The following is a 57671-nucleotide window of genomic DNA, read 5'->3' as shown; positions in this document are numbered from 1 at the left end:
TTGCATTTGCAATGGCTGCAAATCAAGTTAACCCTATCTTTTCCACCTATGTAACCAATCAAAGTGGAACATTGACAGACGGTTTTAATCGCGTGAGTAAATATTTATTAAATAGATATAAAAGTAATAATGATATTCGTTATCAGTATTTTTTCTTGCCGGCGCGAAATCCTGTAGATCCTAAAGATCCATGGGTTGGTAAAGATCTTGGTGCTACCAACGTGAAAGGAGCATCGTCCTCGCAAGAATCTATTGTAATAGGTACAGGAGTTTTGAAGGACGGAACACAACCATTATGGTTGATGACATCTGTTGAGAGTTTATTTTTACAGGCAGAAGCTATTCAACGGGGATGGATCTCTGGTGATGCAAAATCCGCGTATGAAAACGCCGTAAAAGAATCTTTCAATTGGTTGGATGTTACGGATGCCAATACAGTAGCTACCGCATTTTTACTTTCACCATCTGCAAATTGGGCAACAGCTACAAATAAATTAGAGCTGATTGTTAATCAGAAATATTTATCTCTTCCGGGTATTAATAATTTTGAAGCTTACGTGGATTACAGAAGGTTAGGCTTTCCTAAGGATGTACCTCTTTCCAAAAATTCAAGTGTAGGCTCAAGAAAGGTGCCTTTGCGTTTGATGTATCCACAGAATGAATATAGTTTTAACAACGCGAATGTAAAAGCACAAGGAGACATTGATCCACAGAAAAGCAGAATATTTTGGGATGTAAATTAAATTGATCATATTGGATTGAAAAAGCAGCATGTATATGCTGCTTTTTTTTTGAATTGTTTTAGGAAAATGTTGTCTACACATAATTTGTTGCAGAATGTTATAATTTTTGTTACAAAAGTTTGTTTTATTAATATATTGTTATTCAGTGTTTTGTGTTTTGTTGTTGATTAAATGTGAGTGTAATATTATGCTTTAATTGCAAAATTTAAAAAAAAATATAATTTTGTGTTCAATATTCCCTTCAGCTATTGATATGCCGAAGAGCGGTGTTACTAACTATTACTAACTTATTAAGAGCATATATTAATTGATGAAAAGTATAAGCTAACCAAGATTTTTTGCAAGAAAAAATACTCATTTTTTAATTAACATAAATATATGAAACACAAACTACTCAGTTTTTTATTGGGTGGAGCTATCCTTACGTCGGTAGCGTTCGCTCAAGAAAAGAAAATTAACGGACGGGTAACAGGGGACAATGGCAAAGGTTTGCCAGGGGTAACAGTACTTGTTCAGGGCACTAACCAAGCTACACAAACTGATTCAAACGGTAATTACTCGATTAGTGTTCCTGCCGGTAAAACCTTGGTTTTCCGTTCTGTGGGATTTTCAGACAAAACAATTATAGTCAATCAGAACTCTAGCTTGTACAATGTTTCTTTGGAAGGATCCTCATCGGAACTGGATGAAGTGATCGTAACGGGGTATGGTACGCAACGTAAGCGTGAAATTACTGGTTCTATCACTTCTATAAAAGGAGAAACCATTAAGGATGTCCCAGTTCCATCCTTAGATAAAGCTTTGCAAGGCCAGGCTGCTGGTGTGCAGGTCTCAACGACTTCGGGCTTATTAGGGCAAGCAGCGAAAATACGTATCCGTGGTACCAATTCCATTTCAAGTTCCAGTACACCATTATATGTGATTGACGGTGTCCCTTACCTTTCTGGAGATAATGGGGCAATTATGGCAAATAATCCACTTGCAGATATCAATCCGAATGATATTGCTAGTTTGGAGGTGTTGAAAGATGGAGCGGCTACAGCGATTTATGGGTCACGCGCTGCAAATGGTGTGATATTGATCACCACAAAGAAAGGAAAAACAGGTTCACCGGTTATGACATATGACGGCTGGGTGGCAGCAGCCTCTCCTTCCAAATATTTTGACCTTTTAAATGCGAAAGAATTCATTGAAATTACCAATGAAAAATTAAAAAACTCAAACAATCCTGAGGCCGCATTTGAAACAAAAGATCCTGTGAGTGGCGAGGTGTATGATACAGATTGGCAAAAAGAAATCTTTAGAACTGGACTTCAACATAATCATGCACTTTCTTTTAGTGGGGCTACAGAAAGAACAAATTATTACTTCTCGGGAGGTTTTACGGATATGCAAGGAATCTCTGATGCGAATAGTTTGCGTAAATTTTCCTTAAGAGCTAAGGCTGAACAAAAAGTTTTCAATGATAAAGTGACTATTGGTTTTAACTCTGCGGTAAGTAATCAGACTAACTATGGTTTCAATACGTCTGAGGCCGGTCTTTCCTCCAATGTGGCTGCCGCAATTCTTGCATTTCCGAACGTTCCGGCCAAATGGGCTGACGGTAGTTATAACTTATCCTCTGATTTGAAGAGCCTTGGACAAGGAAGTAATACATTGCCAATCTATGGGAACTATACCAACCAACGCTATGTTTTGGATAAAAATATTTATAAATCCAACATGCTGTCCTTCAACGGAAACGGCTTTATTAATATTGAAATCCTAAAAGGACTTAGCTTTAGATCTCAGATCGGCGTGACGGCCCAAAATGGTGAGGATTTCTTGTACTGGGATCCGGGACATGGAGATGGTCAAAGTGTTAATGGACGGATTTATCAATATTCTTTACCAAGAAATCTATATAACTGGCAAAATTTATTGAACTACACCACAGAATGGACTGATCATTCATTGTCAGTATTGGTAGGATCAGAATATCAAAAATCCAAGACACGCTACTTCTATGCACATGGTTTTGGCCTTTCTTCCACTTATTTTGCAGAAAACGAAAATATCATCTCAGGTTCTTTGACCAATCAATTGTTGGGTGGAGCAGCTTCTGAAAGATCCTTCAGCTCAATTTTCGGAAAGGTGAATTATGCATTTAAAGAGAGATATTTATTATCAGCCTCATTGCGTCATGATAAGCTTTCAGATTTACCTTTTGGTGAGCAGGGCGCAATTCTTCCAGGTGTTTCACTAGGATGGGATGTAGCGAAAGAAAGTTTTTTTAATAGTAATCTTATTTCGCAGTTTAAAATTCGCGGAGGTTATGCGAAAGTAGGTAATACAGAAATTGGTCTTTACCCGTATGCTGGATTATTTTCTGCAACACAATATGGCGCTGAAAATGGAATCTATTTTTCGCAGGCAGGTAATAATAAGTTGAAATTTGAGACCAGCTATAAATGGAATTTTGGTGTCGATTTAGCCTTCCTTCAAGATAGATTCTTCTTTACAGCTGATTATTTTGCGAATGATATCAATAATATGATATTGGCGGTACCAACAGCGCCATCCTTAGGAATCCCAGATAATGTTATCTCTCAGAATGTTGGGACGATGTCCAATAAAGGAGTGGAGGCAAGTTTGTCAGGAACAATCATAAAAAAAGAAAACTTTTCTTGGAATACGAACTTAAATGCGACCTATGTCACCAATACCGTGAAGACTTTAGCTGGAAGACCAATCCCTTATAATTATCATCGTGTGGAAGTTGGACATGCACTTGGTTCATTTTATGGCTATGAATATGTTGGTGTAAATGCGGCAAATGGAAATGCTTTATATACTAAGGCCGATGGAAGTATTGTTCAGAATCTTGGTGGAAGTACTAGTTATGCCTTTTATAATGAGGCTGACCCGACTGACGTATCCAATACAAAAGACGCTGCTTTAGGCGAATCAGATAAAAAATGGATGGGTCAAGGAAATCCAAAATGGTTTGGCGGATTTAATAATACATTTACGTATAAAGGCTTTGATTTATCCTTAAATTTTAGCTTTGCTGCTGGGTATAAAATTTATAACAAAACAAGACAAGAGTTATTGAGTAATACCAATTTTGCAAATGCTGGCAAGGAGCTACTGGATAGATGGACTGCGCCTGGACAGCAAACGGATGTACCCAAATTGTATTATGGTGTTGACAATGCATTGAACCTAAACTCAAGCTTAAACAGTCGGTTTTTAGAAAATGGAGCCTACCTCAGAGCGCAACGAATTGGTTTGGGATATAATTTTTCCAATGCACCGTTCTTGAAAAGTATTTACCTAAGTAAATTACGTGTATTTGCCACGGTTGACAATGCATTTGTACTGACCGGATATAAGGGTTTGGATCCTGATTTAGCAAATAGTTCAACATCAAATGCGCAACCTGCCATAGATTTTAGATCTAACCCAATTCCTAGAACATTTACCTTTGGTGTAAATGCCTCATTTTAATTGATGACCTTAAATTTGAATACAGAATGAAACTAAAATATAAAAGTAAATTCGCCTTAGCTGGACTGTTATTAGCTCTTTCGATCACTTCTTGTAAAAAATTTACAGAACTTTCGCCATTAGATAAGTTAGCTGATAATACAGCTTTTAGCACGAAACAGAACATTGAATTAGCACTGACTGGTGTATACTGGCAAGCTGCTGTTGGCCGCTACAATCCTGGGACCGGATTGACTACAGGACGTGGTTATCCATTTGGTGGAGCTTCGATTGAACAAGGGGAGATGCGTGGTGAGGATATGATTAATCTTCAGGCATTCTATCAGATTACATATGAAGGAACATATACTTCAACAACAGCTAATAATGTAAATCACTGGGAGCAGCTGTATGCATTGATCAATCAGGCAAATGTATTTATTAAAGGCGTTGAGGATGCTGTTGGATCAGGTGTGCTTACCCAAGAGGAAAGTGATTCTTATAAAGGTGAAGCCTTATTTCTAAGAGCATTGGCACATCATGAATTGGTCTTGCATTTCTGTAAACCTTATGCAGATAATAAAGGAAATAATCCAGGTGTACCTTATAGAACGAAGGCCATGACAGGAGCTCCAGATGTTGAGGAGGGGATTTCTCAAAAACGTGGTACTGTTGCCGAAGACTATGCTAAAATAATTGAAGACCTTAATAATGCAGAGAAATACCTGCCAGTAACTAAATCAGATAAAGCACTGTCAATTTCAAAAGCAACTCAAGGTGCCGCTATAGCCCTGAAAACAAGAGTCTACCTACACATGGCAGATTATGACAATGTCATTGCTGAAGGTAAAAAGATGGGCACAGACGCAGCTTCAGGAGGATTTACTTCTCCAATTGGTGGTTATAAACTGGAAGCAGACGTAGAGACTCCATTTACTTCACAAGCGGCCAATGTTGAATCGATTTTTTCAGTGGCACAGACACAAGCGCAAAATGGTGGTGTAAACGGTGCGATTGCAAGTATGTTTTCTCCAAGTTCCTTTAAAGGTAGAGATTTAATAGCGACGAGCCCTAATCTTTATAATGCCGATTTTTGGGTGCCCGGGGATGCAAGGAAAACAAAATTGCAATATATCCAGACCACAGGAAACTATAAACTTGTATTTAATTATAAATACAGAGCCGTAGCCATTCTGGATTCCTGGAACCCAATTATTCGTTATGCAGAAGTACTGTTAAATGTGGCAGAAGCCTATGCTTATAAGGGCAATAATACCCAAGCTTTCGCTTTATTGAATGCTGTTCGAAATAGAGCCGTTCCAGCTGATAAACAATTTACAAGTGCACCTAGTGATCTTAAATTAGCTATTTATCAGGAACGCAGAATTGAATTCACTGGAGAAGGAAAACGTTGGGGAGATTTACACCGCTTAGCATTGAGTCCTTATGGAAAAGCTGGTGTCCCAGCAAAAGTCTTATCCAATCAAATCACTACAGGTGGCCTAGATAATTATAAGCCAGGGGTGGTTGTTGAACCTAAACGTGCAGCCATTCCCTATTCGGATAAATCATTTTTATGGCCTTTACCACAATCTGAGATGTCTTCAAATCCAAATTTAGAACAGAATCCAGGATATGGTAACTAGTTTTTCATAAAGCATATGTTATCAATCGGGATGATTAATGGACAATCATCCCGATTGATAACAGTAGTTAATTGCGGTCCCGAAGAAAAAAATAAATGGACTGGGACCATACCTCTTCGTGAGAGTGATTATAAAAAAGCATTAGAATCAGCATATGTTACATGTTGATTAACATTTATACGAAAGGCCAGAAGATTTATCTTTTGGCCTTTTGTTTATTTCGTAGTCGTCATTGTTATCAAATCATTAATTTTATGTATATAAATTAATAGACTAACAATTTGTTAATATTAACTTAATATTGAGAATCTATTTTTACGGCATTGAAATTATTGAGTATATTGTATCTTTTATTAAAGCATGATATACTTAAAAAATCATTTTTACTAGTTTGATTATTTAACTTGGTGGAGCCATCATGGCGGCAATACAATATGTATAAGCAGAAAAAAATGAACAGGAATGTGCATGCAGGCTTCATCAGCATTAAAAACAGGTTATATTCTAATGAAAAAAGCACTTTTACTTGTAGGTCTGATCAGTCCAGTTGCACTGCTAGCGCAAAATAACAATGCCCCTTCAAGTTATGATCCTCATGATATCAAGATCACCGGATACCTTCAGACACAGTTTCAAAAGGCGCAATCTCCTGGAATAACATCATTTTCTGGAGGAGATTTTTCAAAGAATTCTGATAATAGATTCATGATCCGAAGGGGGCGCCTCAAAATCGACCGTGTGGATAAGTATTCCAGTATCGTATTTCAACTAGATGCTACACAAGATGGCGTACAGCTGATGGATGCTTTTATCCAGTTGCGGCACCCCGATCAGAAAGGGCTGAGCCTGACGGCGGGTCTCTTCAATAGACCATTTGGTTATTCTATTGTTTATTCTTCAGGCTACCGCGACTTTCCGGAGCGGGCACGTGTATTTCAGACGTTAATGCCCCGGGAAAGGGATCTTGGGGGAATGATAAGTTATCATCCTGGCAATAAACTGAAGTTTTTGAACCTTGACCTGGCTTTGGTGAACGGTAGTGGGCATTCAGCTAGAGACTATGATTCAAAGAAAGACTTCATAGGCAATCTTGCTTTTAAATTTGATAGCCTTGCAGATAAAAAACTCCATCTTGGATTTGGTGGTTCATTTTACAAAGGTTCTGTACGGAATGATACAAAAACGTATTACACCTCGATAAAGAATGGATATACGGTCCACACTGCTGATGAAAATGAAGGAAAAGGCATTGGACGGAACTATTATGGTGCCAACCTCCAGGTGGAGCTGGATAATAGCTTTGGCAAATCCAGTTTTAAAACAGAATATGTTGCTGGAGATCAACCAGGAGTAGCTGGTGGAACTGATATCAAAGGGCCTTATGCGAGCCGTAGTTTTACAGCCCAACCGGCGACAGATCTTTACCAACGCAAATTCAATGGTTATTATCTATGGTTTACCCAGGAAGTTGCACGCACGGGTTTAACAGCGATGGTGGCTTATGATGTGTATGATCCGAATACAAATGCAAGTGGTGCTACCATTGGTATGCCCGGAAATTTTACGGCCGATGGCGATGTTAAATTTAGTACATTGGGGTATGGCCTCTCTTATCAATTCAGCAGCAGACTTAAGCTGACGGTCTATAATGAGCACGTGACCAATGAAGCCACAAGCCTGGAAAATTTCTCTGCTGATATTAAGGATAATGTCTTTACAACACGCATGCAGTACCGCTGGTAGATAAAAGGAGCAGGTTTATACGCAATTTATTTGGCTTTAAAGGAGATGTTTTTCCGGATGCGGCTTAAGGATGAGGCTGTAATCCCTAGGTAGGAAGCCAGCATGGCTAATGGCACCCGATTCGCCAGGCCCGGATACAGTTGCAGAAAGAGTAGGTAACGGGCTTTGGCATCAAGATTCAGCATAGTGTTTGCAGTCTTCAGTTTGCTTTCAATCACAAAGCCATATAACTTTGCGACCAGCAAAGGCCAGATTTTAATTTCCTTTTCCAACAGGAGAAAATTGTCATGGTCAAGACTCCAGACCTCAGCGTCTGTCAGTGCCTCAATATAGTCGTTAGAAGGAGTGCGATCCAGGAAACTCTGAAAATCACCGATAAATCTTCCTTCATAAATAAAATATCGTGTAAAATCGTCCCCTTTATTATTATAATAGAGAGATCTGAATACACCATTCTCAACGAAAGCTATACTATTGTTGATCTTTCCGCAAGTGACAAAATACGTAGCTTTTGGAATACTTCTTTTTTGGAAGGCCTGCATGATGAGGCCTTCCTCCCTTTTATCCAGGGGACCAAATTTTCGGATATATCTAAAAAGCTGTTCCATACTGCTTGCTCTTATACTAAGTTAATCATTTCTTCCCGCTTAGGCCCAGTGGAAAGGTATTTAATTGGTGTATCGAGTTCCTGTTCTATAAACGATAGAAATGCCGTCAGTTCGTTAGGGAGCTGTGTTGCGTCGCTGATCTGGGCAAATGGCACGTCCCATCCAGGCAAATATTTCCATATGGGCTTCATTTCATCAGTGGTCGAGGAGAGGGAAGCCAAACTGGATCGCTGCTTGTTTATTTCATAATGTGTGCAAACGGGAATTTGGGCCATGCCATTCAAAATATCAGCTTTTGTTAGAATCAGGTGAGTGACACCGTTGAGCATGATGGCATATTTTAAGGCCGGGATATCCAGCCAGCCGATCCGTCGGGGCCGTTTGGTATTGGATCCGAATTCAGCGCCCCGCACGCGTAAGTCATCGGCAAGGGAGCCAATGATCTCCGTAGGGAAGATACCATGCCCAACACGTGTACAGTACGCTTTGGTAACACCATAGATTTTATCAACAAGACGAGGCGATACCCCTAAGCTTACACAGGCTGCGGCAGCAATGGTATGGGATGAGGTGACATATGGATAAGTCCCATGATCAATGTCGAGCATGGTTGCCTGTGCTCCTTCGGCCAGCACTTTTTTGTTGTTTTTTAATGCTTCGTTCAGCAGTACTTCTGTGTCGGCAATATGTAATTGCTTCAGCAATTCACAGTCCCTCATAAAATTGCCGTATAATTCATCCAGTGATGGCATTTTTTGACCAAGGTACTGGAGCTCCCTATATTGCCTGCTGATGATCTGGAACACATCTGTATTGAAATCCTTGGAGAACATATCCTCTACCCGTACATTCTGTCTCAGTATTTTGCTGGAATAAGTGTGGGCAATACCATTTTTTGTTGTTCCTATCGTACGATACAGGGCTGATTCCTCCTGATACATGTCCCAATAACCATATGTCGGTAACACAAGATGAGCCTTTTTAGATACAATGATTCTTTTCCTGAGATCGGCATCGGAAATAAGGGATTGAAGCTGATCAATCTCGGCTTTCAAAGCCGATGGTTCAATGACTACCCCGGTGCCGATTATATTTTTGATATGAGGATAAAAAATCCCCGATGGTAATATCTTTAGGGTGACACGTTGATTATTATGGTAAATACTGTGGCCTGCGTTGGCACCACCATTGAACCGCGCGATCATATCATATTCTTGACTGATCAGATCAATAAATTTTCCTTTACCTTCATCACCCCATTGAAGTCCGATTAAAATATCCATGCTTTTGTTCTGTTGATTCATGGTTCAAAGCTAGGATTTGCTCCGGAGTGTCCAATTGCCATTTGGCAAAAACGCAAGGACCATACCCTTTTAAGTATAGTCCTGCAGCAGCTAGATATTCATCCCACCAGAGACTTCTATCCGTTGTCCATTAATCCATCTGGCCTCTTCAGTACAGAGGAAAGCAACCACACCACCGATATCATCGGGCACACCGGCTCGGCCTAAAGCAGTGACACTGGCGATATGGGCGTTGGTTTCCTTGTTGTCACGAACATGCCCACCACCGAAGTCTGTTTCGATTGCACCGGGGGCGACCACATTGGCAGCAATACCACGTGAACCTAACTCTTTAGCGAGATAGCGTGTCAGCACTTCAATAGCACCTTTCATTGATCCATAGGCTGAAGAACCGGGGAAGGCAAAACGGGCAAGTCCTGAGGAAATGTTGATGATGCGGCCTCCGTCGTTTATAAAAGGCAGGACTTTTTGAGTAAGAAAAAAAACGCCTTTATAATGGATATTATAGACTTCATCAAATTGTTCTTCGGTGGTATCCATAAAAGGGGCATATAGCGCTGTACCTGCATTGTTGATAAGGAAATCAATGGTTGACTGGCCCGTCTGAGCATTCAAATGGGCGGTTACTTGATGGATAAAGCCATTGAAAGATTTGGTGTCCGCTGCGTTTAACTGAAAAGCAGCCGCATGTTGCCCCAAAGATTGGATCATGGAGACGACCTGATCAGCTTCTTCTTTATTGTTATGGTAGGTTAAGATGACATCAATTCCTTTTTTTGCAAGACTGAGGGCCATATTTCTTCCCAAACCACGGCTTCCACCGGTTACTAAAGCGATTTTGTTTGTTGCCATTGTATTTTCTGATTAAGTTCAATAGCACAAAGATCGTCCGAAAAAGACCAGGCAAGTTTGCGAAAAGCAAATGAATATTTGCAAAATTCAAACTATGATGACTGTGACCGGAAATTATTTGGCGAAAGAGCAGTCTGTTTTCTGAAAAAGTTGGAGAAATGGGCCACCTCCTCAAAACCGAGCGAATGGGCAATCTCAGAGATGTTCCAATTGGTTTGTTTCAATAAAATTTTTGCCTCCTGTGTGATCCTTGCACTGATCACATGGGTTGTCGTCTTTCCGGTACTTTCTTTCAGAATTTTATTGAGATGGTTGACATGTATGGCCAGACGTTTGGCAAAATCATTGGCCGTACGCAATTGTAGGTGCTGCATGGGCGATTCGATCGGAAACTGTCTTTCTAATAATTCAATAAAAAGTGAACTGATCCTACTGGAGGCATTATGTGCCGGATTTGTGATGCTTTTAGGTTGCAGCTTTTGTCCATAGTGAATGATTTCCAATACGTAATTACGCAGAAGATCATATTTATAAATATAGTCAGAGGATAGCTCTTTATTCATTTTTTTGAAAATTTCCTCTATTTCAAGCTGTTGTTCTGGCGAGATCTGGAATATAGGAAGGCCTCCCGGCTTAAAGATAGGGAGATCGTCCAGCACAACCCCGCTTTTATTTCGGGCCAGGAATTCTGCTGTAAAAACACAAAAGTATCCTTTCTGGTCTTTGTCTTTCGGAATCCAGTGATAAGGAACTTTGGGGGTTGCAAATACCAGTGCGGATTTTTCGATTTCTATCACTTTATCGGCATACTCAGCCGTGTTTTTTCCGGTGATTAAGCTGATCTTATAATAAGTCCGTTTATTGTAGGGCATGACGGGCTTATCTTGCAGCCTTGCTGCCAGCTCTTCAAAGCTAAAAATATTGAAGTGGCCAATTTCACGTGCTATTTCCGGAGGGATGCTCGCTTTTATCTCCTGATAAAATTGTTCGATCGAAGTTGTTTCCATATGCGAACTTTTTTGCAATAATCAAACTTAGCTAAATTGGTCCTTAATTGCAATACAATGTGTGGCTTCTTCAATCAGGATAGTCAGTTTTTAGGGAGAGGTTGATCCAGGTTAGCATATTTCGGATTTTTTAATTTCGGCGTAATACGGAGATTCGTGTTATGGAAAATACTGTTCAAAAAATAAAAACGCTGGAGTGGTTTGGTATTACGGAAGCGATGCATGCCCATGGGTATGCTGTTGTATCCAAACTGTTGACCGATGCACAATGTGAAATGTTAAAAGAAAATTACGATACCGCAGCTCTTTATCGCAAAACGGTTGTCATGGCGAGACACCGTTTTGGGCTTGGAGAATATAAGTATTTCCACTACCCTTTACCGGTTCTGATCCAGACGATACGAACAGCACTTTATCCTTTTTTAGCTTCTATTGCAAATACTTGGTTTAAGGCGCTGAAAATCGATCGTATTTTTCCCCTGGATCACAAAGAGCTATTGACCGAATGTCGTTTGCATGAGCAAGATCAGGCCACAGTGCTGATACTACGCTACGGTAAAGGTGGTTTTAATACCCTGCACCAGGACTTGTATGGAGAAGTTTATTTCCCGATACAAGTGGTCTTGTTGTTAAGTGATCCCGAAACCGACTATTCGGGCGGGGAGTTTGTTCTGACTCAACAAATTCCAAGAGCGCAGTCTAAAGCCGTCGTGCTGAAACCTAAAAAAGGAGATATGGTCATTTTTGCAACCAATTTTAGGCCTGAGCGTGGCAGCAAGGGATATTATCGGGTCAATATGAAGCATGGAGTCAGTACGGTGACTTCGGGCGAACGTCATGCATTGGGGATCATCTTTCATGATGCCATCAAATAGTAGGATAGGTCAAAGCAAGTTTATCAAGTCATGCAATGGCACAGTACTATTTCGGATGCCCTGGTGCGGCAGAAGATCCGGAAACAGGAGATCACTTTGGGCGGGAATGCCAAACTGAAAATCTATGGACTGCTTTCCTGTGGATCTGGAAAGCGGATGAATAGACAAAACAGAGTGTTTTTTTCAACGGAAGAAGAAGCTGTAGCAGCAAATTATAGGCCTTGTGGGCATTGTTTAAAAGAGCAATATAAAGCATGGAAAGCCAACACTAGTTGCTTTAGCCGTATTTACTGACTAAATCTGACAGCAATTGGGGGAGATTTCAAAAAATAATGTATCTTATCGAACATTCAATATCTTCACTGGAAATGCCAAATTGTTTCCAATGGAGATCTTGTTTAGCAAATTTGTAAAAAAGATGCGTATAATTGTAACTGTCGCTTATTTGATGTTGTCGATTTTATGTTTGACAGGCTGTGAGGAGAAAAGACAAGCTGGAGAAATGCAGCATTATGTCGCTTATAACAACCGTGACAGTGCCCGACTGGAACTTACTCTCTTCGAAAGCCGCTTTCATGGAGAGCTAAGGTTTTATAGACCCGGCAATGAAATTGATTCGGGTGAGGTTCAGGGAAATATCCAGAAAGATACATTGATCGGTGACTATTATTATACACCTTTTGGGTGGGGACAAAAAAAGCGGAGACCGGTTGTATTGTTAAAAAAAGGGACACAATATATGCTGGGAACTGGTACAGAGCAGGTATATATGGGGATTCCACATTACATTCCATCAACGATCAGCTTTCAGCAGGTTAAATTTGTCTTTAAAAAAATACATACATCCGAGTGATCGTCAAGAATCACCATCTTATAATAGATGGTGTAACCTGATATACTGGAGGAGCATAATTGTCTTCCCATCTTTGATGTCACCCTTTTCGATCATGTCCAAGGCATCTTGGAACTGGATTTCCATTATTTCAATATGTTCGCCCTCTTCTTCCAGCCCTCCGCCATTCCCCACTTTCATGTTGTCTGTATATTCAGCAATGAAAAAATGTAGTATTTCGGTTACTGACCCCGGAGACATGTAGGCCTCAAATATTTTTTTTACATCTTTAATCTGATAGCCGGTTTCTTCTTCCGTTTTCTCTGCGGATACAATCCTGTGGTGAGTCTTTATCGAGGAGCCCAGTACAGGCCTCGATGAGCATGCCTGACTCATTTCCATTGATGTACGTCGGAATTCTGAACTGTCTGGTTAAGATGACCGTTTTATTTTTAATATTATAAAGTAGAATAACTGCCCCATTTCCCCGATCATAGGCTTCCCGGCTCTGCTCATGTACCGTGCCATCGGGTTTGATATACTGATAAGTGACTTTTTTTAAGGTATACCAATTGTCTGATAAGATTTCTGTTTTTGTGATTTCAATATCCATTGTTGTTGTGTTAAGCTTTATAGAATAATAGCTGGCAATCAATCCGTTTTAAACTAGTGAAAATCTGGTGAAAATTGCCAGTTAATTTTTCCTGAACTCCTGAATAGCTATTGTTGGAAACATTTCCATGGAAATATTTTGAATTTCAATATATGTGTTTAGATTAATTGCTTCCTTGGTACCTTTTATTTATTGTTTCCAGTACCTTTTTATAATATTTTGTTTTGTTTGATTCATCAATAACAATAATCTCGACATCGTTTGCCTGAAGCAATTGCATCTTATCCTTAGAGATATTGTACCACTTTTTCGTAGTATAATACAACAATTTATTGCTGATAAAATTACTTTTTCGATAAAATTTGTTTCGCGCACGATAGGTTAAAAGCCACCAGATATCGATCTCCACAAAGTCCAGTGACAGTCCTAAAATGTGAATATCCGTTGTGAAAAATAGATCAATCCATGATTGTAAGTTTAGTTTTTTTTGCTGGCTCAATCTTTTGATCAGCGGTTCCTTATAAACTGTTTCGGAGGTGTAATTGGTGCCGTTCACCACATAGTCTCTCATTTTTTGAAGCTGCCCACAATAGTGCTCATAGCCTAGATTGATAGAAGTCGGATTGTTGCAGTCCCCATGGATATGCCAATAGGTTTTGTCCGCTGAATCATGTTTCCGGAAAACACTGTAAGTTGTTTCTTTGATCAGGCTTGAATTTACTGTGTCAGGAGATCCCTCCAGGCTAAATTCATAATTTGTCGTAATGATGTTGGCCGTAGGAGTAGCCCTGATCAGCTGGTGTATTTCATTCTGTTTGATTTGTGATACGCTGTCAGCAATATAAATTTTAAGCTCTTTTTCATGCAGATCTTTCTCTTTGATGGCATTTAAAAATATTTCCTCATATAACATGGGGAATGGTTTCTGTCCATTCTCCAATGAAGCGACATTATATTTTGTTTTGATATTGGCCAACAGATCACTCCAACTGATCCCCGGAGAGATGTTGTTGATGTCATTCCCGACAAATAAGCTGAATTTGTTCATGTTTAAATATGATCTACTTTAAAGTGGTCCCAATTTTTTCAGGGATACCGACTTCAGAGATGTTAGTTTTACTTCAAACAAAGATCATACAGCGCAGTATCGCTATTGGCAACGATCAGCATACTGTGAGGTGGTCCGTACTTCAGGAAGCAGGATCACAAAACATGATGCTCACTTCATACTAAGCTTTGTTTGTGGATTCTAAAATACAAATAAAAAGCCAAAGCAGCGTTGCTCGTTTCGTACCATAGCGACCGGATATGGGAGCTTCCTGAATTATTTCTTAAATTTATATGTACATAAAACCGAAGTTATGATGGTCAGATATGGTTTAATGATCTTGGCGCTGATTTTTTCAATGATAACCAAGGCACAGCAGCTCCATCCAGGATTTGATATTTTGGAATATCAGGAAATGTTGCGCATCAATGCGCATATTTATGGTATTGATTCGAATGGACGGTCACCTATTCCGGCACCTGAATCTTCCAGGCTGATATATCAAAGTCCAGAAGTAGGACTCAATAATCAATATGAATTGTGGATAAAGGATACACATACTGCCGTATTTTGTACGCGGGGGTCCATCGATAATAATGTAAGCTGGCTTGCAAATCTCTATGCAGCTATGGTTCCTGCAATTGGACAGCTGGAGATAGATACCAACTTTGTTGTTGATTATAAATTGTCAAATGACTCCAATGCGGCAGTACATGTAGGATATTTGATCAGCACAGCTTTTCTCTCCAGGGACATGCTGCCCAAAATAGATTCACTTTATAGGGCTGGCATAAAAGACATCCTGATCGTAGGGCACAGTCAGGGCGGAGGGATTAGCTACCTGTTGACTGCTTACTTTTATCAGCTGCAAGATGCCGGCAGTCTACCAAAAGACATTCGGTTTAAAACCTATTGTTCGGCAGCCCCAAAACCGGGGAATCTGTATTTTGCGTATGAATATGAACACCGAACTTTTGAATGGGCTTTTCAGGTCGTCAATCCCAGCGATTGGGTGCCCCAAGTGCCTTTTACAGTACAGAAACACCTGGATCTGCCCAGTAGAAATCCTATCATACCCATTGCTGCAACGATAAAAAAACAGGGGCTAAAGAAAAGAATAACCTTTAAAATGCTCAAAAACCCTTCAGAGAAAACCGTGTCAAATTATCAGAAAATACTGGGTAAACAAGTGTCAAAGATGGTCAGAGCCCATCTGCCTAACTTTAAGGAGCCGGAGTATTTTCCAAGCAATGATTATGTACGTACAGGTGCTCATATTATCTTAAAGCCAGATTCAGCCTACTTCAGCAGGTTTAATGAAAAAACAGATGATGGTATGATGCTGCACCATTCATTGCCTTCCTATTATCAGCTGGCACTGAAATTAAAACCGCAGCCTGCCAATTAGGAAAATGTCCTTTTTAACAGTAAGCTGCAGTTGTCAAGGTGACCGCGCTACGTATTGGACAGATCAAGCGATTCACAACAAAGAAAGGCTAGGTGAACCAATTTCCTAGCCTTCGCGGTATAACTCATCCTATGCTATAACGATCATATAACAATGGATCGGAGGAAAAGTTTCAGTTGCCTGGCTGAAACTTTAATATACGGCCGGTTTTGCCTATTTGTCTGTCTGATTTTACCATTTGTCAAGGGTAATCCGTGAGCGTTTTTATTTGATCGCACGGCAGTGAATACCATGAGATTTTCTGCGATAAAGCCATGTTCCACCATATGGTTTTTTTGTGTTTGTGTGATGCACGCAACCCATTAAACCTCTATTTTCGGTAGGCTCTCTATACCGCCGATATACATCTGAAACTTGGTTTTTTTTAGGTTTTATGACGATACATTTGTATTGAAACAAAGGTAGCTACAGCTATTCTATGGACATACCTGGCGTCCATGCCAAAGAATTAGGAGGTACTTTTTTTTAGTATAGAACCTTAGCAAAAAATTAAAACATAAAACAGTCGAACAAAATGGAAATTAGCGCACACAGATTAGTTGGTGTCTCCTATCAGGAGACCCCCAATAAGAAAGGGACGATCAGACCTATTTATATCATTATGCATTACGATGAAGCCTCCAACGCTACGAGTGCAATCAGCTGGATGCTGGATACAAAAAGTAATGTCTCGGCACATATCCATATCAGCAGGGAAGGGACGGTGACACAATTGGCCCCTTTTAACGCAAAATGCTGGCATGCTGGTATTAGCTTCTGGAAAGGATTGCGGGATCTCAATAAGTATAGTATTGGGATTGAACTGCAAAATAAAGGCACCGAATTCTATACTGAAAAACAGATTGAATCAGCTGTTGAAGTCTGTAAGACGATTATTGCACACTATCCAATCAAAGAAATCCTGGGCCATAGTGATATAGCCCCAGGGAGGAAGGAGGATCCAGGAACACGGTTTCCTTGGATGAAATTTAAGCCATTAACCAAAAGAGATGACAATGGAACTACTTGAGATCTTAGAAAAGCTGGTTGTTCCAATCGTTACAGCCATTGTGGGGTACCTGGTTGGGCGTCCCAAGCAGCAGGCCGAAGTGGAAGCAACCAATGTGGAAAATGCGGGAAAGGTAATGGACAAATGGGAAGCTTATGCAAATCGGTTGGAAAAAGATATCGAACAGCTGCGAACGATTATTGAAGATCTAAACGAAGGACTCCGTTTGGCCAACGATGAGCGCATGGCTTGTGCAAGAACACTTGCCGATTTACAAGCTAAATATGATGACCTCATGAAGCTTTACCATGCATTGCAGATTGAATTAAAAAAAGTTAAAAATGAAAAATATATGCCTATTGACCCTAACGCTGCTAATAGTTAGCAGCTGTGGTCTATTCAAAAAGACAGTCCGAACAAAAGAGTCGGCAGCTGTGGATGTACAATCAAGAACTACGCTCCGTTCAAGTTCTGATGTAAAGACGCAGCATCGCCAAACCCTGTCGTCACAGTCTATTTCTTTGATCAAGGGAGCAGATCGTTTACAAATAGAGGGCGACAAGATCCAGATCGCAGAGAACGGGACGATCCAGGTTGAAAAAGGCAAAGTGATCAGAAAATCCATACAGCGGTCCAATGCGATGAGTAACGTTGATCAAACCGTGTCCGATCAACGTCAACAGAAAGTTGAAAAGACAGGGCATGAAGAGCAAAAGCTGAAAGGACGTGAACAGCGCACAATGAAAATTAGCACGCCTACAAGCACTACTATTGTCTGTTTTCTGATTGGTTTAGCGTTATTGGCTTTTCTTTTGAAATGGCGGATAAACAGAAAAAGCTAATCAAATGTTTAGATTGGCCCATCCCCTGACAATTCAGGGGATGGGCCCGTCATTTATTTACTATTGAAACGTATTGTGAGCAGGTAATAATTTGCAGCTTGTTTGATGTCTTTCTTAAAATCACTGTACATATCAAATTGATTGCAGGCACAGATGATGGATTTTTGTAAGGCATCACTGTTTATTTTTAAGTAAGGGGCAAGTTCTTTGTAGATCGTGCTCTTGACCTTTGTCTTGAGATTGTCCAATTTTTCGGGCTGAAATATACGGAGGACGACAGCTATTGCTTTATAACGATGTTGAATATCTTTATAATTGATATATTCTCCCATAATCTGCTGAACAGGAATGCCCACAAATTCGCAATATGAATCGACGACTTTGCCGATCCTCGACAGGTCGGGTTCATATATCATATCAATTGATCTCAGTATTTCAGGGTGGTTTTCTTTTAGAAAACTCATTAGGAAAGAATAATATAATGTGTCCATCCGTTTTATGGTATTAGGCTTCTTCCCTGTGGTCACTGCACTTAAATTTTCAGGTTGTACTGTTAATTTTATCATTTCCTTTTTGCCTAAAATGTTCTCTCTTCTTTCTGTTTGAGCATGAACCATTGAATAGCTCGATGTGCCCATCTTTAGATCGCTTGTTATAAACTGTTCCATGTTGCGTACCGTTTAAATGTTCAAAGTATTTGTCTGTCGTGTCCTGCTTATTATCGCATACGGGATCTGTATTCTATTCTTTTGTTGTTAAACAAAATTAAACAAATTTGTTAATTGTGCAAATGAATTTTGCACTGTTTTCTCTTTTTAAAGTCTTTAATATATTTAATATTAAACTTATTTGTTTAACATTAATATACTTGTAATGAGGTTGTTATGTGTTTGTTTGTTTTATTTATTTGTTTAGGTTTTATAAGTTGTGTAACTTAGCCTCAGGATGTTATGATTTAGTGTAACATTTGTTAAATAATATAGATGAGATGGAGCATTATACAAATAACAATTTTGAACTTTTACGTTTGGAAATGGGCATTACCAACCGAGAATTTGCAAGACTATTGGGGGTTCGCGAGCAGGTTTATTCACGCATTAAAAAAGGAGAATATCCGATCGGCTTGACCATAAAAACCCGTATTCAAAATGCATTCCCAAACCTCCGCTATGATTGGTTGTTATATGGTGAGGGAGAACGGGAACAGCGGCAGACATTTTCCCAATCCGATGCTGTTGCCATGGTGAATGTTGGGAATGGTAAATCGATTGGCTATTTTTCAGATGATGTTAAATTTATCGATGAAAACAAGAACAATATATTTTTTGAAGTATCACCCGGGCGATATTTAATGCAGACCAAATTGGTGACCGAGAAAGCAAAGGCAGGCTATCTGTCGGGTTTTTCTGATGCCGAATACATGGATGATCTACCGGCACATTTTATCACTGTCAATGAATTTCATAAAGGGTCATATCGTTCTTTTGAGGTCAGTGGTGACAGTATGACGGATGGGACAGATGCCAGTATATTGGATGGGGATATCGTGACCGGACGTCTGATCAAACGCGAATTATGGTTATCAAAGTTTCATACCCATAAATATCGCTATTGGGTGGTGGTCCACAAATATGAAGGAGTGATTATTAAAGAGATCGCCCATCATGATGTGGCCAATGGTATACTCACCCTTCACTCACTCAATGCAGATAAAACAAAATACCCTGATTTTGATGTAAGTCTGGATGATGTGGATCAGATTTTCAATGTGGTGGATATTAGCCGCTCTCTTTAAATGATCAAGTTGTTATGCAAACAACTAAAATAAATAGTTTTAATGCTAATATTATTAGTTTTTATTACTATATTTGAGCATCATTTGAACGTCGATGAACATGGCTAATGTATCCGGTTCTCATGCACAGTATATATATAAGCATGAAACCAGCAAGGATACACAAGAATAGTAGTTGCTCATTATTCTTGCATGTTCATTGCGTTCAAGGATATTGGCCTACCTAGCTTTTCGATTTAAAAAATACAAGGTTAATAATGATGCATAACAACGCGATGAAGGAGCATATGGTCCTGATGTTGTTCCAGAATACCCAAGGTTTCTCAAAGCTGGTCCGCATCGTATGTATTGCTGCCTCAGAAGCTGTTGAAAGATCAAATTGGGCAAGTTGATTATTTAAGGGCACATTCTTAGCCCCCGTAATGATAAATACACCGATTGTATAGCTTATACAAGCACATAGGATGAGATAAAATCTAGGCGAGTGAATATCGTAATATAAGATCGATGAAGCGATAAGCAATATTAAGGCTCCCACAAAGCAACTATAGAATGTGGGATTGAGGATTTCCTTATTAATATGCTGCATGGCTAATAAGTATCCTTTATTATCCAGTTTGTGGAGGCCCAGGTTAACTGAAAAAGTATAGGCAAAGAAGAGACCCGATATTAACGCAGATGATATTGCTGCGGCAGCTAAAGTTATTTCCTGTAGTTTCAGCATGACGATAATTTAAAATTGTTTTATGTTGACATTTTGTTTGGATAAAGGTTGGCATAAATGAAAAATGATAATAGAACAAAAACGACAGTCTTTACCTTTTTTTGAATGAATGTGGCGTGAGGCCCGTAAAAGCCTTAAATACACGGATAAAATGTGACTGGTCCGAAAAGCCATTTTCAAAGACAATATCCGCAGTTCTTTCAAAGTCTTTTGTGGTCAATTGATTGAGGGAGGCTTGAAATTGGACTATTTTGGCAAACTGTTTCGCTGAAATGCCTGTTGCTTTAAGGAATCTCCTTTCGAAAGTCCGGATGTTTAATTTCTCTTTTTTCGCAAGTTCATTGATGGAAACAAGACCTTTATGGTCTATTATGCACTGGATTACCTGTCTTACTGAAAAGTCCAAATCATTTCTTTTCTGCTCAAAATAAGCTAAAAGCATATCGGATATCACCTGGACCTTATCTTGGGCCGTTGGTGCCGCCAGAAGTTTGCCCTGCAGATCATAGGCTTTTTTTCCCAGGCTATCCTCCAAATGATGGCAACCGTCGTTTATGCTTTCTGGAGCAATTCCCCAAAAGGCCCTGAGCACAAATGGATACAACTGAAAGATGATGAGCTGAAATGGCCCCCTTGCTTCAAGGGTAATGGGCCTGATCGTCTGACCGTACAAGAAAACCGCAGGCATTTTTTTATCATGTGGTGCAATAATTAAATCACCGTTAGCCTGCTGATACATCAGTCCGGGATATCCATCCGCAAAAAATGGTAACCGGACAGTATGCTCTTCATGGCTTTCGAAGACCAAAATAGCACGCACAAACAGGGCAATGGATTTAGGAGGAACAATATGCTGCGTTTCCATTGCTGTCAAATTAGTTTCCTATGTCTCTGGTTACAAGAGAATTTTTCAGGGAAGAAAAAATATATTGCCGTTCCTTAATTAAGCTTTTTGTCGTCATATATAGTGTTCATATTGAGTATATTATACAATATACTATTTAAATTTGACCTCTGTATATCCTAAAGCATGAAAGTAGCTAAGGCTGCCCCAAAAACAGTATAGTATAGGAGAAGCAGTGGTACGGCTATAATCCAATGGTTTCAACGAGCTCCTTTGCGGCGGCTCTTCCTGCCCGGTTGGCGCCGATTGTAGATGCCGAGGGGCCATAGCCGACCAGATGGATCCGTGGTTCTTTGGCCACCATGGTGGCGAGCCTGCCTGTCATCAGGATGCCGCCTTCCGGTTCTTTGGGAATAACAGCATCCAGATGCTGCAAAGCACTTTTAAATCCTGTATTCCAAAGGATCACATCGGCATTCTCTTCACTTCCGTCTTCCCATCGTACACCTGTACTGGTGATTTCACTGAACATCGGCCGCCGTTGGAGGACACCCCGTTTTTCCATATCCCGAATTTCAGCTGAATAGGGGAGGCCAGTCACAGAAACCACCGATTGTGGTGAAAGGCCTTGCCGTACACGCTCTTCGACCATGGCCACCGCATTATGTCCGGCCATATCGTCAAATGGTCCATCCCGAAAAAGTGGCGGGCGTCTTGTTACCCAGGTGGTGCTGGTTACCTTTGCTATCTGATCTAATAACTGGAGTGCTGAAATCCCACCACCGACGATGATAACATGTTTGTGCCGAAAGTAATCTGCTGTTTTAAAGTCTTTGGTATGGAGCTGCTCGCCGCGGAATGCTGCTGCTCCCGGATATAATGGAATATAGGGATTGCCCCAGGTACCTGTTGCATTGATGATGCCCAGGGCGGAAAATAAAGCGTCTGAGGTATCGATGTGAAAGCCATGTCCCTGCAGGTAGACTTTCTCCACTTTTGTGGGGCGATATACCTGCAGGCCAAATCTCTTCTCATATAGATCAAAATAATGCGGCACCGCAATATTAGCCTGTACTTCTGTTTCATCAGGCAGCAATGTTTCTTCAAATGACATTCCAGGAAGATCATGGATTTTATTGACGGTACTCAAGGTGAGTGAAGACCATCGAAATTGCCAGGCACCCCCGGGAGCGGGAGCCTCGTCAAGAATGATGAAATCCCGGCCAATCTCTAACCCTAACTTTTTGAGGTGATAAGCCGAAGAAAGTCCAGCCTGTCCAGCGCCGATAATAGCGATTTTTGTTTTGTAACGGATGTTTTTTACCATGAAAGTAATCAGTCTAGCGCCATCCCAATGCTGGGGCCACATGTTCTAATATAGCGGAGAGCACATGTATATTGTAATCCACTCCTAAGGTGTTTGGAATTGTCAATAAGAGGGTGTCAGCCTCCTGGATAGCCTCATCTTTGGCCAGCTCCTTAATGAGCTGATCAGGCTCGGCGGCATAACTTCGCCCAAAAATCGTACGTTTATCTGTTTCAATCATGCCGATTTTATCCACTCTGTCAGCCTCCTGCCCGAAATAATAGCGGTCTAAGTCGTCAACCAATGCAAAGATTGACCGGCTTACCGAAACTCTGGCTTCCCCCGGATGTCCCGCCTCTTTCCATGCTTGCCGATATAAACGGATCTGTTCTGCCTGCTGGATATGAAAGGGTTTGCCACTTTCATCATATTTCAGCGTGGAGCTTTGTAGGTGCATTCTATTCTGAGCAGCCCATATGGCCGTCGCATTCGATGCAGCACCCCACCAGATACGATCGCGTAAGCCTTCGGAATGAGGTTCTAATCTTAACAGTCCAGGTGGATTTGGAAACATCGGGTAGGGATTGGGATCTGCAAAGCCTACGCCCTTAAGCTTTTCCAGAAATTCCAGCGCCTTACGACGTCCCATGTCGGCGTCTGTTTCTCCTTCAGCAAGGTCATAACCAAAATAGCGCCAGCCATCTATTACCTGCTCTGGTGAGCCTCTGCTGATTCCAAGCTGTAACCGACCTTCAGAAATCAAGTCGGCGGCCCCAGCATCTTCCACCATATACAACGGGTTTTCATAACGCATGTCAATCACCCCAGTCCCTATCTCAATGGAGTTTGTCTTGGCCCCGATAGCAGCTAACAAAGGGAAAGGAGAGGCTAGCTGGCTGGCAAAATGATGTACCCGAAAATAAGCCCCATCTATACCCAGTTCTTCCGCGGCCACAGCCAGATCTATGGATTGAAGCAAGGTGTCGCGTGCTGTTTGTGTGCTATAAGCAGGATGTTTTGACCAATGTCCAAAAGATAAAAAACCTATTTTTTTCATAATCACAGTGGGATCTGATAACAATCAAATTTAATAAATGTTGCTGTTATTTGATCGATGTGGATTGTCCGTTAGATGTAAATAAAAGGTGTTCTTAATACAAGAATTACTTGTCAAATGGCAATATGAGACTCTTATAAAAAAAATAACTTTGTATATCTTTTTACTTTAAACAGAACAGGTTTATGATGTCAGCAGAAAAATTATGGAGACAGATCGCTTTTATCAAGGAGATTGATAAGGTAAAATATATTCAACGGAAAACGAAGCTTTTTAATAGCGACCGTTGTGAAAATGATGCAGAGCACAGCTGGCACCTGGCACTAATGGCCATGGTTTTGGCCGAACATGCTGACGCAGCAGTCGATATGTTTAAAGTTGTGAAGATGGTCTTGATACATGACATTGTTGAGATTGATGCAGGTGACACCTTTATTTACGATACCCAAAAGAACCACAGCAATACCGAAGAGGAACGGTTGGCTGCCAAGCGTATATTCGGCCTTTTACCAGCCGAGCAGGCGAAGGAATTCATCAGCATATGGGAAGAGTTTGAAGCGGGGGAGACCAATGAAGCAAAATTTGCAAAAGCCATGGACCGCCTGGAGCCCTTGCTGCAGAACAGTTCTAATCAGGGGGGTACCTGGAATGAACCCGGGGTCAATTACGAAAAAGTATATGCCAAAAAGAGCGTTATCGGCGAAGGGTCGACTGCCTTATGGAAATATGCTGAAAATTTGATCGATGAAGGCGTGAAAAAAGGGATACTGAAAAAACATTAACACAACGATGAACATCTTTTTCTCTATCTGTCCTTAACGCGTATACGTGGAGGAGCTCATGTTCTCAGGTAAAGGACAATATTGGGCCGCTTTCCCAAAAGTCTTTTTTAAAGATGAGGGGTTTGCTATATGGCATGAATTACATTGAAAGGAGAAAATAGGTAGTTTACCGATCAAAATTGTTGCTTCACCGAAAAAATATGGGAAGTTAATCGCGTGTTCCTGAAATTTGCTGTACTACATAATTCTAAACTTTCAAATTTATGGTGCACTTCATTAACGCCTTGATCATCGTACTGTTATTGGGGCTTTCAACACTTCTGGGCAAAGCGCAGACCAAAAATGCGAACGCAGACTTTGACCACATTATTTTAAATGCCTATCATCAAGATCAAGCAAACAGGTTGCCTGTTGAGAAGGTTTTCCAATCTTGGGCCAGTACCAAGCCAATCAAATAACATTAAAAGATCCTGGAGTAGTTGAATAAATCATTGAATTCTTTAATAAAGTAATGACGCAAATGCAATGAAAAGAGTTGAAATTTTTAAAACCAATGTGTATAGATCCAAAGATGCGCAACAGATTGTCGCTACTCTTGTTGGTCAATTCTCTTCCTATAAGATAAATTTTGATCTTGATGATGAAGAGCATATCCTCCGGATTGAATCTTCCCAGTTGGATATTGAAACAAGTCGGATTATAAAACAAATGTTTGAGTGGGGTTACCGGTGTGAACGAATAGAGTGATATTGATCAGAAGTGCTGATCTATGGCATTGATCAGGTTTGCCACTGGTGAATCATATGTTTAGTTAGTAACCATGTCGTGAGGCATGGCTTTTTTCGATGTGGTTTTTATATTTTCAACGGCTGAAAGGACCAAAATATGGTTTATTTTTTTTATCTTACTTAGATAGACTGTGCCTGATTAGTTTTGTGATCAAGAAAATAATTCATTGTATGCAAAAATTATTGAAGCTATCCTCTATTTTTTCAATTGTCATATTGTCATTATCCATGCTGACTGTGACTTCATGTGCTAAGTTTGCGCTCGATAATGAAGGCTTGATAGATCCCAGTTTAAAAAACTTAACGCTGCATACAGGTTTTACAGACAACATCATACCCATCCATGCCGATATTTGGACCGTTTCCTATGTTAGGGAAGCAACGACAGGCGAAATATTAAGAGATTCGACCGGTAAAGCCCTAAAGTTGGAGAATATTGGCGCTGTCCAGCTGGATAAAGGCTGGCTAAAGATGGAAAAGACCAACAAGAATGAGCTCAAGTTAACACTATTGGAAAATTTCAATAGTCGCCCCCGGAATTTTGTGATCGGGATACTCTCTGCTGATAAGAAGGAAGAAATAAGTTTCACACAAAACAGGGGAGAGGGGTATGAACTGTTGAAAAAAGAAGTTGAAGAAGTTAAAGGCAGCCGTAAGATAACTGTTAGTGCCGAAGGATGCGGTTCTATGGAACTCCGAAACAATTCCAATCGGGAGAAGAAAGTTGATATTACATCCATTTTTAAAGATGTAAAGTCCAGTTCCTTATTTGCCAGCAGTGATTATGGCGCTTTTGACTGGGTCAATCAGCAAGACAGCCTGGTGTCCATGGACGAACTGCTGGTTGATGGCGTAGTGCACTGGAGGGGTAGGGTACCCTATATCGCCGACCGGACCTTCGAAGAATATATTAAACCGGGAAGTAAGGAAGAGCTGCTGCTAAAGCCTCATACCACTATTCGGGTAAGGGGGCAAGTTAAATACCTGGAACGCACCTGCCGGTATACCTTCACGATTAAAAATAAAACCTCGGGCAATCGATTCGAGGTACAGGGCATATGGAAGCAAAAGATACCATTGAGTACCTGTACGGTTTTAGAATAATGTCGTTCTCTTTCAAAAAAGCGTAATTAATATTCTTGAAAATCAATAGTTTTTAAGAATAAAATCAATATTTTAGTGTAAAAGCCGAAAAGTTCACCCTGTTTTATTCGATGGAGAATCCGACTTTTGTTTTATTTTTTTAGAAAGAATGATGAATGAAACCCAGCACGACATCTTAAAGAGAAGTAAAGAAATTACAGCCAATTATTTTCAATTTTTAGATAAGCATATTGCCGATGTTGTTTCGGGCAAGGTGATTGAGTTTATGGAAATTAATCAGATTGCCAGTGAATTATTTCTCTCGCACACACATCTGACCGACACGATACAGCAAGAAACAGGGCATCACCCCTGTTATTATTACGACCTTAAGATTATTGAGCAGGCCAAACAAATGCTTACGGGCAGCGCGCGTTCCATTGCTGAGATTGCCAGGATCCTGACCTATGACCCCTCCAATTTCTCCAAGTTTTTCAAGAAATTTACCCGGCAGACCCCGGGGCAATTCCGGAAAGAACAGCAAAATAAAAGTTCCGAAAAGTTCACCATAAAATAAAGAAATTATCTGGCCATCTTTGTTGTATCAATTGTAAAACATTAAAATACAGATCAAATGGCAAGAAACGATTTAAAAGGAAAAGTGGTTTTGATTGCTGGAGGAGCAAAAAATTTAGGTGGCTTGCTAAGCCGTGATTTTGCTGCAAAAGGCGCAAAAGTAGTTATTCATTACAATAGCGACAGTACAAAAGCAGATGCCGAAAAAACCTTGGCTGATATTACAGCTGCGGGTGGAGAAGCGTTTTTGTTCCAGGCCGATTTAACAGAAGTAAAGAATATCAGCAGACTTTTTGATACGGCAATCGAAAAGTTTGGCGGCGTCGATATCGCAATCAATACAGTGGGCAAAGTGTTGAAAAAACCTTTTTCTGATACTACAGAAGCAGAGTACGACAGCATGAGCGACATCAACTCCAAAGTAGCGTATTTTTTTATTCAGGAAGCTGGGAAAAAATTGAACGATAATGGTAAGATCAATACGATTGTCACTTCATTATTAGCGGCATTTACAGGGTATTATTCCACTTATGCCGGTGCTAAAGCCCCTGTGGAGCATTTTACCAGGGCTGCTTCCAAAGAATTTGGTGCCCGGGGTATTTCTGTTACCGCGGTGGCTCCAGGGCCAATGGATACACCATTCTTTTATGGTCAGGAAAGTGATGATGCTGTAGCTTATCATAAACAGGCTTCTGACCTTGGTGGACTGACGGATATTAAAGATATTGCCCCGCTTGTCGAATTTTTGGTAACCGATGGTTGGTGGATCACCGGGCAGACCATTTTTGCAAATGGTGGTTATACAACCAGGTAATGAAAGCATTTTCATTGACATAAAAGGCAGATAATGTAATTATCTGCCTTTTATGTCAAAAGGGCCTGATGTTAATCAGACCCTTTATCTTAGCGTTTATGCTGTACAGTAATCTTTATGTTTCCTATTGTTTCCTCTTTTTTGTTTCGTCATCCAATGTTTTTTACGACATTGGATTTTTACTGTACTACGCCATTTTTATGTTGTATCCTTTTCAAGAAAAGGAAGCTTGTAGCGCTTTTATATAATAAGAACAGTTGCTGGTTTAAAATAGTTTTAGAAAAAAACATTTTTTTTAAAACGAGTACCCTTTACTTAAATTTTGCTTTCAAAGTGATAGCTTCCCGAGCCGATTTCCTTTGTGGCATCCGGCAGTACGACTTTGGCTCTTGTATTTGCCGGTATGCTGACATCAAGCTTCAGCCATCCGTCTTCCAGTACCCAGGCCGATTTCACCGTGCCATAGGCCGTTTCCAGTTCAGCCGTAGCGTGTGTTATTTTACCCCCTGGTTTGGGAGCGATGAGGATAGACTTATAGCCCGGCTGGTCTACTGTGGAGTTGATCCCGGCAATTGTTCTGTACATCCAGTCACCTATGGCACCATAAGCATAATGGTTATAAGAGTTCATATCCGGAGTTTGAAAAGAACCATCCGGTTTAATGCCGTCCCATCTTTCCCAAATCGTCGTGGCCCCCATTTTTACAGGATAAAGCCAGGAGGGGTAGCTCTCCTGGAGCAAGAGATCATACGCCACATCATTATGCCCAAATCTGGTCAGTACATGACATAAATAAGGGGTCCCTAAAAAGCCCGTAGTCAGGTGGTTGCCGTAGTCCCGGATATTGGCCACCAGACGGTCGGCACAGGAAGCCCGAAGTTCTTCCGGCAACATATCAAACTGTAGTGCCAGAACGTATGCTGTCTGCGTTCCGGAGACCAGTCGCCCTGTTGCTGTCATATACTCCTTTACAAATGCGGCTTTGATCTCGGCAAGCAGTGCGGTGTACCGGGATACATCCTCTTGTTTGCCCAGTACCTTGGCCGCATTGATCAGCAGCTGTGTCGAGTGGGCATAGAAGGTCTGTGCAATCAGGTATTTATCGGTCACAGCAGCCCGGCCGTCATTGTCATCATTTGGGCGGTAAAAGAGCCAGTCACCAAAATGGAACCCCGTATTCCAAAGATTCTTTGTCGCTACAGCAGAAATATAGTCCACCCATTTCTGCATGCTTTCATACTGTGTTTCCAGGATCCGACGGTCGCCATAAGCAACATACATATCCCAGGGAATAATGGTAGCCACATCTGCCCAGCCCGCAGATGCACCATCATTGGGCCCCAACACATTGGGGATCACATGTGGTATGGCACCATTCGGTTTCTGATCTGCTTTGACATCTTTCAGCCATTTGGTAAAGAACCCTATTACATCCATGTTATAGGCTGCTGTATTGGCAAAAGCCTGTGCGTCCCCAGTCCAGCCGAGGCGCTCATCACGTTGTGGGCAATCGGTCGGCACATCCAGAAAATTTCCTTTCTGGCCCCATTGGATATTATGTTGCAGCTGGTTCAGCAAGGTGTTTGATGTGTTGAATTTACCTGTGGGTTGCATGTCTGAATATATCGCCACGGCGGTAAGATCCTCAGGCTTCAGTTCGCCAGGATACCCTTCCACCTTTACATACCGGAATCCCTGGAATGTAAAATGAGGTTCAAAAATCTGTTCGGTATTGCCCTTTAAGATATAGGTATTCTGTGCTTTTGCCGACCGTAGGTTGACCGTATAAAAGTTACCTTCTTTTGTCAGTACTTCAGCATGGCTCAACCTGATTTTGGTTCCGGCGCTACCCTTGGCTTTGAGCATCACCCAACCGACTAGGTTCTGTCCAAAATCCACCACTGTTTCTCCTGCTGGAGTTTTAAATATCCGGTGTGCCTTAAACTCTTCATGCTTTTTTACTGGTGGACCGCTCATGGCAACGAGCTTCTCCGGGCCTTTCTCCATGGTGTCAACGCTGGTCCATCGGCTGTCCGCCCTGAATCCCGTATTGTCCCAGCCTGCAATTTCCATTCGGGCATCATAAATCTCACCATCGTAAATATCCGAGGCCATGATCGGACCATAAGCATATGTCCAGCTCCTGTCCGTCTGTATAGTTTCCCTGCTGCCATCCGTATATTCTACCTCCAGTTGTAACAGCAGCCCCCGTGTATCACCATAAAAATTATGTTGGTTTCCAAAACCTATTCTACCTTTATACCAACCATTTCCCAGGCTTACGCCAACCACATTTGCGCCCTTTTTGAGCGTAGAGGTAATATCATATACCTGATATTGCAGATGATCCTTGTAGCTGGTCCATCCAGGGGCAAAATATGTGTCGCTGACCCGTTTACCATTGATTCTAGCCTCATATAGACCCTTTGCAGTGATGTAAGCCAGCGCCGATCTAACCTTTTTTTGCAGGGAGAACTCTTTTCTGAACAAGGGGCTTCTGGTCGAGCTGTCTTTTCCGGATACCTTGATCCATTGGGCGGTCCAGTCGGCCGGATGCATTCCCATACGGAAGAAGCCTGGTACTGACCAAGCCGATTTGTTACCGTGATTATCCTTCACCCTGACCTGCCAAAAGTATTTTGTTCTTGCCTGCAGCTCAGGTCCAGCATATTCGATCAACACCGACTGATCTCCATTCATCGCCTCTTTCCAGACAAGGTCTTTGTCTTTAAGCATGGAAGTGCTATCTGTGCCCACCCTGATTTCATAGGAAGACTGTGCCGTATTTTTTACCGCTGAGATTATTTTCCAGCTGAAGCGAGGTTTAGCTGTTTCAAGCGCCAGTGGATTTTTGAGGTGCTCTACTTTGAGATCGTGTACGCTTAGTTTTTGGGCAAAGACCGACAAGTTTGTGGTGGATAGAAGCCCAAATACTGCCAGTCCAGACAGCAACTTCTTAATGTAGGGTTTCATAATTGATTTATAATGAGTTATCTGTGTATGCTAAGCAATATTCTATTATCCACAATTAATTTGACATGAGCATCATGTACTATCCTGCTCTTTGTGCTCCCTTAGCGGTACGTTCTTACTTTTCTTGCCCTAAGAAAAAGAATTCAGGGTAGAAAAGTGCTTAATTTTATTCCATAGAAAATGAAGCGGTGAGGGTGGAGGGCCGGCCTGATGTTATGGAGTGCCCCAAAAAGTTAGACACTTTCTGGGGGCATTTTTATGTTTCCTCTTTTATGCTTCGTCATCCAACGCTTGTGACATTTGGATTTTCACTGCACTACGCCAATTTTTTATGCTATATCCTTTCCGATGAATGGGCTTCACCCTTATGTCGACGGCAGATCAGTTGAATACGATTTGCTCTCCCTGGGTGGTTTCCATGTCCATATACCAGAAACCATCACGCTCATAGCTTTTATGTTTTTTATCGGTTTTCAGCCTTTTTCTGCTTCTGACCGTACAAGGGCCACCAGCAATAGATGTCAGTACAAGCTGCTCAACCGCGTGATTTTTCCAGGTCAGGTTGACCTCAAAATTGCCTCGTGCTTTAATTCCTGTAATGTGGCCATCCTTCCATGCTTTAGGCAGGGCAGGTAGCAGGTCAATGACACCACTATAACTCTGCATCAGTAGTTCGGTCATACCAGCCGTAGCGCCAAAGTTGCCATCAATCTGGAAAGGAGGATGCGCGTCAAACAGATTGGGATATGTGCCACCGCCGCCAGCGCTCTTGATCGACTTGTCGGCCGGATTGATGTAATTGAATGCTTTCTGCAAAATACGGTATGCACGGTCACCGTTCCGGAGTCGGGCCCACCAGTTGATTTTCCAGGCCATGCTCCATCCTGTGCTCACATCACCGCGGTGGTCTAAGGTCACCGCTGAAGCCTTCGCCAACGCTGGTGTCAGCAAGGGATCGATCTGGCTTCCCGGAAACAATCCAAAAAGCTGCGATATATGCCGATGGGTATCTTTGGGGTCATCCACATCTTCCAGCCATTCCTGGATCTGACCATATCGACCGATCTGATAAGGATACATTTTTGTCAGCTTATTCTGAACGATCGAGCGGAAGGCTGCATCTACGTCCAAGACCTCCGATGCTTTGATGACATCCAAAAATAGTTCCCGGGCGATTGCAAGATCCATGGCGGTTCCTTTACCGATAGCATAGCGTCCTCCCTGGTATGAAAAATGATTCTCAGGCGAAGAAGAAGGAGCTGTTACCAAGAAGCCTGTCTCGGGATCTTCAACCAGCCAATGCAGCAAAAACTGTGCAGCGCCCTTCAGTAATGGATAAGCTTTTTGCCGTAAAAAAACCGTATCCTGGCTGTACTGATAATGTTCCCAGAGATGTGTGCTCAGCCAGGCACCCCCCATCTGCCAGCAGAATGCCTGCGGAAAATAAGTTTTATCCTGGTCGAAATGCCCCGCGGGGGAGGTCTTGGCCCATAGGTCTGCGTTATGATGGGCCATCCAACCTTCCTGGATACCATAATTGATCTTAGCGGTCTGGGCACCATTTTCCGCCAGCTCATTGATAAAGGAGAGCAGAGGTTCATGGCATTCGGACAGGTTGGTGTTTTCTGCCAGCCAGTAGTTCATCTCCGTATTGATATTGATGGTATAGTTGCTTCCCCAAGGAGGTTGGATGTGATCATTCCAAATGCCCTGTAGGTTTGCCGGCCGGCTTCCAGGACGTGAACTGGCGATCAATAAATAGCGACCGAACTGATAATACAGTTCCTGCAAACCCAGGTCATCCCCATGCTTCATGGAATATTTTAGACGCTGATCCGTAGGCAGCTGTGCGTAATCAGCTCCAGAGTCAAGTTTAATCTTCACCCTGTCAAACAGATTGCTGTAATCCTTAAGATGTTCATCCTTTAGTTTCTCAAAGCCTTTTCGCATGGCTGCTTTAAGGTGAGCGTTTGCGATCTTCTGAGCATCAATGGCACCGGTTCCCGGCTGCAGGTTGAAGGCCGTGAAATTGGTCGATTCCGCAAGGTAAAGTGTCACTTCATTGGCATTGCGGATTTCAAGGGTACTATCCTGAGTGATTACTTGTCCACCCTTTAAGTCCATGCCCAGCTGAACGTCAAAGCGGATACCTTTATCGTTATAGACGATTTGGTCGGGAAAATAATCCCTGGCGGCAACCTCAAATGGCGCTTGTCCCGTCATGGTTAATCCCTTTGCCGATGCTTTAGTAAGGTGTCGGAGTTTGCTGTCCAATTTAAGACGGACATTCAATTTACCTTTTTTATCAGCTTTAAGCTGGATCACGAGCACCTTGGCCGGATGATTGATAAATGCCGTGCGCTGATACCGGGTTCCGTCGCTTTGAAATTCCACTGTCGAGATAGCCTCTTTCAAGTCCAGTGTCCGTTTATAATCACTGACGGTACTGTCCAGGTCAAATGTTAAGTGCAGATCTCCTAAAGGGAGGTATCGGGCCGAATAAGGACCTTGCATTTTGCGCCAGATATCCTCCGCATTTTTATATTCTTTTTTGAATATGGCCTGTCGCAACAAGGGGAGGAGCTCGGCCGCTTTCGGGTTATTTCCCTGGTCAGGGCCGCCGGACCATAACGTATGATCGTTCAGCTGGAAACGCTCTTGATTGATGCCGCCGAATACCATGGCTCCAGTGCGTCCATTACCCAAGGGAAGTGCTTCCTCCCATATCCGGGCAGGTTGTTTGTACCAGAGCTTTAACGCATGAGTGACCCCCTCTTGTGAAAAAGATAAGGGTATATACCATAAAATGCAGATCAAGTAAACAAAGAAGCCGGCAGTATATTTGTGGAAATTCATCATTTAGTAATCTTGGTCATAAGCCTCAATAATACTTAAAAAAGTCGTTTTTATAAAGCGAAATAGTACAGCATCTTCGAAAACGATTGCGTGAAAGACAATTTTTTATAGCATCAAAAAGTGGGGTAATGTATTGATGTAGACTTGCACTAAGAAAAAGCGATTGGATCAACCATTTACCGTTATCAGGAGCAGTAATCTGCTATTTTGATGAATAATTCGTTGATCTGTTCCCGATGCTTTTGCCTGACCGTTTCAATTTCCAAGGTTCCGCCGAGTATAAGCATTTCCTTTCGTTCAAAGCGTTTCCCTAAGCGGTCATCAAGCATCACCGTTTGCATGCTCTGTGCAATGCCTGTTTCGTTTAAAAAATCATTGGGATGTCCTGCAGTGCAAATAGTGATTCCATATTTTACCATTTTCATTTTAGGTAAGCCTGGCTTTTGTCCATAAGCATACCCTACAGCATAAACCCTGTCAAACCAACCTTTCATTATGGCTGGACAGTCGCTCCACCAGACAGGATATAGAAAAATAATACAATCCGTATTTTCTATCTTTTTATGTTCTTCAGCCACATCCTGTGGAATCGGCAGTGCTGTGTCAGCGAATCCTTCCCTTTCATACTCTTCTGCTGTCATATTACTTTGAAAGTTGTTTGCATATAGATCCGAAACTTCAATATGCCAATTTTTATTTATGGCTATCTCTTCCAGCTGTTTAAGTATCTGGAAAGTATAAGACTTTTTACTGGGGTGACTGTATACAATTAAAATATTCATCCTAAATCATTATTGTTGCTCATTTTCTGCCGTGCCAAAAAGCTCCTGCCCACATTTGGGCTATACCACACTTTTATCCTCATCAAGTCGTCGAATAAATTTATGAAAATTTATGGTCAGGGAACCCCTTATTATTATATTTACCACGGAATTTCTTCTATGATTTGTGCCGAGAGCCAGTGAACGGGATTGTCGGCTATTTTTATCTGCTGCTTCTGGGTATTGGATTCGTGCTTTTAACCATCATTAAATCTATCGATACATTTTTGGTGGTTGAATATTACAAGTTACCAAGCTTATTGAACCACGACGTACTACGGTCCATTAGGATACTCACCAACAACAATAGTTTCTATATGATCCTTCTGGTGGCGTTTGTAGTTCCAATCGTTGAAGAAACAATGTTCAGGCTATGGTTGTCTTTAGAGGCGCGGCATATAGCCATATCCTTTTCTGCTATCTTGACCTATCTTCTTTTTGGTTTTAAGGATTTATTTAAGCTGAATGTCATGAGCTTGGTCATCCTTTTATCTTTTATTGTGATCAACTTGTTGATTTATTGGGTGCTGAAAGGTAGGGACATAGCACAGTATCTGAATCGATTCATTACCATTAAATTGCTGGGATCCATCAGTGCTATTTCATTTGGTCTTGTACATATTGCTAATTTTGCCCCCTTAAATACAAGTATTTGGTTTCTCTATCCCATCTATGTCCTTCCACAGATGCTGCTGGGATACCTGACCGTACAGCTACGGTTAAAGTATGGTTTTATATATGCCGTAGGGCTACATGTATTGACAAATTTAGTATCTGTTCTGATGAAATTATAATAGTAAGCTGCTTGCATCTTCATTGTCTCCAGCATGTTTCAGATGATTTACCGTTATAATTTTATCAAATCACAGATCGACCTGTCCCTTAAAAAATAAGGGCTGAATTTTAATTCACCTATTTATCGCCATAATGTCGCATAAATTAAAATTAATTCATTATATTGTTAAATAATTATAGACCCTGACGGATGGGCCATCCGTTGGATTTGAAAAGTTCTGATATAAAAATAAACTGATTATGATAAAGAATCTGAATAGAGATAAAGCGATAAAGATCTTAGTCGTACTGGCTATGGTTTCGTTGATTGCAATGTTTGCAGGGAATATGCTTGGCAAATTTATCTATTACATATTGCATTAATCGTAAATCCGTTACTTACGATCTGGCCGGTATTGGGCCGCCCGTACTCACTATTTTGAAAAGTAAACCAGGTTTAGATTATGGAAAGAAAAAAACTGTTAAAATTACTGATGATACTTATCGTTGTGATATGCTGTATCAGTATATTATTAAATAGCGCCGATTTTGTTCAAGGAATTAAAGATGGCTTTCATGACGCAGCAAGATAAAACCGTATAACAATAATTAACGTTAATCTATATAAATGAAAAAGCAGCTGATCCTACAATTGTTATTTTTTTTCGTGGTTTCTAGCGGATTTGCCCAGGAAAACTCCATGTTGTGGAAAATTGCCGGGAATGGCCTCAAGCAAGATTCTTACCTGTTCGGTACCGTACATATGCTGTGCCCAGATGATTTTGAGATCAAGCAGAAATGCCTTGATGCCCTGGACAAAAGCCAAAAAGTGGTTTTTGAGGTGGACCTTTCCAATCCGGACAATGCCCAGAAACTACAAGCCTACAGTGCACCGGATACTGCATTTATAAAGACATTCTCAGACCGTGAAGTCCAAAAAATGGATAGTGTATTAACTGCGGAACATCTTTCCATTAAGCTTTTGGATTATGTGTCACCCGTTGCGGTGGTCTCTTTATTTACGATGAAAGGGTTCAACTGTGCTGATCCCACAAAGATGAAGTCCTATGAAATGGAACTGTCGGCCATCGCAACTGCCAGAGGGAAGGCTATCGGGGAGCTCGAAACGATCGATCTGCAATTTGCATTGCTGAAAGACATCATTACCCCCAAGCTGTTCATGGAATCGGTCTATCAGCTGAATAAATATCCAGCGTTGACCGCAAAAATGGTGGCAGCCTATAAAACAGAAAATCTGGGTGAGTTGACCGCCCTGATTCAGGATCCTACCTGGATGACTGACGAACAAAAAGAAAAACTGCTGAATGAGCGGAACGAGAACTGGACGGCTATCATACCCAAGATGATCAAAGATCAATCTTGTTTTATCGCTGTTGGTGCAGGGCACCTCGCCGGGGATAAAGGGCTGATTACCCTGCTTCGTAAAAATGGCTATACCGTTACTGCCGTTCAATGATTATGAACCCACAATATATATACTGGGGAGCCACACCATAAGAGGTGGCTATTTTATGTGACGAGAAACCAGTACTGATCAAGTTTGCTCGGGGAGGTTTGGCCGGAAATAAAATTTGTATTATTTTTAGGAAGCATCATTTTATATGATAAATCATTTATTATAAACACCATATGGATATAGCATCAATTCCTGGTTACCACAAAGAAGAGCGGTTTATTGATCTGTATAAAGCCAATGTCTTTGCACTGTTTCTATTTATTCCGGTTATTCTACTATATACTTTACCGTTTTACCTGATTTGGGGCCGACAGGATGGGCCATTTGTTTTTATGATCGATATGCTAGAAATTACCTCCATCACTTCGGTCCTGATAGGCATACTGGTGGTGATCCTTGGTATCATTGCGCATGAACTGATCCATGGGATCACCTGGGTCTGTTACACCAAGAAGGGGTTTAAATCAATCAAGTTTGGTGTCTTGATGAAAATGCTAACACCCTATTGCCACTGTAAGGAGCCACTTCTTGTCCGTCAATATATTATCGGCGCATTGATGCCTTTCATTATATTAGGGCTTATCCCTGCCATTTATGCCTGGTACAGCGGAAATGTGAATATCCTGTTGTTTGCCATTTTTTTTACCGTTTCCGCAGCCGGAGATTTTATGATCGTTCAACTCATATGGCGTGAAGACATGCGAAATTTGGTTCTCGACCACCCCTCAGAAGCAGGATGTTTTATCTATAAAAAAGATGAATAAGCCTGGTTTCCTGCTGTGTTGGTTCAAAATCCATGACCTGATGGTTTTGGGACCTTCACTATAGAAACCGCACCTATAAACTAAAAAAAGAATTATGTCGAATATATGAAGAATTTTATTTAATTTTATCAATTATATTATAACTTATTAACAATATATTTTAATTGAATGGTGGCTCAGCTCTATTTAAAGTCGGCGGTGTTAGTCTTCTTATATTGGTTTTTAACTCATCCTGTTACAGCACAGGCCAGCTTTCCAGAACACAGTAATTACACGGACCTGCTGGAACGGGCAAAGCAGGAAAATAAACCGTTATTTCTGATCATTCATCAGCAAGATGAACATCAGTTTATACCTTTTAAAGGAAGCGTTTCCAAAAAGGCAAAAGATAAGCTGGATGCACAATTTGTTGCAGGTATCGTGCAGCTGCACCGTGACGATTTTAACCATCCGCTCCATCAAACATTCTACCTGAATAACCCTATTTATCTCTTTACAGACAAAGACGGAATCCCTTTATTGCGCCACAATAAAGCGGTAGATGGGGCAGCCGAGCTGGAAGCACTCATAGATTCGGCAAGCACCCTGGCAAAGGGTGAAACACTGGGCAAACTCAGCGCACAGTATCACAAGGGGATGCGTCAACAATCGCTGCTGAAAAAGATGCTCGATCACTATCAAGCATTCGATCAATATACTGACCAGCAGGTACTGAGTGATTACATGGCACAACTGACTGTACAGGAACTGAATAATTTTGAGACAGTTATATTCCTGCTGAGCTGTGGTCCGGTGTATAATAGCAAGACCTATCTTTTGGCCCGCACGAATGGTAAAATGGTGGATAGTTTGTATGCCACCTTACCGTTGCCGCGGCGTAAGAAAATAAACAATAGAATTATCCAGCAGACATTCCGGGAAGCACTCAACAAGAAGGATTTATCCTTAGCCCACAGCGCGGGCTATTTTGCGTATCAGACCTGGACGCCAAATTATTTGCGGGGTGCAATTTCGCAAGGTTTTTATCCTTTGGAGTACAAGCGGCTCACGCGAGATACGGTAGCTTATGTTGAAATGGCAAGATCTTTTTACAATGATCGTTTTTATCGTATTTCTCCAGACTCCATGTCACGGATAGATTTCGCACAGGATCGTCAGGCCAAATTCTCGCGGCGCGGCCCCGTATTGGACAGTGCTCAACATGCGGCGTTTAAGCAATCCGTTGAAAAGGGACGCCCATACTATCTGGAGGATCAATCCCGTAACCTGAGCTATGGGGCTAAGCAGTTGCTGGTCTTCGCGAAAAATAATCCTGAAGCTTTATTTGATGCTATCCGCTGGCAGAAGAAAGCGATCGACCAGCGACCAGGAGTAGCACAATATCATGCTACGCTGGCACAGCTGCTTTACCAAGTAGGTTTTTATGCCCAAGCCGAAGCAGAACAGCAACAGGCGATCACGCTTTCCCGATCCAACAAACGACGTCATCAAGAAATGCAGACTGTATTGAAACAGATCCGCTCCAGGCTATTGTGATTTTGAACTTGTGGGAGCAGGTAATAGATTTAGGCGGATCGGAATGGAATACTTGACACGTACAGGCAAGCCATATTGATAACCTGGGGTCCATTTCTGTGCTTTTTTGATCACTTCTATACCATTGGCGGCGGTACCGTAGCCGAGGTCGTTTATCACTTCAAAATCATTGGGTATTCCAGTTTTTTCAATCACAAAGCTGATCAGTAGCTGGCCCGATACCCTGGCTTTCAAAGCTTCTTTGGGAAAGTTATAATTTTGGGCCACAAACATCATCAGCTTTTTTATTCCACCGGGGTATTCCGGATGAACTTCCCGTTGTGTATAGGGGAATTTATTACCCGCACTATCAGTGGTAATACCCTTACTTAACAGCCCCTTTTCATACCATTCCTCAAATCGGTTTTTTCCCTTATTGAATGTCCCTTCCCAATGTCCCTCACGAAGCCCATTGGCGTATTGGCCCTGTTCACTGTCTTTCTTATTGCTGACCTCAAATTTGCCGTTCCCATCCTTTATTTGCACCCTGCCCATAGAATCGGCATAATACAATAGCCGGCTATTGCGTTCTGGAAAAAGGAACTCGTTGGGGCTGCGCTCCGACTTGAAGAAAAAGCGGGTTTCTTTTAAGAGGCCATTGTTATGGTATCTTTTGACCGTGTCACTCAATTTATTGTCCGTATATCCGGCAGAGCTTGCCAGGTTGCCGTTTTCATAATATGTCTCTACCGTTCCCTCCAGGTGTAATGTGCGTGAATCGGCTACCTTGGTCCAGCCATGGCGTTTCAAACTGCCGTTGGGATAATAATCGTTTAATTCGTAAAGCCCCGCTGCATTGGGAGTTGACCGGATGATGCTCGTATAAGCGGCGGAATCTTTGAAGGCGGTATGCCCCCCATTTTTTTTAATATAGGTAACAATAGTCTCCTGAGCTTGTAAAGGAAGCACAAAGCAGGTGAATAGGAGGGTAAGCAAGCTTATGGACAGATTGGACAAATGGTGTTTCATATGGTTAAATAATATGCTTTTTTCTCAAATATACATAAGTTTTTATTAAACTTAATAGGATTTCATTTCTCTTCCCTGTGTCTTACACTGAAATGATCAAATTGGCTCAATCCGCTTTGGGCCATCATTGGGAGTCCCCTAATATACGTCAGTATCCAAGCATATAGATCAATCAATATGGTATGACCCGGATTTGAAGGGATTCAAAAAAATAGTCTTTGGATAGGGCATTTGAGATTATCTTGATTAATATTGGGCCATGAGCCGTGCCTTTTACGTCAAAAGGGCCTGATGTAAATCAGACCCTTTCTCTTAGCGCTTTTCTGTACAGTAATTTGTATGTTTCCTATTGTATGTTTCGTCATCCAATGTTTTTTAAGACAATTGGATTTTTACTGCACTACGCCAATTTTTATGTTGTTCCTTTCTATTGAAAGGTAGCTTGTAGCTGCTCTTGTGTAATAAGAACAATACCCGTTTTAAAATTGTTTTACTTTTTTTCTTTTTTATAGAGGCAAGTAGTGGTAAAAGACACGACTTACGATGACACTTTTTGTATTTCTATTGACCGACAGTTATTTTTTCTGATTTTACGACTTGGTCACTCGTGTTTTTGAACTCGAGAACATAGGTGCCAGGCTTTAGATACAGCCATTCTTTTGTTCTTTTGATGAAGAGCTGATCGGCTGGGATCCGGTGCCCCTGTTTTTCATCCGCATAATAAGCCTGTACGAAAAGGCCCTTTTCCTGAGGGGTGGGATGTAATGGAATCGCTTTTCGCAGTTCATCCAGCAATAAATACGGCGGGCGCTGACCAGACTTTAGATAGCGCGGATAAAGCAGGGAGATATCCACAAAGTCATCATGCCAGATCGAATCAGCGGTCAGGGCGACGAGCGGTTCAGTGAACGCAACGAACTGATTGACCGCCCGAAACTCGCCCGTCTCAAATTCAGGATGATACTGTTCGATGTGCCGGGTCTGCGATATGGTCAATGGGTCAATACTGGTCAGGTCTTTAAAGAACTGGGCCATTTTTTTCCAATCGGTCCGGGAGCCTTCATGTATATGGTCATAGCCGGCATAAACGAGTAGTTTGGCTTGAGGATCAGTTTTCAGCAGCTTGGCCAAATTGACGGCCTGCAGTGAATCCCGCATCCGATTACTGCTGGTTCCCCAGGCTTCATATTTTACCAGCGTAAAGTTCTGCCGAAGAGCTTCCCTGATCATTTCCGCAAAAAGAGGTTCCCTGCTATAATAGCCCATCGTGTCCGTCACGCTCCGAGTCGTATTAATATTTTGATCCGATAGATCCTCTATGGCCAGGTATTTAAAACCCATCTGGCGGAAACCATTTAATAACTGAGATACAAATGCACGGTGATACGGAATATTGTGCGCTTCATTGATCATTACCACCTTTTCATTTTTGGCCCGTTTTAGAATAAAGTCCTTTGCATCAACAAAATGATGCCGTTTATAAAAGGCAGTATCACACTCGATCTTCTGTTCCTTGATCCAGGGGACATACTGTTCATCCCAGTAGAATCGTGAGCTATCATAATTTCCGATCAATGAATGATAAGAAGATTGGAGCTGATAAAAAACTGCCTTGCTTCGGTTATCCATGCTGTCCAATGGCAATTTGCTGAATTGCTGTATCGCGATCTGGTAATTTTCATGATGATTTTTGGTAATCTGTTCATTGAGCTCAAACAACTGCTGAGTATTGATCTGACCATTGGCCCAGTGATTGAGCACGGTAAATAAAAGCATCAGATATATTTTCATAACTAAGAGTTTAGTTTTGATAACTAAATTATTAGTTATATCCCGTATTTCAAAATTTATCTCTCAATCAGGTAGTTTTTTCCGGCACTATCAAAGCTTATCTGTATTGCCCGAATCAAAGTTCACTTCGCTTTTTCCAATCATATTTGTCCTTCCCTGCGATGTTTTTCTTGGCTAATTTGGAAAGCATGGCAGCCAGCTGGGATTTATCTACCCATTGGCCATTTATAAAAACTCCCGAGATCTTCTTGGTATTCCTTATATTTTCCAGCGGATTGGCGTCTAATAAAACCATGTCAGCCCATTTTCCCGGTTGGATTGTCCCCACTTTATCCTCCAGCTGCAGCCATTTTGCAGGCAAGCGGGTAGCAGCTGCCAGTGCTTCGGCCGGTGTTAGTCCCGCTTTGACTAAAAGTTCCAGTTCATCGTGTAGCGCGTAGCCCCAGACCACGCCGGACGTTCCGGCGTCTGTACCTGCGACGATTGGAACACCAGCCCGTTTGAATGCCTTTACCAGACGGATATGAAATTCAGCCATTTTTTCAAAATGTGCGATGCGATCTGGAGAACTGCCCCTGTTATATTGATTGGCCGTTAACCATTTGCTTTGCAATAGCGGATGGACATAGGACAGATACTGTAGGTCACGAAGGCTATCCAGTGTACGAGCCTGCTCCGCGATGCGTACCATTGTGATCAGTGTCGCTGTGAGCCAGGTGTTGTTGTCTTTCGCAAGCTTGGCGAAATGAGCTGCATCACGATCGCTGAAATCAGGACTTTGCTTGGCATACTCTTCAGCATGGGCAACCATATCAAAATGGGGTACAAAAGCCTCTGATAGCCTACCTTTGAAGGTATCCGGAATATGTCCCACCACTTTCATCCCCTGTTTGTTGGCTTCATCAACGATAGCGGAGAAAGTCTCCAGATTGATACTCGAGTAGATCTTGATAAATTCATATCCTAGAGCCTTGGCGATGCGGACAGTCTGGCGCCCATCTGAGGGCGTGTTTGCCACCAATCCCGAACCATTTCCACCATCAATTAAAGCCGCCAAGGCAATGCGTGGGGCAATAAGTCCCGTTTTAACTATTTCATTTCTTTGGGCCATATGTTCGGGCCTTCCACTTAATTCAAATGCGGTTGTCACACCGTTTGCTATATATAGTAGCATAAGATCCTGTGTATCCATTAAGAAATTAGGGCTTTTAGTGGGATAGCTAGCACCAAAATTAAGGTCAGTCGGGTTATGGACATGCATATCGATAAGCCCAGGGATAAGCCATTTACCTTTACCGTCTATGATCTGGGCAGCCTCTGGAATCGGTCCATTGATTGCCGTTATCTTATGATCTTGAACCACCACTGTTGCCTGTTCGATGATTTCTGATCCTGTTGTCATTGGGATGATATTTACATCCTTGATGGCATACAGAGCTTGCTGTTGGATCTTCTGTTCCGATACTTTGTTGCTGACCACCTGTGCCATATGGGTACACCCTTGCAGAACGATAAGGAATATACATAAAAACAGGTGAAAGTTTTTAGAATTGTGAGGTACCATAACTAGTTACATAAAGGTTTATAAGTAACGCAAAGATGAACCGGATAAGCGCGTATAGATTTACAGCGTTCAATTTAGCAAAATAATTGTCCTTCAGCAACTCATGCGCAATGCAAATCGATAGCTTCTCTCCAGTATTAAAGGCAAGAGTAGCTATACCTAATGACTTTCAATAGTCTGAAAGTGAGCTAAACTTAATTTTAAATATATTTTTATATTGAATATTGTTAAATGTAGCGTGTTTAACATTTAATATTTGTTTAATGTTGGTTCTTTGTTAATTATTACTATTTTTACGTTAATTAATGTGTTTTGTGTAAATATTTTAATTGTTTTATGAAAATTATATTGATATGAAGAATAGGTATCTACTTTTATTTGCTGTTTTTTTCTTGTTGTTTACAGCCGGTTGTAAAAAATCAGAGGAAAGTGATTCAGGCGCAACGATGAGTATACTTTTTTCAGATAATAATCATGCTGTCAGGGGCAAAGTGAATTATGATTACAATCTGGACAATTGTGGGCAGATCAATCTTATTACGGCCATTAAAGAAGCGGATGGTACTTATGCAGAATTGAAGCTGACCTTACTTCAGAATGGAGCATTGGCCAAGGTGCAGTATCTAAAACAAAACTCGCCGGATGAGGGACAATATTTTGCTCCACACCTTCAAGCTGAGCAATCATTTAAGGTCTCAGATTTTAACTATGACAAAGCTGGAGGCCATTTGTCTTTTTCTTTCTCAGGCAAGGTTTTCAAAAATGATGAACCCGCTAGTGAACGTATGTTGACGGGTAAGGTAGACCTGAATGCTATTCAATATACGCCATGTACAGCATTGATATTTGATGTGATGACGGTTAACCCAGCTTTCAATTTTTTCTCCATCCCATCATCTTCCCAAAAATCAGTGAACACTACTGCGGGGCCTGATCAGTACAGCGATTTTTTCTACAGTGTTTATTCCAATGCTGGTCAGTTCATCAGCCTGAAGCTAGAACATGACATATCCAAACTGATAGGCCAGGAGATAGCATTTGACGAAAGCAATCAATTGACTAATGTATCCTACTGGGAATACACCGGGCCTAATATGCTTGCAGAATCCTATGGACCTATTGATCGCAACTGGAAGAAATTTCAGACGAAAGGCAAGTTGGTCGATATCCAAAAAACAGTTGGCGAACGACATGATAAGCCTTATTACAAAGGTTTGATTCTAATGGATATCCTCGATGAGGGAAAAGTAGTGAAAGCGGGAGTCGAGTTACCTTTTTATGTTTCATCTTGGGATGAGGAGTAGTTATAAAAGATAAATAAATCAGACGACCATATAGGTTACAAAGCCACATCATCAGATGTGGCTTTTTTTGATTTAATGTTCATTTCCTTTATAGATCCACATAGGTTCAGTTTTTCCAGCCCGCTCAAAGCCATTCTTTTTATAAAAATCTACGGCTTTACCGTCTGCTGTCAGCATCTGCATGTGGAAGTGACCATAGATCTGCTGCATTTTTTCTAGAAGGAGCTGACCTATCCCCTGGCCTTGGAAATCAGGATGAACCAGTAGGTGAGGATAGTAGACGACAAGATACCCATCCGAGATGGCATTCCCCAGACCGACCAATGATTCTCCACTCCAGGCAGAAAGCAGTGTATGCGAATTCATCAATGCCTGATACAGATCATCGGGCTTGTCAGCAGCGCTCCATTTGTTTGCCTTGTATAGCTTTAAAATATCATCTCTATTGATATTTCGGGTGTCTGAAATTGTTATGTTCATTATATAGGGGTAGCGTTGATATAATGCTTTATTATCGATCAATATATCAACAATATTTTAACTTGTAAAATTAATTGAAGCATATGTTTGCTAACAAATCCTGATTACTCATCTTCCCATTTCCATCATTCACCGAATTTTCCTCATTGTTGGTCTAAAGCCCATAGGCCAGGAGCCTATTGTGTTATAGTTTTGAGGCAACAAATAACAATAAATACGACTAATAAAATAAAGACATTATGAACCACCATGAGTGCTTTCAAATGGCACTCATGGTAGCTTTATCACCAAATAAAAACAAATGATTTCGATAAAAAACTCTAGTAAAATATTCTTTGCAGCAGCCTTAATCGCAGTATCCACTTTTGCTATGGCTGCTGAAGGACCAGGTCCGAAATCAGAGAAAGTAAGCGTTAACCTTTCCACAGCAGACTTCGCCTTGGATCGCTATGTTGCGGTCACGACGGGGGGTGAATCAGCAGGGGTGGAGCAGCTGTTTGCCCAAGATTTTAGCCAAAAGATTCAAGCGGCCAATGTAATGACCTACGGACGTAACGCAGTGATTAAATCTTTGAAAAAACAAAAGGGAGAAATGCTGAACTGTAAAACAAATATCAAGATCGTCGAAAAATCAGCAGACTATATGATTGCAAAAATTGTACTGAAATTTGACCACTTCAGCCTGACTGACCTGGTGACTTTGGCCTACGAGCATGGCAGTTGGAAGGTGTTCAAGTCAGTTCATTCCTATCAATAGGAAGCCATCTCAATTAAATATATACATGTTGTGGAGCTACATCCGATGATGTGGCTTTTTATGTCACAAGGGCCTAATGTCAGTCAGGCCCTTTCTCTTAGTGTTTGCTTGTATGGTCATGTCCCTCATACAATTGACATCGCATGCCATGTTTCGGGCACCTAGCGTATCGTTTTATGGATATATATTCTAATACACTTTTTATTAAAACTTTTTAAATATTTTAATGTCTTCCGCTATTTCCATTGCTTTCTTCATATCAGGAATGCCATATCCATATGGTATAATAGGATTGTTCATCCTATCTCCTGACTTGCGTATCACGTCCAATAAATCTTTATTACTCAATTGAGGATAGGCCTGCCATAAACAGGCGACTAAACCACAAATTATGGGGCTTGAATAAGAAGTTCCACTTCGGGTTTCACTAGTGCCAGATTCTCCGATTACGTGAGCGCTACTCCCTAGAGCCATTACATCCGGTTTCATTCTGCCATCTACAGTCAGCCCCCAAGAGGTAAAATAAGAAACCAAGCGATTATCATTTACCGACCCTACTGTTAGCACAAGTGGGGAGTCGGCCGGGCTTCCGACCCAGTTTCTATCATTGCCCGCACAATTGACAATCATAATACCTTTATTGGCAGCGATATTAGCTCCTCGTGTAGCAAATGTGGTTTTACCATCCATTTCTTCAAATTGATAAGGAGGATTGTAGAAACTCTCGGGGCCATAGTAAAGCGATGAATTAATGATATCCACACCCACACTGTCAGCAAACTCAGCTGCACTTACCCAGTAGTCTTCTTCAATATGATGCTCGGACGATTGGTCTTCAGAGCGTAATAACCAGTAGTTTGCTTCAGGTGCCGTACCTACATATGTACCCGGTTGATTGGCAGCCATACAAGAGGTTACCCAGATACCGTGCAGATCGACAGCATATGGATCGTCGTTTTCATATACAAAAGATTTGGCACCTTTGATATTCATGTTTTTAAAAGCTGGATTATTTTTAAGATTCAAAAATCCTGCATCGATGACAGCAATATCTATCCCCGCTCCTTTAAAGCCATTTTCATGAAGTATTTGGCCATTATTTACGCTAATATTTGAGATTGCAGCTCCATAGTCTAAATGATTATTTGGAGAGTGGTTGGATGCTTTTTGAGGTATATCTTTATATTTACCTTTTTCGGCCAATGTCATTCTAGGACCTTCCCATACTTTTTCTACAGATCTAACAAAAGGCAGGACATTATATTTGTCTATGAGGAAATAATCTTCGCAATGTACTGTGACAGTATTGAGCCATTTACTCTTAGCTGCAATTTTACATCCTATCTGCTGGATTTGAGTCAAATAATCCTCCGAAATAGGAAGATCGGAGTCGTCAATTGAAATATTTCTTTTTAATCGTCGTTGGATAGCTTTTTGAGATAAAAAAGTTTCGGGCTTATGAATTGAGTGAGAAGATGTCCCTTTATCTTTCAATATCAGTCTAAATTTATAGTCGTTGGCATCAGTGACAACTATCTTTGTTTTTGCCGTTGCCTTACCATTAGCAAGGGTCGCTATGACATATGTTTCACCGGCAGCTTCGGGCCATACTGAAGCTTCTTTGGTTATTGCATTTTGTGTTAAACTTGCTATTCGAGTGTTTTCGATTGTCCAGTTGATTTCATTTGATTCGCCTTCTGGAAGATTTTGGAGCTCAACAGTCAATCTAGCTCCTACAAATTGTACGTCGCGTTGTAAATAAACTATGTCTGGTTTTATGATAATTTTTATAGGCTCTGGCTCAGGAATGATAACATCCTCATTCTTTTTACAGGAGTTAAACAGAAAACAAAGAAATAAGCAGTAAAAGGAGATTTTGAATGAATGAAGCATTAAAATTTTCTAATTTAATTAACAAGTATGAAAAATATATGGTCTTTTTTGATTCGATTAAGTAAGCCTTAATCTGTTTAAATAAAATCTGCAGCAAAGTAAATAAAGTTTTTGTTGAAAAAATATTTTTTTCGATTTTCTGTTGCATCGTGATCTTTTGGAGCAAGGAATATAAAGTTTTTTACTCACCCGCATCTTTCCGCCATTCACCGAGTTTTTCTGTCAGTTGGTCTAAAGTCCATAGGCCTGGGGCCTATTGTGCTGTAGTTTTGAGTCAACAAATAACAACAACCATCATGAGCATAGATAGAAATGCTCATGATAGCTTCATCACTGATAAGGAGCAAATTATTTAGATGAAACTACTAACACAATAAAATAAAGACATTATGAAAACTCTAGTAAAAACATTCACAGCAGCAGCCTTAATCGCAGTATCCACTTTTGCTATGGCTGCAAACAATCCAGTATCCAGACCAGAAAAACCTGAGATTGATCTTTCCAGTGCAGACTATGCTATTGACTATTACGTTGCGGTCACTACCGAAGGTGAGTCGGATGGGGTAGAACAATTGTTTACCAAAGACTTTACACAAAAAGTTCAGTCATCCAACGCGCAGACCTATCGTCGTGACGAGGTCGTCAAATCCTTGAAAAAACAAAAAGGGGAGAAGCTAAATTGTCTGGTCAGCACGCAGGTTATTGAAGAGTCCGCTGATTATATGGTGGCCAAGGTCATATTGAAATTCGAAGGCTTCACCAAGACCGACTTGGTTACTTTGGTACATGAAGGCGACAGCTGGAAAGTATCCGAGTCTATCAATACCTATCAATAGTATCCGATCATCAGTGGTCAGTCGGGTTAGTTTAGGCTGACCACTAGTGAATCATATGTTTATTAAGGCCACGTCGTGAGATGTGGCTTTTCTGGATAATCGGGTTTAGTGTAAAAAAGTAATGTGCAATTTTTTTAAGCTACTATACTCGTATATCAAAATTATTGCGGAACCCGAAAAGCAGTTAGAGTAGGGACAAACTTATAAATCAAATTATCATGAATTCAAAAAAAAATAAAAATCAAAAGAAAAATGTAGCGAAGCTGCGCCGATAGAAGGAGACCCAGTAAGAATTCTTCAATTGAATGATACTATCTTATGTATAATTCCGCAAAATACCAAGCTTAATCAATTCTCAAATAAAAAAACGATTATATTAGAGGAGTATTGATAAATCTTTAATGAAAAAACAATTTGAACCGATCAAAGTTCAATTTACTCTTTGGACTTTATATTTTTTATTGAAATTAGTGCTGTTATATATTCTTGAGAGTGATTTTTATCTTATTGATTTTTTCCTATCTCATGTACTGTTGGCCTTATTTTTTTATGTAAATTATACTTACGTCCTCAATTATTGTAAAGTAAATTTATTCAAGACTATTTATCTATCTATTGCCTGTTTAGCCTTTTATCTAATCATGCGTTATCTGATCAAAATTCCTTTTATTAATCTTTTGTATGGTATAAAGCAGGAATTTCAATTAAAGCTATTTCTTATCGAATCAGGATATCTGTATTTTCAATTATATCTTGTCTCTTTTGGATATTGGACGATTAAAAGAAGTGCCACCATATTACAAAAAGTAGAAAAAGAAAAAAGTGAAATTCTCATTGAAAAGCAGAGTAAGGAGATTCTAACCGCAAGGATGGAACTCGATTTTCTTAAAGCGCAGATAAACCCACATTTTCTTTACAATACTTTAAGCTTCCTTTATGGAAAATCGGTCAACAATTCGCCTGAACTTGCTGAGGCAATTCATTTGCTTTCAAATATCATGCGTTATTCGTTATCAACCACTGACGGAGAAAACCATTATGTTCGGTTATCAAAAGAGCTCGAGCACATTGAGAATTTAATTAAAATCTATAAAATTAGATTCAACAACCAGATTTATGTAAAATTGAGTTATGACCCATTATTAAAAGATGTTGAAGTTATTCCTTTGATTTTCATTACTGTAATAGAAAATGCTTTTAAGTATGGTATATTGCATGATCCAAACAAACCTATTGCTATATCTTTTAAAATAGAAGAAAATTATTTATATTTCACTTGTATTAACTATGTCCCGGCTACACCTAGAAGATATAATGAAAGTTCAGGAATAGGATTAAAGAATACGATTCGAAGACTTACTATATATTACAAAGACAGGTTTGAACATAAAAATTATATAGACGGGGACAGATATATTTTTGAAGTATTTTTAAGGATTTGATAATGAATACCTGTATTATAATTGATGATGAACAGCATATTGTTGAACTACTAGCTGGGTATGTCAATAAGACACCCCACCTTGAACTTAAGAAGACCTTTAACAACCCTTTACAGGCTTTGGATTATTTGGATAAAAATAAAGACATAGATCTGGTTTTTATCGATATCAATATGGAGGAGTTGTCAGGACTTGAGTTTGTCAGGATAAAAAATGGACAGCATAAATTTATTATGGTCACCGCATTTGAAGAATATGCGATTCAGGGGTACGAAAATGATATTGTAGATTATCTATTGAAGCCGGTTACCTTTGAAAGGTTTATGACTGCTATGGGTAAATTCAATAGAAGGAACAATGTTGGCAACTCAAATACTCCCAAACTCGTAAAAGACTTTTTGTTTGTCAAAGGGGACCAAAAAGGCAAGTATCTAAAGGTAAAGCTCAACGAAGTGCTATATATAGAAGGGCTGAAAAATTATGTATCGATATCATTTGTGAATAACAAATTGACAACATTGATGAATATGAAAGATCTCGAGTTTACTTTAATGAATTCAGGTTTTATCAGAATTCACCGTTCCTTTATCGTTTCCATCTCAAAGATAGCAGCGTTCAATGGCGGACATCTGAAATTGGAAGGTTCAGATCGCTTGTTCCCCATCGGAGAATCCTATAAAGAACAGCTGATGAAAGTTCTCGAAATTTAGTATTCGTCCCTTAAAAATAGGATTTGGTGTAAAAAAAGACTTGATTTAAATATCAAGTCTTTTTTTTGTTATAACTAACATATATGACAATGAAGACACTGTTACTGACAACTATTTTTTTTATATCGCTAACTGCTAAAGGCCAAAACATATATTCTGGTACCATTGTAGATCAAAAAACATTGCAAGGTTTAGCAGGGGTATCTATAAAGCTTATCGATCATGATGACAATCAGACAAGCAAAATGTTAATGTCTGCTCATGATGGTTCATTTATGCTTAAAGATATCCATGCAGGCGGATATAAAATGATACTAACAGCGACAGGGTACAAAAGCGCTGAGCGTGAAATTATTATTCCCGGCACTTCTTCTAAAGCTGACACCACTTTTCTAATGAAAGATGAGCTGATGCTTGATGAGGTTCAGGTGAATAGGGTGAAAAAATTATTAAGCTATAAAACAGATCGTGTCATACTGAATCTCGACGGTTCTGATATTGCTCAGGGAAATGATGTTATGACTATTTTAAGTATGAGCCCATATGTCCAGGTTGTCAATAATCAAATTAAAGTGCAAGGGAAAACCAACATAGCTGTTTTTCTCGATAAGCAGCGTATACCAGAAACCTCTTTGCAAATGGTATTATCTACCCTATCAGGAGACAAAATTGAAAGAATTGAAATCATCACTGCGCCTTCATCTAAATATGATGGAAATACTTCGGCTGTTATTGAAATCTATACAAAAAAGAAAAAAACGAAAGGCATTATTGCTTCAATAGAAGGGAGCATATTTAAGGGCATAAAAGCCGGAGGGAGTGGTGGTTTAACTGCAAGTGTGAATCTTGGAAAAGTTTATTTTGAAGCCGATGCAAACCATAACACAAAAAAAATGATTGAAAAAGGTTATCAAAATAGACTATTGATAAAAGATTCCCAGGAAATCGGAGAATTAAACCAAGATATAGATTTTTCAGATAATAACTACAATTCTGGATCCTATTCAGCCGGCATGGGCTATCAACCGTCCAACAATGATAGATTGGCGTTTACTTTTAGAAGAAATTACAATAAATACGATGGTCTTGGGAATGTTTTCATTACTAAAAGGGAAAATGATAATTTATCGAAAATAGATAGTAAAAATGATATCAAATATGATATCAACAATTATACGTTTGGCACCAATTATATCCGAACTTTAGATACTTTGGATTCGCGGATTCAATTTTCTGGAGATATCCTAGTATATGAAAATGAAAAAAATCAGAAATTGGAAGAGATTACCGGAAGCGAAAAACAATATACATTCAATAATACCTATTCCAAATTTAATGCAAAGACATTTGCTATAGATTTTGATAAGAATTATAAAAGGTTTAAGTATAGTGTCGGAACGAAATATGTTCATACACAGAGTGATAATATACAGCGCTTTAATCAGAATAATATAATTGATACCTTGGAAAGCCGTTTTAATGAATCCATTTTTGCCCTTTATCTTTCTGGTGAATATAAATTTTCTGAAAAGGTCAATCTCAGTTTAGGATTAAGGGGTGAACATACAGATTACAAGCTTTCTCTGCAGCAGGACCTCAAAAGAAACTATTTCCATTTTTTACCTAAAGTAAGATTTGATTATCTGCTCAATGACAATTATACTTTCTCTGCTGGGTATGCTAGAAATATAAATAGACCTTCATACAGCAAATTGATACCATACGAATTTATCATAGACAATTATACTGTTAACCGTGGAAACTCAAAATTAATTCCAGAAGTTCATCATGAGTTCTTTATGAATGCCAGTTTGAAGGAAACCAATCTTACTTTAAACCATACTATAACAAATAACAGCCTGAATGATTATTACATATATAACCCTGAAACCTATAAATATACCCTTACTACAGACAATTTCTATAATAAATATCAATGGACATTGAGTCTTTCTCGCTCTTTCAATTTTGTGAAATTTTGGAATTCCAATCTATATTTAGAAGGTAGTCATCTAAAATTTAGTTACCCTGGACTGGAGGACGGAGAGATCAAAAGAAAGTCTAAGTACTATGGGAATTTAAGTTTCTATAACAGTTTTGCAATAGCAAACGGATGGAATGTTGAGGCTGTATTTTTTGGAAGTACTGCATTCTTGGATGGACTTTATGACATAGGGGCTTTTTCAAACACGACCTTGGGCGTGCGAAAATCTCTTTTTGGCAAAAAGGCATTCATTAAATTATCCGTTTCAGATCTTTTTTATGATGCTAATGTAAAAGTCAAAACAGAAGATCTGCCAGCGATATCACAAAGTTATCTTAAAAGAGATACGAGAAAAGTTACTCTTAGTTTTAAATATAATTTTTCAGCAGGGGCTAAGTCAAAAAGTAAAAGTCTAGAAAACGATGGAAACACAACCTTAAAAGAAAGACTTGGAATGTAAAGTTAAAATTCACCTCCCCATTTCCGCCATTCACCGAGTTTTCCTGTCCGTTGGTCTAAAGCCTATAGGTCTGGGGTCTATTGTGCAGTAATTTTGAGTCAACAAATAAGAACAACAACCATCATGAGCATAGATGGAAATGCTCATGATAACTTCATCACAAATGAAGAACAAATTATTTAGAAGAAAACTACTAACACAATAAAAAAGACATTATGAATTCATTAGTAAAAACATTCACAGCAGCCGCTTTAATCGCAGTATCCACATTCACTATGGCTGCTGAAAGACCAGGTTCCAAATCAGCAAAAGCCAACGTTAATCTTTCCACTGCAGACTTCGCATTGGACCACTATGTTGCGGTCACTACCGAAGGCGAATCAGCAGGAGTGGAGCAGTTATTTGCTGAAGGTTTCAGCCAAAAGATCCAAGCTTCCAATGCGCAGTCTTATAGCCGTACTGCGGTGATCAAATCCTTGAAAAAGCAAAAAGGAGAGCAGCTGAATTGCGCGGTAAGTACGGAGATCCTTGAAGAGTCTGCAGATTATATGGTGGCCAAAGTAACGATGAAATTCGAAAACTTTTCCAAAACAGATCTTGTGACTTTGGAGCGCGAAGGTAACAGCTGGAAAGTCTCCAAATCGATCAACTCATATAACTAAGAGCCATCTCAAATAAATATATAAATGTTGTTGAGCCACGTCCTGAGATGTGGCTTTTTATTTGGATGGCCGGAGGCTATTATCAAAGCGTCATGCGTTAAAAAGAGTTAATAACATTGGCAAAGGTTTAGTTTTATAATATTTTTATTGTAAAACTAATTGAAAGTGAATGGACTACAATTGTTGTTGCTATTGCTCTTTATCACAAACTTATCTTCTGCACAAGATCTGAAAGGCACGATTAAAGATAAGCATTCGGGCGATTTTCTTATGGGGGTTTCGATCAAAGTAACTTCGCGGAGCACCTTTTCCGATGGTTATGGCAAATTTATATTACCGGGCATTCATCTTGGAGATACAATCACCTTTTCTTCAATCGGATATCGTGAAGTTAAATATATCGTGAATAATACCAATCTGGATAATCTGGTTATCTATATGGAGCAAACAACGATTTTGTTGGATGAAGTCAAGGTCAATCCGTTAAGAAATTATAAGGCTGATTCCTTAAAGTTTCGGGAAGAATTTGCCAAGGCCTTCAATTATAGCAAACCCAAATTTAAAGACATTTTTATCACCAAAAACTATTCTTCAAATGTTCCTAGATCACCTTATCAAGCTAGCAATAGTACTGCTTCGCTGATTAGTGTTGATGTGCTTTCTGTTATTTCTATGTTAGGGAAAAAACGTAACCCCCAATCTAAGCTCCAACAGAAATTGATAAAAGAAGAGGAAGAGCGATATCTTGACCACACCTTTTCAAAGCGTATGGTTCAAAGTTTGACGGGCCTTAAAGGAGACTCTTTACAAAGTTTCATGCAGTTGTATCGTCCGGACATTGACAAAGCGAAACACATGTCCGACTATGATATTATCCTTTACATCAAAAAGAGTTATCATGAATATATTGGGCCTTAAGTAGCTTTATCATCTTTCTTTATGTACAGCGTATAAAAGAAAATACTCCCCGATATGATATAAGGAATAAGTATTGAGAAATCATTGAATGTTAATCGGTGATTGTCCCTATAAATGTGAATAATATCATTAATCCCCAATCCTAGGAAAAATAGACAGAAGACAAAGGCTATAAAAATTATTTTTTTATTTATCTTAAACATATCACCTAATTATTTTAGTCCCGATAAGCTTCGACTCCATTGAGCATACGCGTATATTAAATCCTACAGCATCAACGACAGACGCCCCTGCATAGGGTGTTAAGTAGCTCTTCGTTACTTTATTTGTTGAAGCTGACTTTATGCACTACTCTTTTTTTGTTTTGATAGTGTCATGACTACTATTGCTATTTGGGATATTAGCATAATTGAAAGCCCGCTAGTAAAAGAATCAGCCCCTCCATTGATATAGCGAAAAAATATCAATGATATCTCCAAAAGCATCAGGCCGTACATTAGTTTTCTAAAGATTGATTCCATGATTTTTTGAATTGGTAACTCTTTTCAAAATATCTTTCTTATAGCAATTTAAGCAAATAAATTTGGTATTGCAATTTTTAAATAAGGGCGCTTAGCTGCTCGATACCCCTTCTAATAGGATGCTATTAATCAGTTTTATTTGAGAACGTATTTATTGAACTCAGACTGTAATAGGCGATTCCATTGTCCGGGTATTCTTCTAGGATCTGTTCATAAAGAGCCTTTGCCTTTTCAGGTTGCATGGTCTGTGCATAGCAGAATGCAATATTACAGAGCGCCATTTCCCGATAACACATCTTTGAAGCACTCAATAGCGTTACCGCACGGTATTTGTCCAACCACTTGTTTTTTGTGAAAAAATCAGCGCTCTGGCTGAAGTATTCCGAGGCCGTCTTGAAGTCTTTTTGCTTGATCGCTTTCATCCCTTTTTTATGGCTTAAGGGGATTGTCTGCTGCAATACAATGGATAATAGGGCAAATAGGACTGCACCGATAAAAAGCCCGTGTTTTGGAATGAAAAATGCAAAGACGGCTAAAAAAAGTATCCATAATACGATGATGACCAGGATTGCTGGCCAGGATACTTGTCGAACGATTGGAACTTTTACACTCATATTACTGCAATATTATACCTATCCTTTCCCGTTCTTTATCCGATAGGGGGATAGCCTGTTCAATGATGGGCAGTATCTCCGCTTTACGGTCTGTTTGTAACAAGAGATCCAAAAAACCCAAGTAAGTCCTAATTAAATCAGCTTTAATACCCACAAAGGCGCGTGGATTGGCAATGTAAAGCTCCTGCACCAGTTGTAGAAGCGTAGCCTTACGATCCTTATCTGTATCAGAAGCACCATAACGGGGTAAAAGGTCCTTCTGTGCGAGTTCTTCTAGTTTGATGTCCACCGCCTTTTCACGTACATATTTCTTCTGTTTCCTTTCCAGCATATCACGTAATTCGGCCAATAGCTTGCGGTATACTACTTGCTGTTCTTTCTCGCTGAATAAGTTTCCTTCAGTAGACAGCGTCATATCCGAGATTTCAAAACCGTCAAAAAAAGCGGACTCCACATACACCGAATGGTGGAACTCGATCGCATTATTATTAAAGCTGCTTAGCAGTTTGGCCACCTCCACTTTATGACTGTTCAGAAAATAATAATAGTAGCGGTCACCTATCGGATATTTCCATCGGATATAGTTAATCTTAAATACGAACGAATTCTCCTGGGGGCTGTATATCGTCACCGAGGTTTCATCAGTCTCCTGAATCAGCTGCTGATAGGAGATCGGTTTACCATTTATCTTGATACTGTAGCCCGTATCCTTATTCAGATGCAAGAACCAACCAAATTCCTGTGCCAGAAAATCCCTGAATTCCTCCGATTCGAGTGTCATTGCATTCAGTCCAAATACGCCATCGAGGACCACTTCAGTACCCGAGTGTTCCGCTTGTGCTGGCAGCGGTTCGGAGCTTTCGTACGATTCTTTTGTATCTCTGTCTATGATTAATGTATAAGCTATGAGCGCATCGTGTTGGACTACGACAGTATGCCAGGTGGCACGTGTTGCAAAAAGAGAAAAAGAGAATCGTCCTTTCCCTTTTTTACCGCGGGTATATGAAGTCCGTTTTGGTTGCCCTTTCTTGAGCGAGTCCAGAAAATTACCAAATGAATAGTCCAAGGTGTCCGGCATGATACCTTCTCCATTATCACGGATGCTGATACGTTCGATAAAGCCCAGTTCATTACTCTTGATATCAATGGACACGGCAGTAGCTTTAGCATCAAATCCATTCCATATATATTCAGCAATGGCCTGTTTGGCATCTTTTGGTAGACCGGCAGATTCTATGCTTGCATTTGTGATCTTGGTACTATTCTTCATGATAATTCAGCTTTATACCAAATCTATTAAAATTCTCATTTATTTGCATGCTTTATAGGTTTATAAATTTAGTTCAAAAACCACATCATGAGATGTGGACAAAATACTTTTTCAGGAGCACGATCTGCCCTAAGTGATAATAGCAGTGTTCAATCATCGACTCTATATTTAGATGATAAGTACCATATTTCTCATCTATAAAAATTTCTTGTAGTTTTTCTTCTGGTATTTGTTCAATTAATTGAGCAAATTCTATGGCATCTTTCCAAAAGTTAGTTAAAAAAACGTCCCATTCATCACTTGAAATTATAGCAGGAAAATCAAAGCTATATTTATCCCTTATGGTTAGCGTTCCCGTTCTAAAAGCATCTTTTGGAATTGCAACAATAAAATGGACACATAGTTAAGCTGCAATATTTTGTTTATTGATTTTTCTAGCAAACTCCTCTG

Annotated in this window: 52 protein-coding genes (1 of these 52 running past the window's edge); 30 read left to right on the top strand and 22 right to left on the bottom strand. The window is 40.3% G+C overall.

Annotated elements, in window-relative coordinates; genetic code table 11:
• The 4 genes from HX021_RS09250 to HX021_RS09235 form a co-directional block, all read left to right on the top strand.
• On the top strand, positions 1–743 hold the end of the coding sequence (locus HX021_RS09250) for a SusD/RagB family nutrient-binding outer membrane lipoprotein (RefSeq protein ID WP_286589912.1). Its footprint begins 760 nt before the window's first position; 743 of the gene's 1503 nt are visible here — the last part of the coding sequence; the start codon falls outside the window, past its left edge; its stop codon occupies positions 741–743.
• Positions 744–1121: 378 nt separating this feature from the next.
• Positions 1122–4232 (top strand): SusC/RagA family TonB-linked outer membrane protein, encoded by a 3111-nt coding sequence (locus tag HX021_RS09245; RefSeq protein ID WP_286589911.1) that lies wholly within the window; start codon positions 1122–1124, stop codon positions 4230–4232.
• A 26-nt stretch (positions 4233–4258) separates the two neighbouring features.
• Positions 4259–5857: a RagB/SusD family nutrient uptake outer membrane protein gene (locus HX021_RS09240; protein WP_286589910.1), complete on the top strand. Its 1599-nt coding sequence runs from the start codon at positions 4259–4261 to the stop codon at positions 5855–5857.
• 507 nt (positions 5858–6364) lie between these two features.
• Complete coding sequence (locus HX021_RS09235; protein WP_286589909.1) at positions 6365–7600, top strand: porin; 1236 nt, start codon at positions 6365–6367, stop codon at positions 7598–7600.
• Between the two features lie 26 nt (positions 7601–7626).
• Here the strand turns inward: HX021_RS09235 and HX021_RS09230 are convergent, their stop codons facing one another.
• The 4 genes from HX021_RS09230 to HX021_RS09215 all read right to left on the bottom strand — a co-directional run bounded on the left by HX021_RS09230 (position 7627) and on the right by HX021_RS09215 (position 11371).
• Positions 7627–8208 (bottom strand): Crp/Fnr family transcriptional regulator, encoded by a 582-nt coding sequence (locus tag HX021_RS09230; protein WP_286589908.1) that lies wholly within the window; start codon positions 8206–8208, stop codon positions 7627–7629.
• An 11-nt stretch (positions 8209–8219) separates the two neighbouring features.
• Positions 8220–9512, bottom strand: a complete 1293-nt coding sequence (locus tag HX021_RS09225; protein WP_286589907.1) for an adenylosuccinate synthase — start codon at positions 9510–9512, stop codon at positions 8220–8222.
• Between the two features lie 90 nt (positions 9513–9602).
• The gene (locus HX021_RS09220) at positions 9603–10364 is read right to left on the bottom strand and encodes an SDR family NAD(P)-dependent oxidoreductase (protein ID WP_286589906.1); all 762 of its coding nucleotides are present in this window, start codon (positions 10362–10364) and stop codon (positions 9603–9605) included.
• 92 nt (positions 10365–10456) lie between these two features.
• A complete protein-coding gene (locus HX021_RS09215) occupies positions 10457–11371 on the bottom strand; it encodes a helix-turn-helix domain-containing protein (protein WP_286589905.1) in 915 nt (304 codons plus the stop codon).
• Between the two features lie 161 nt (positions 11372–11532).
• On the opposite strand from HX021_RS09215, the gene HX021_RS09210 reads away from it, so the two are divergent.
• The 3 genes from HX021_RS09210 (at position 11533) to HX021_RS09200 (ending at position 13099) form a co-directional block, all read left to right on the top strand.
• A complete protein-coding gene (locus HX021_RS09210; protein WP_286589904.1) occupies positions 11533–12246 on the top strand; it encodes a 2OG-Fe(II) oxygenase in 714 nt (237 codons plus the stop codon).
• Positions 12247–12276: 30 nt separating this feature from the next.
• A complete protein-coding gene (locus HX021_RS09205; RefSeq protein WP_286589903.1) occupies positions 12277–12540 on the top strand; it encodes an Ada metal-binding domain-containing protein in 264 nt (87 codons plus the stop codon).
• A 124-nt stretch (positions 12541–12664) separates the two neighbouring features.
• A complete protein-coding gene (locus HX021_RS09200; RefSeq protein WP_286589902.1) occupies positions 12665–13099 on the top strand; it encodes a hypothetical protein in 435 nt (144 codons plus the stop codon).
• 18 nt (positions 13100–13117) lie between these two features.
• Here HX021_RS09200 and HX021_RS09195 read toward each other — a convergent pair whose 3' ends face one another.
• The 3 genes from HX021_RS09195 to HX021_RS09185 form a co-directional block, all read right to left on the bottom strand.
• Positions 13118–13474, bottom strand: coding sequence for an NUDIX hydrolase (locus HX021_RS09195; protein WP_286589901.1), 357 nt, complete (start codon positions 13472–13474; stop codon positions 13118–13120).
• On the bottom strand, positions 13368–13691 hold the full coding sequence (locus tag HX021_RS09190) for an NUDIX hydrolase (RefSeq protein ID WP_286589900.1): 324 nt from the start codon (positions 13689–13691) through the stop codon (positions 13368–13370). Before HX021_RS09190 ends, HX021_RS09195 begins: the two co-directional genes overlap by 107 nt.
• A 163-nt stretch (positions 13692–13854) precedes the next feature.
• Positions 13855–14739 (bottom strand): hypothetical protein, encoded by an 885-nt coding sequence (locus HX021_RS09185; protein WP_286589899.1) that lies wholly within the window; start codon positions 14737–14739, stop codon positions 13855–13857.
• Positions 14740–15052: 313 nt separating this feature from the next.
• Here HX021_RS09185 and HX021_RS09180 point away from each other — a divergent pair, with 313 nt between their 5' ends.
• The 4 genes from HX021_RS09180 to HX021_RS09165 all read left to right on the top strand — a co-directional run bounded on the left by HX021_RS09180 (position 15053) and on the right by HX021_RS09165 (position 18037).
• Positions 15053–16147, top strand: coding sequence for a lipase family protein (locus HX021_RS09180; protein WP_286589898.1), 1095 nt, complete (start codon positions 15053–15055; stop codon positions 16145–16147).
• A gap of 574 nt (positions 16148–16721) precedes the next feature.
• Positions 16722–17216 (top strand): N-acetylmuramoyl-L-alanine amidase, encoded by a 495-nt coding sequence (locus HX021_RS09175; protein ID WP_286589897.1) that lies wholly within the window; start codon positions 16722–16724, stop codon positions 17214–17216.
• Positions 17203–17580 (top strand): hypothetical protein, encoded by a 378-nt coding sequence (locus HX021_RS09170; protein WP_286589896.1) that lies wholly within the window; start codon positions 17203–17205, stop codon positions 17578–17580. The genes HX021_RS09175 and HX021_RS09170 overlap by 14 nt, the downstream gene beginning before the upstream one ends.
• On the top strand, positions 17537–18037 hold the full coding sequence (locus HX021_RS09165; protein WP_286589895.1) for a hypothetical protein: 501 nt from the start codon (positions 17537–17539) through the stop codon (positions 18035–18037). Before HX021_RS09170 ends, HX021_RS09165 begins: the two co-directional genes overlap by 44 nt.
• A gap of 53 nt (positions 18038–18090) precedes the next feature.
• Here HX021_RS09165 and HX021_RS09160 read toward each other — a convergent pair whose 3' ends face one another.
• Complete coding sequence (locus HX021_RS09160; RefSeq protein WP_286589894.1) at positions 18091–18705, bottom strand: hypothetical protein; 615 nt, start codon at positions 18703–18705, stop codon at positions 18091–18093.
• 320 nt (positions 18706–19025) lie between these two features.
• On the opposite strand from HX021_RS09160, the gene HX021_RS09155 reads away from it, so the two are divergent.
• Entirely contained in the window at positions 19026–19832 is an 807-nt protein-coding gene (locus tag HX021_RS09155; protein ID WP_286589893.1) for a helix-turn-helix domain-containing protein, read from the top strand.
• A 223-nt stretch (positions 19833–20055) separates the two neighbouring features.
• Here the strand turns inward: HX021_RS09155 and HX021_RS09150 are convergent, their stop codons facing one another.
• The 4 genes from HX021_RS09150 to HX021_RS09135 all read right to left on the bottom strand — a co-directional run bounded on the left by HX021_RS09150 (position 20056) and on the right by HX021_RS09135 (position 23763).
• Positions 20056–20556, bottom strand: coding sequence for an anthrone oxygenase family protein (locus HX021_RS09150; RefSeq protein ID WP_286589892.1), 501 nt, complete (start codon positions 20554–20556; stop codon positions 20056–20058).
• A 91-nt stretch (positions 20557–20647) separates the two neighbouring features.
• Positions 20648–21421, bottom strand: coding sequence for an AraC family transcriptional regulator (locus HX021_RS09145; RefSeq protein ID WP_286589891.1), 774 nt, complete (start codon positions 21419–21421; stop codon positions 20648–20650).
• A 223-nt stretch (positions 21422–21644) separates the two neighbouring features.
• On the bottom strand, positions 21645–22727 hold the full coding sequence (locus HX021_RS09140) for an NAD(P)-binding domain-containing protein (protein ID WP_286589890.1): 1083 nt from the start codon (positions 22725–22727) through the stop codon (positions 21645–21647).
• A 13-nt stretch (positions 22728–22740) separates the two neighbouring features.
• The gene (locus tag HX021_RS09135) at positions 22741–23763 is read right to left on the bottom strand and encodes an LLM class flavin-dependent oxidoreductase (protein WP_286589889.1); all 1023 of its coding nucleotides are present in this window, start codon (positions 23761–23763) and stop codon (positions 22741–22743) included.
• 185 nt (positions 23764–23948) lie between these two features.
• Here HX021_RS09135 and HX021_RS09130 point away from each other — a divergent pair, with 185 nt between their 5' ends.
• From HX021_RS09130 to HX021_RS09105, 6 genes are all read left to right on the top strand, one after another.
• Complete coding sequence (locus tag HX021_RS09130) at positions 23949–24545, top strand: HD domain-containing protein (protein WP_286589888.1); 597 nt, start codon at positions 23949–23951, stop codon at positions 24543–24545.
• Between the two features lie 263 nt (positions 24546–24808).
• Entirely contained in the window at positions 24809–25003 is a 195-nt protein-coding gene (locus HX021_RS09125; RefSeq protein WP_286589887.1) for a hypothetical protein, read from the top strand.
• Between the two features lie 67 nt (positions 25004–25070).
• Positions 25071–25292, top strand: a complete 222-nt coding sequence (locus tag HX021_RS09120) for a methyltransferase type 11 (RefSeq protein WP_286589886.1) — start codon at positions 25071–25073, stop codon at positions 25290–25292.
• Positions 25293–25504: 212 nt separating this feature from the next.
• On the top strand, positions 25505–26437 hold the full coding sequence (locus HX021_RS09115) for a hypothetical protein (RefSeq protein ID WP_286589885.1): 933 nt from the start codon (positions 25505–25507) through the stop codon (positions 26435–26437).
• A gap of 148 nt (positions 26438–26585) precedes the next feature.
• Entirely contained in the window at positions 26586–26993 is a 408-nt protein-coding gene (locus HX021_RS09110; RefSeq protein WP_286589884.1) for a helix-turn-helix domain-containing protein, read from the top strand.
• Between the two features lie 57 nt (positions 26994–27050).
• Entirely contained in the window at positions 27051–27806 is a 756-nt protein-coding gene (locus HX021_RS09105) for an SDR family oxidoreductase (RefSeq protein WP_286589883.1), read from the top strand.
• 315 nt (positions 27807–28121) lie between these two features.
• Here the strand turns inward: HX021_RS09105 and HX021_RS09100 are convergent, their stop codons facing one another.
• From HX021_RS09100 to HX021_RS09090, 3 genes are all read right to left on the bottom strand, one after another.
• On the bottom strand, positions 28122–30779 hold the full coding sequence (locus HX021_RS09100) for a family 78 glycoside hydrolase catalytic domain (protein ID WP_286589882.1): 2658 nt from the start codon (positions 30777–30779) through the stop codon (positions 28122–28124).
• Positions 30780–31160: 381 nt separating this feature from the next.
• Positions 31161–33638 (bottom strand): glycoside hydrolase family 95 protein, encoded by a 2478-nt coding sequence (locus HX021_RS09095; protein WP_286589881.1) that lies wholly within the window; start codon positions 33636–33638, stop codon positions 31161–31163.
• A gap of 182 nt (positions 33639–33820) precedes the next feature.
• Positions 33821–34417 carry an NAD(P)H-dependent oxidoreductase gene (locus HX021_RS09090; protein WP_286589880.1) on the bottom strand — a complete coding sequence of 199 codons (597 nt, stop codon included), beginning with the start codon at positions 34415–34417 and terminating at the stop codon, positions 33821–33823.
• 179 nt (positions 34418–34596) lie between these two features.
• On the opposite strand from HX021_RS09090, the gene HX021_RS09085 reads away from it, so the two are divergent.
• From HX021_RS09085 to HX021_RS09070, 4 genes are all read left to right on the top strand, one after another.
• Positions 34597–35250, top strand: coding sequence for a CPBP family glutamic-type intramembrane protease (locus HX021_RS09085; RefSeq protein ID WP_286589879.1), 654 nt, complete (start codon positions 34597–34599; stop codon positions 35248–35250).
• 608 nt (positions 35251–35858) lie between these two features.
• Complete coding sequence (locus HX021_RS09080; RefSeq protein ID WP_286589878.1) at positions 35859–36707, top strand: TraB/GumN family protein; 849 nt, start codon at positions 35859–35861, stop codon at positions 36705–36707.
• Between the two features lie 173 nt (positions 36708–36880).
• Positions 36881–37471, top strand: a complete 591-nt coding sequence (locus HX021_RS09075; protein ID WP_286589876.1) for a DUF3267 domain-containing protein — start codon at positions 36881–36883, stop codon at positions 37469–37471.
• A 198-nt stretch (positions 37472–37669) separates the two neighbouring features.
• Positions 37670–39007 (top strand): hypothetical protein, encoded by a 1338-nt coding sequence (locus HX021_RS09070; RefSeq protein WP_286589875.1) that lies wholly within the window; start codon positions 37670–37672, stop codon positions 39005–39007.
• On the opposite strand, the gene HX021_RS09065 is transcribed toward HX021_RS09070, so the two are convergent.
• From HX021_RS09065 to HX021_RS09055, 3 genes are all read right to left on the bottom strand, one after another.
• The gene (locus HX021_RS09065; RefSeq protein ID WP_286589873.1) at positions 38999–40015 is read right to left on the bottom strand and encodes an energy transducer TonB; all 1017 of its coding nucleotides are present in this window, start codon (positions 40013–40015) and stop codon (positions 38999–39001) included. The two genes, HX021_RS09070 and HX021_RS09065, sit on opposite strands and share 9 nt — an antisense overlap.
• Before the next feature lie 561 nt (positions 40016–40576).
• Complete coding sequence (locus HX021_RS09060; RefSeq protein WP_286589872.1) at positions 40577–41806, bottom strand: hypothetical protein; 1230 nt, start codon at positions 41804–41806, stop codon at positions 40577–40579.
• A gap of 115 nt (positions 41807–41921) precedes the next feature.
• A complete protein-coding gene (locus HX021_RS09055; protein ID WP_286589871.1) occupies positions 41922–43295 on the bottom strand; it encodes an amidohydrolase family protein in 1374 nt (457 codons plus the stop codon).
• 428 nt (positions 43296–43723) lie between these two features.
• Here HX021_RS09055 and HX021_RS09050 point away from each other — a divergent pair, with 428 nt between their 5' ends.
• Positions 43724–44674 (top strand): hypothetical protein, encoded by a 951-nt coding sequence (locus tag HX021_RS09050; protein WP_286589869.1) that lies wholly within the window; start codon positions 43724–43726, stop codon positions 44672–44674.
• Positions 44675–44746: 72 nt separating this feature from the next.
• Here HX021_RS09050 and HX021_RS09045 read toward each other — a convergent pair whose 3' ends face one another.
• Positions 44747–45154 carry a GNAT family N-acetyltransferase gene (locus HX021_RS09045; protein ID WP_286589868.1) on the bottom strand — a complete coding sequence of 136 codons (408 nt, stop codon included), beginning with the start codon at positions 45152–45154 and terminating at the stop codon, positions 44747–44749.
• A 301-nt stretch (positions 45155–45455) separates the two neighbouring features.
• On the opposite strand from HX021_RS09045, the gene HX021_RS09040 reads away from it, so the two are divergent.
• On the top strand, positions 45456–45911 hold the full coding sequence (locus HX021_RS09040; protein WP_286589867.1) for a nuclear transport factor 2 family protein: 456 nt from the start codon (positions 45456–45458) through the stop codon (positions 45909–45911).
• Positions 45912–46115: 204 nt separating this feature from the next.
• Here HX021_RS09040 and HX021_RS09035 read toward each other — a convergent pair whose 3' ends face one another.
• Positions 46116–47804, bottom strand: a complete 1689-nt coding sequence (locus tag HX021_RS09035) for a S8 family peptidase (RefSeq protein ID WP_286589866.1) — start codon at positions 47802–47804, stop codon at positions 46116–46118.
• 389 nt (positions 47805–48193) lie between these two features.
• Here HX021_RS09035 and HX021_RS09030 point away from each other — a divergent pair, with 389 nt between their 5' ends.
• The 6 genes from HX021_RS09030 (at position 48194) to HX021_RS09005 (ending at position 54816) form a co-directional block, all read left to right on the top strand.
• A complete protein-coding gene (locus HX021_RS09030) occupies positions 48194–48640 on the top strand; it encodes a nuclear transport factor 2 family protein (protein ID WP_286589865.1) in 447 nt (148 codons plus the stop codon).
• A gap of 401 nt (positions 48641–49041) precedes the next feature.
• Positions 49042–50082 (top strand): sensor histidine kinase, encoded by a 1041-nt coding sequence (locus HX021_RS09025; protein ID WP_286589864.1) that lies wholly within the window; start codon positions 49042–49044, stop codon positions 50080–50082.
• 2 nt (positions 50083–50084) lie between these two features.
• Positions 50085–50792: a LytR/AlgR family response regulator transcription factor gene (locus HX021_RS09020; protein WP_286589863.1), complete on the top strand. Its 708-nt coding sequence runs from the start codon at positions 50085–50087 to the stop codon at positions 50790–50792.
• 89 nt (positions 50793–50881) lie between these two features.
• Positions 50882–53236, top strand: a complete 2355-nt coding sequence (locus HX021_RS09015) for a TonB-dependent receptor domain-containing protein (protein ID WP_286589862.1) — start codon at positions 50882–50884, stop codon at positions 53234–53236.
• Positions 53237–53451: 215 nt separating this feature from the next.
• Complete coding sequence (locus HX021_RS09010) at positions 53452–53898, top strand: hypothetical protein (RefSeq protein ID WP_286589861.1); 447 nt, start codon at positions 53452–53454, stop codon at positions 53896–53898.
• A gap of 165 nt (positions 53899–54063) precedes the next feature.
• Entirely contained in the window at positions 54064–54816 is a 753-nt protein-coding gene (locus HX021_RS09005; RefSeq protein WP_286589860.1) for a carboxypeptidase-like regulatory domain-containing protein, read from the top strand.
• A gap of 646 nt (positions 54817–55462) precedes the next feature.
• Here HX021_RS09005 and HX021_RS09000 read toward each other — a convergent pair.
• Together HX021_RS09000 and HX021_RS08995 are read right to left on the bottom strand one after the other, a co-directional pair.
• Positions 55463–55951, bottom strand: coding sequence for a tetratricopeptide repeat protein (locus HX021_RS09000; protein WP_286589858.1), 489 nt, complete (start codon positions 55949–55951; stop codon positions 55463–55465).
• A gap of 1 nt (position 55952) precedes the next feature.
• A complete protein-coding gene (locus tag HX021_RS08995; protein ID WP_286589857.1) occupies positions 55953–57221 on the bottom strand; it encodes an ATP-binding protein in 1269 nt (422 codons plus the stop codon).
• Positions 57222–57671 lie beyond the last annotated feature (450 nt).

The organism is Sphingobacterium sp. N143 (assembly GCF_030325625.1).
Taxonomy (GTDB): Bacteria; Bacteroidota; Bacteroidia; order Sphingobacteriales; family Sphingobacteriaceae; genus Sphingobacterium.
This window is presented reverse-complemented; position numbering and strand designations above follow the sequence as displayed.

Coding starts and splice junctions, on each gene's coding strand:
- HX021_RS09245 (WP_286589911.1), top strand. CDS start 1,122: ATGAAACACAAACTACTCAGTTTTTTATTGGGTGGAGCTATCCTTACG.
- HX021_RS09240 (WP_286589910.1), top strand. CDS start 4,259: ATGAAACTAAAATATAAAAGTAAATTCGCCTTAGCTGGACTGTTATTA.
- HX021_RS09235 (WP_286589909.1), top strand. CDS start 6,365: ATGAAAAAAGCACTTTTACTTGTAGGTCTGATCAGTCCAGTTGCACTG.
- HX021_RS09230 (WP_286589908.1), bottom strand. CDS start 8,208: ATGGAACAGCTTTTTAGATATATCCGAAAATTTGGTCCCCTGGATAAA.
- HX021_RS09225 (WP_286589907.1), bottom strand. CDS start 9,512: ATGAATCAACAGAACAAAAGCATGGATATTTTAATCGGACTTCAATGG.
- HX021_RS09220 (WP_286589906.1), bottom strand. CDS start 10,364: ATGGCAACAAACAAAATCGCTTTAGTAACCGGTGGAAGCCGTGGTTTG.
- HX021_RS09215 (WP_286589905.1), bottom strand. CDS start 11,371: ATGGAAACAACTTCGATCGAACAATTTTATCAGGAGATAAAAGCGAGC.
- HX021_RS09210 (WP_286589904.1), top strand. CDS start 11,533: ATGGAAAATACTGTTCAAAAAATAAAAACGCTGGAGTGGTTTGGTATT.
- HX021_RS09205 (WP_286589903.1), top strand. CDS start 12,277: ATGCAATGGCACAGTACTATTTCGGATGCCCTGGTGCGGCAGAAGATC.
- HX021_RS09200 (WP_286589902.1), top strand. CDS start 12,665: ATGCGTATAATTGTAACTGTCGCTTATTTGATGTTGTCGATTTTATGT.
- HX021_RS09195 (WP_286589901.1), bottom strand. CDS start 13,474: ATGAGTCAGGCATGCTCATCGAGGCCTGTACTGGGCTCCTCGATAAAG.
- HX021_RS09190 (WP_286589900.1), bottom strand. CDS start 13,691: ATGGATATTGAAATCACAAAAACAGAAATCTTATCAGACAATTGGTAT.
- HX021_RS09185 (WP_286589899.1), bottom strand. CDS start 14,739: ATGAACAAATTCAGCTTATTTGTCGGGAATGACATCAACAACATCTCT.
- HX021_RS09180 (WP_286589898.1), top strand. CDS start 15,053: ATGATGGTCAGATATGGTTTAATGATCTTGGCGCTGATTTTTTCAATG.
- HX021_RS09175 (WP_286589897.1), top strand. CDS start 16,722: ATGGAAATTAGCGCACACAGATTAGTTGGTGTCTCCTATCAGGAGACC.
- HX021_RS09170 (WP_286589896.1), top strand. CDS start 17,203: ATGGAACTACTTGAGATCTTAGAAAAGCTGGTTGTTCCAATCGTTACA.
- HX021_RS09165 (WP_286589895.1), top strand. CDS start 17,537: ATGAAAAATATATGCCTATTGACCCTAACGCTGCTAATAGTTAGCAGC.
- HX021_RS09160 (WP_286589894.1), bottom strand. CDS start 18,705: ATGGAACAGTTTATAACAAGCGATCTAAAGATGGGCACATCGAGCTAT.
- HX021_RS09155 (WP_286589893.1), top strand. CDS start 19,026: ATGGAGCATTATACAAATAACAATTTTGAACTTTTACGTTTGGAAATG.
- HX021_RS09150 (WP_286589892.1), bottom strand. CDS start 20,556: ATGCTGAAACTACAGGAAATAACTTTAGCTGCCGCAGCAATATCATCT.
- HX021_RS09145 (WP_286589891.1), bottom strand. CDS start 21,421: ATGGAAACGCAGCATATTGTTCCTCCTAAATCCATTGCCCTGTTTGTG.
- HX021_RS09140 (WP_286589890.1), bottom strand. CDS start 22,727: ATGGTAAAAAACATCCGTTACAAAACAAAAATCGCTATTATCGGCGCT.
- HX021_RS09135 (WP_286589889.1), bottom strand. CDS start 23,763: ATGAAAAAAATAGGTTTTTTATCTTTTGGACATTGGTCAAAACATCCT.
- HX021_RS09130 (WP_286589888.1), top strand. CDS start 23,949: ATGATGTCAGCAGAAAAATTATGGAGACAGATCGCTTTTATCAAGGAG.
- HX021_RS09125 (WP_286589887.1), top strand. CDS start 24,809: ATGGTGCACTTCATTAACGCCTTGATCATCGTACTGTTATTGGGGCTT.
- HX021_RS09120 (WP_286589886.1), top strand. CDS start 25,071: ATGAAAAGAGTTGAAATTTTTAAAACCAATGTGTATAGATCCAAAGAT.
- HX021_RS09115 (WP_286589885.1), top strand. CDS start 25,505: ATGCAAAAATTATTGAAGCTATCCTCTATTTTTTCAATTGTCATATTG.
- HX021_RS09110 (WP_286589884.1), top strand. CDS start 26,586: ATGATGAATGAAACCCAGCACGACATCTTAAAGAGAAGTAAAGAAATT.
- HX021_RS09105 (WP_286589883.1), top strand. CDS start 27,051: ATGGCAAGAAACGATTTAAAAGGAAAAGTGGTTTTGATTGCTGGAGGA.
- HX021_RS09100 (WP_286589882.1), bottom strand. CDS start 30,779: ATGAAACCCTACATTAAGAAGTTGCTGTCTGGACTGGCAGTATTTGGG.
- HX021_RS09095 (WP_286589881.1), bottom strand. CDS start 33,638: ATGATGAATTTCCACAAATATACTGCCGGCTTCTTTGTTTACTTGATC.
- HX021_RS09090 (WP_286589880.1), bottom strand. CDS start 34,417: ATGAATATTTTAATTGTATACAGTCACCCCAGTAAAAAGTCTTATACT.
- HX021_RS09080 (WP_286589878.1), top strand. CDS start 35,859: ATGAAAAAGCAGCTGATCCTACAATTGTTATTTTTTTTCGTGGTTTCT.
- HX021_RS09075 (WP_286589876.1), top strand. CDS start 36,881: ATGGATATAGCATCAATTCCTGGTTACCACAAAGAAGAGCGGTTTATT.
- HX021_RS09065 (WP_286589873.1), bottom strand. CDS start 40,015: ATGAAACACCATTTGTCCAATCTGTCCATAAGCTTGCTTACCCTCCTA.
- HX021_RS09060 (WP_286589872.1), bottom strand. CDS start 41,806: ATGAAAATATATCTGATGCTTTTATTTACCGTGCTCAATCACTGGGCC.
- HX021_RS09055 (WP_286589871.1), bottom strand. CDS start 43,295: ATGGCACAGGTGGTCAGCAACAAAGTATCGGAACAGAAGATCCAACAG.
- HX021_RS09050 (WP_286589869.1), top strand. CDS start 43,724: ATGAAGAATAGGTATCTACTTTTATTTGCTGTTTTTTTCTTGTTGTTT.
- HX021_RS09045 (WP_286589868.1), bottom strand. CDS start 45,154: ATGAACATAACAATTTCAGACACCCGAAATATCAATAGAGATGATATT.
- HX021_RS09040 (WP_286589867.1), top strand. CDS start 45,456: ATGATTTCGATAAAAAACTCTAGTAAAATATTCTTTGCAGCAGCCTTA.
- HX021_RS09035 (WP_286589866.1), bottom strand. CDS start 47,804: ATGCTTCATTCATTCAAAATCTCCTTTTACTGCTTATTTCTTTGTTTT.
- HX021_RS09030 (WP_286589865.1), top strand. CDS start 48,194: ATGAAAACTCTAGTAAAAACATTCACAGCAGCAGCCTTAATCGCAGTA.
- HX021_RS09025 (WP_286589864.1), top strand. CDS start 49,042: ATGAAAAAACAATTTGAACCGATCAAAGTTCAATTTACTCTTTGGACT.
- HX021_RS09020 (WP_286589863.1), top strand. CDS start 50,085: ATGAATACCTGTATTATAATTGATGATGAACAGCATATTGTTGAACTA.
- HX021_RS09015 (WP_286589862.1), top strand. CDS start 50,882: ATGAAGACACTGTTACTGACAACTATTTTTTTTATATCGCTAACTGCT.
- HX021_RS09010 (WP_286589861.1), top strand. CDS start 53,452: ATGAATTCATTAGTAAAAACATTCACAGCAGCCGCTTTAATCGCAGTA.
- HX021_RS09000 (WP_286589858.1), bottom strand. CDS start 55,951: ATGAGTGTAAAAGTTCCAATCGTTCGACAAGTATCCTGGCCAGCAATC.
- HX021_RS08995 (WP_286589857.1), bottom strand. CDS start 57,221: ATGAAGAATAGTACCAAGATCACAAATGCAAGCATAGAATCTGCCGGT.